At 72.2% G+C, this 55,435-nt stretch carries 56 protein-coding genes (2 of these 56 only partly in view); 28 read left to right on the top strand and 28 right to left on the bottom strand.

Annotation, left to right across the window (positions count from 1 at the left end; genetic code table 11):
• The 6 genes from ACY3FI_RS00250 to ACY3FI_RS00275 form a co-directional block, all read left to right on the top strand.
• Positions 1–589: the 3' portion of a 3-hydroxyacyl-CoA dehydrogenase family protein gene (locus ACY3FI_RS00250; protein ID WP_462548712.1), read on the top strand. It extends 365 nt beyond the left edge of the window; only the last 589 of its 954 coding nucleotides appear in the window; the start codon falls outside the window, past its left edge; it ends in the stop codon at positions 587–589.
• 18 nt (positions 590–607) lie between these two features.
• The gene (locus ACY3FI_RS00255; RefSeq protein WP_462548713.1) at positions 608–1,366 is read left to right on the top strand and encodes an SDR family NAD(P)-dependent oxidoreductase; all 759 of its coding nucleotides are present in this window, start codon (positions 608–610) and stop codon (positions 1,364–1,366) included.
• 191 nt (positions 1,367–1,557) lie between these two features.
• Positions 1,558–2,946, top strand: coding sequence for an MFS transporter (locus ACY3FI_RS00260; RefSeq protein ID WP_462548714.1), 1,389 nt, complete (start codon positions 1,558–1,560; stop codon positions 2,944–2,946).
• Positions 2,943–4,676 (top strand): dihydroxyacetone kinase family protein, encoded by a 1,734-nt coding sequence (locus ACY3FI_RS00265; RefSeq protein WP_462548715.1) that lies wholly within the window; start codon positions 2,943–2,945, stop codon positions 4,674–4,676. The genes ACY3FI_RS00260 and ACY3FI_RS00265 overlap by 4 nt, the downstream gene beginning before the upstream one ends.
• Positions 4,673–5,176, top strand: a complete 504-nt coding sequence (locus ACY3FI_RS00270; protein WP_462548716.1) for a ribose-5-phosphate isomerase — start codon at positions 4,673–4,675, stop codon at positions 5,174–5,176. The genes ACY3FI_RS00265 and ACY3FI_RS00270 overlap by 4 nt, the downstream gene beginning before the upstream one ends.
• Positions 5,173–5,934 (top strand): triose-phosphate isomerase family protein, encoded by a 762-nt coding sequence (locus ACY3FI_RS00275; RefSeq protein ID WP_462548717.1) that lies wholly within the window; start codon positions 5,173–5,175, stop codon positions 5,932–5,934. The genes ACY3FI_RS00270 and ACY3FI_RS00275 overlap by 4 nt, the downstream gene beginning before the upstream one ends.
• A 73-nt stretch (positions 5,935–6,007) precedes the next feature.
• Here ACY3FI_RS00275 and ACY3FI_RS00280 read toward each other — a convergent pair whose 3' ends face one another.
• Positions 6,008–6,862, bottom strand: coding sequence for an NAD(P)H-binding protein (locus tag ACY3FI_RS00280; protein ID WP_462548718.1), 855 nt, complete (start codon positions 6,860–6,862; stop codon positions 6,008–6,010).
• A 79-nt stretch (positions 6,863–6,941) separates the two neighbouring features.
• Between ACY3FI_RS00280 and ACY3FI_RS00285 the strand changes: the two genes are divergently transcribed.
• Positions 6,942–7,673 carry a TetR/AcrR family transcriptional regulator gene (locus ACY3FI_RS00285; RefSeq protein WP_462548719.1) on the top strand — a complete coding sequence of 244 codons (732 nt, stop codon included), beginning with the start codon at positions 6,942–6,944 and terminating at the stop codon, positions 7,671–7,673.
• Positions 7,674–7,680: 7 nt separating this feature from the next.
• Here ACY3FI_RS00285 and ACY3FI_RS00290 read toward each other — a convergent pair whose 3' ends face one another.
• From ACY3FI_RS00290 to ACY3FI_RS00305, 4 genes are all read right to left on the bottom strand, one after another.
• Complete coding sequence (locus tag ACY3FI_RS00290) at positions 7,681–8,352, bottom strand: response regulator (RefSeq protein ID WP_462548720.1); 672 nt, start codon at positions 8,350–8,352, stop codon at positions 7,681–7,683.
• Positions 8,349–9,575, bottom strand: coding sequence for a sensor histidine kinase (locus ACY3FI_RS00295; protein WP_462548721.1), 1,227 nt, complete (start codon positions 9,573–9,575; stop codon positions 8,349–8,351). The genes ACY3FI_RS00290 and ACY3FI_RS00295 overlap by 4 nt, the downstream gene beginning before the upstream one ends.
• 258 nt (positions 9,576–9,833) lie before the next feature.
• Positions 9,834–10,445, bottom strand: coding sequence for a M15 family metallopeptidase (locus ACY3FI_RS00300; protein ID WP_462548722.1), 612 nt, complete (start codon positions 10,443–10,445; stop codon positions 9,834–9,836).
• 79 nt (positions 10,446–10,524) lie between these two features.
• A complete protein-coding gene (locus tag ACY3FI_RS00305) occupies positions 10,525–11,211 on the bottom strand; it encodes an SDR family NAD(P)-dependent oxidoreductase (RefSeq protein WP_462548723.1) in 687 nt (228 codons plus the stop codon).
• A gap of 145 nt (positions 11,212–11,356) precedes the next feature.
• Between ACY3FI_RS00305 and ACY3FI_RS00310 the strand changes: the two genes are divergently transcribed.
• Together ACY3FI_RS00310 and ACY3FI_RS00315 are read left to right on the top strand one after the other, a co-directional pair.
• Positions 11,357–12,190: an SDR family oxidoreductase gene (locus ACY3FI_RS00310; RefSeq protein ID WP_462548724.1), complete on the top strand. Its 834-nt coding sequence runs from the start codon at positions 11,357–11,359 to the stop codon at positions 12,188–12,190.
• Between the two features lie 29 nt (positions 12,191–12,219).
• Positions 12,220–13,101 carry a manganese catalase gene (locus ACY3FI_RS00315; RefSeq protein ID WP_462548725.1) on the top strand — a complete coding sequence of 294 codons (882 nt, stop codon included), beginning with the start codon at positions 12,220–12,222 and terminating at the stop codon, positions 13,099–13,101.
• Positions 13,102–13,228: 127 nt separating this feature from the next.
• On the opposite strand, the gene ACY3FI_RS00320 is transcribed toward ACY3FI_RS00315, so the two are convergent.
• Together ACY3FI_RS00320 and mgrA are read right to left on the bottom strand one after the other, a co-directional pair.
• Positions 13,229–13,669 (bottom strand): Hsp20/alpha crystallin family protein, encoded by a 441-nt coding sequence (locus ACY3FI_RS00320; protein ID WP_462548726.1) that lies wholly within the window; start codon positions 13,667–13,669, stop codon positions 13,229–13,231.
• 143 nt (positions 13,670–13,812) lie between these two features.
• Positions 13,813–14,856, bottom strand: coding sequence for an L-glyceraldehyde 3-phosphate reductase (gene mgrA, locus ACY3FI_RS00325; protein WP_462548727.1), 1,044 nt, complete (start codon positions 14,854–14,856; stop codon positions 13,813–13,815).
• Positions 14,857–15,015: 159 nt separating this feature from the next.
• Between mgrA and ACY3FI_RS00330 the strand changes: the two genes are divergently transcribed.
• The 4 genes from ACY3FI_RS00330 (at position 15,016) to glgX (ending at position 18,658) form a co-directional block, all read left to right on the top strand.
• Entirely contained in the window at positions 15,016–15,198 is a 183-nt protein-coding gene (locus ACY3FI_RS00330; protein ID WP_462548728.1) for a hypothetical protein, read from the top strand.
• A 50-nt stretch (positions 15,199–15,248) separates the two neighbouring features.
• Complete coding sequence (locus ACY3FI_RS00335) at positions 15,249–15,797, top strand: MarR family winged helix-turn-helix transcriptional regulator (protein ID WP_462548729.1); 549 nt, start codon at positions 15,249–15,251, stop codon at positions 15,795–15,797.
• Between the two features lie 151 nt (positions 15,798–15,948).
• On the top strand, positions 15,949–16,563 hold the full coding sequence (locus ACY3FI_RS00340) for a TetR/AcrR family transcriptional regulator (protein WP_462548730.1): 615 nt from the start codon (positions 15,949–15,951) through the stop codon (positions 16,561–16,563).
• Between the two features lie 76 nt (positions 16,564–16,639).
• Positions 16,640–18,658, top strand: a complete 2,019-nt coding sequence (gene glgX, locus ACY3FI_RS00345; protein ID WP_462548731.1) for a glycogen debranching protein GlgX — start codon at positions 16,640–16,642, stop codon at positions 18,656–18,658.
• Between the two features lie 474 nt (positions 18,659–19,132).
• Here glgX and ACY3FI_RS00350 read toward each other — a convergent pair whose 3' ends face one another.
• From ACY3FI_RS00350 to ACY3FI_RS00360, 3 genes are all read right to left on the bottom strand, one after another.
• Positions 19,133–19,774, bottom strand: coding sequence for a TetR/AcrR family transcriptional regulator (locus ACY3FI_RS00350; protein WP_462548732.1), 642 nt, complete (start codon positions 19,772–19,774; stop codon positions 19,133–19,135).
• Positions 19,775–19,906: 132 nt separating this feature from the next.
• Positions 19,907–21,022: a Gfo/Idh/MocA family protein gene (locus ACY3FI_RS00355; protein ID WP_462548734.1), complete on the bottom strand. Its 1,116-nt coding sequence runs from the start codon at positions 21,020–21,022 to the stop codon at positions 19,907–19,909.
• Entirely contained in the window at positions 21,019–21,819 is an 801-nt protein-coding gene (locus ACY3FI_RS00360; RefSeq protein WP_462548735.1) for a sugar phosphate isomerase/epimerase family protein, read from the bottom strand. The genes ACY3FI_RS00355 and ACY3FI_RS00360 overlap by 4 nt, the downstream gene beginning before the upstream one ends.
• 221 nt (positions 21,820–22,040) lie before the next feature.
• On the opposite strand from ACY3FI_RS00360, the gene ACY3FI_RS00365 reads away from it, so the two are divergent.
• The 3 genes from ACY3FI_RS00365 (at position 22,041) to ACY3FI_RS00375 (ending at position 25,471) form a co-directional block, all read left to right on the top strand.
• A complete protein-coding gene (locus ACY3FI_RS00365; RefSeq protein ID WP_462548736.1) occupies positions 22,041–23,336 on the top strand; it encodes an MFS transporter in 1,296 nt (431 codons plus the stop codon).
• A 134-nt stretch (positions 23,337–23,470) separates the two neighbouring features.
• Positions 23,471–24,793 (top strand): carboxylesterase family protein, encoded by a 1,323-nt coding sequence (locus ACY3FI_RS00370; protein WP_462548737.1) that lies wholly within the window; start codon positions 23,471–23,473, stop codon positions 24,791–24,793.
• An 87-nt stretch (positions 24,794–24,880) separates the two neighbouring features.
• The gene (locus tag ACY3FI_RS00375; protein WP_462548738.1) at positions 24,881–25,471 is read left to right on the top strand and encodes a TetR/AcrR family transcriptional regulator; all 591 of its coding nucleotides are present in this window, start codon (positions 24,881–24,883) and stop codon (positions 25,469–25,471) included.
• Between the two features lie 5 nt (positions 25,472–25,476).
• Here the strand turns inward: ACY3FI_RS00375 and ACY3FI_RS00380 are convergent, their stop codons facing one another.
• The 5 genes from ACY3FI_RS00380 to ACY3FI_RS00400 all read right to left on the bottom strand — a co-directional run bounded on the left by ACY3FI_RS00380 (position 25,477) and on the right by ACY3FI_RS00400 (position 29,300).
• A complete protein-coding gene (locus tag ACY3FI_RS00380) occupies positions 25,477–26,964 on the bottom strand; it encodes an insulinase family protein (protein WP_462548739.1) in 1,488 nt (495 codons plus the stop codon).
• An 89-nt stretch (positions 26,965–27,053) separates the two neighbouring features.
• Entirely contained in the window at positions 27,054–27,392 is a 339-nt protein-coding gene (locus ACY3FI_RS00385; protein ID WP_462548740.1) for a hypothetical protein, read from the bottom strand.
• Positions 27,393–27,508: 116 nt separating this feature from the next.
• Complete coding sequence (locus tag ACY3FI_RS00390) at positions 27,509–27,892, bottom strand: hypothetical protein (protein ID WP_462548741.1); 384 nt, start codon at positions 27,890–27,892, stop codon at positions 27,509–27,511.
• 626 nt (positions 27,893–28,518) lie between these two features.
• Complete coding sequence (locus ACY3FI_RS00395) at positions 28,519–29,004, bottom strand: GNAT family N-acetyltransferase (protein WP_462548742.1); 486 nt, start codon at positions 29,002–29,004, stop codon at positions 28,519–28,521.
• Between the two features lie 89 nt (positions 29,005–29,093).
• Complete coding sequence (locus tag ACY3FI_RS00400) at positions 29,094–29,300, bottom strand: hypothetical protein (RefSeq protein ID WP_462548743.1); 207 nt, start codon at positions 29,298–29,300, stop codon at positions 29,094–29,096.
• A gap of 245 nt (positions 29,301–29,545) precedes the next feature.
• Between ACY3FI_RS00400 and ACY3FI_RS00405 the strand changes: the two genes are divergently transcribed.
• Positions 29,546–31,312: a pectate lyase-like domain-containing protein gene (locus ACY3FI_RS00405; RefSeq protein ID WP_462548744.1), complete on the top strand. Its 1,767-nt coding sequence runs from the start codon at positions 29,546–29,548 to the stop codon at positions 31,310–31,312.
• A 145-nt stretch (positions 31,313–31,457) separates the two neighbouring features.
• On the opposite strand, the gene ACY3FI_RS00410 is transcribed toward ACY3FI_RS00405, so the two are convergent.
• A complete protein-coding gene (locus tag ACY3FI_RS00410) occupies positions 31,458–32,264 on the bottom strand; it encodes a DUF4184 family protein (RefSeq protein ID WP_462548745.1) in 807 nt (268 codons plus the stop codon).
• A 133-nt stretch (positions 32,265–32,397) separates the two neighbouring features.
• Here ACY3FI_RS00410 and ACY3FI_RS00415 point away from each other — a divergent pair, with 133 nt between their 5' ends.
• The gene (locus tag ACY3FI_RS00415; protein ID WP_462548746.1) at positions 32,398–32,838 is read left to right on the top strand and encodes an NUDIX hydrolase; all 441 of its coding nucleotides are present in this window, start codon (positions 32,398–32,400) and stop codon (positions 32,836–32,838) included.
• Between the two features lie 15 nt (positions 32,839–32,853).
• On the opposite strand, the gene ACY3FI_RS00420 is transcribed toward ACY3FI_RS00415, so the two are convergent.
• Entirely contained in the window at positions 32,854–33,222 is a 369-nt protein-coding gene (locus ACY3FI_RS00420) for a VOC family protein (protein WP_462548748.1), read from the bottom strand.
• Between ACY3FI_RS00420 and ACY3FI_RS00425 the strand changes: the two genes are divergently transcribed.
• The 3 genes from ACY3FI_RS00425 to ACY3FI_RS00435 all read left to right on the top strand — a co-directional run bounded on the left by ACY3FI_RS00425 (position 33,221) and on the right by ACY3FI_RS00435 (position 35,849).
• A complete protein-coding gene (locus ACY3FI_RS00425; protein WP_462548749.1) occupies positions 33,221–33,925 on the top strand; it encodes a nucleoside/nucleotide kinase family protein in 705 nt (234 codons plus the stop codon). The two genes, ACY3FI_RS00420 and ACY3FI_RS00425, sit on opposite strands and share 2 nt — an antisense overlap.
• Positions 33,926–33,995: 70 nt before the next feature.
• The gene (locus ACY3FI_RS00430; RefSeq protein ID WP_462548750.1) at positions 33,996–34,826 is read left to right on the top strand and encodes an SDR family oxidoreductase; all 831 of its coding nucleotides are present in this window, start codon (positions 33,996–33,998) and stop codon (positions 34,824–34,826) included.
• Between the two features lie 615 nt (positions 34,827–35,441).
• On the top strand, positions 35,442–35,849 hold the full coding sequence (locus ACY3FI_RS00435) for a hypothetical protein (protein ID WP_462548751.1): 408 nt from the start codon (positions 35,442–35,444) through the stop codon (positions 35,847–35,849).
• A 445-nt stretch (positions 35,850–36,294) separates the two neighbouring features.
• Here ACY3FI_RS00435 and ACY3FI_RS00440 read toward each other — a convergent pair whose 3' ends face one another.
• From ACY3FI_RS00440 to ACY3FI_RS00455, 4 genes are all read right to left on the bottom strand, one after another.
• Positions 36,295–37,569, bottom strand: a complete 1,275-nt coding sequence (locus ACY3FI_RS00440; protein ID WP_462548752.1) for an MFS transporter — start codon at positions 37,567–37,569, stop codon at positions 36,295–36,297.
• Complete coding sequence (locus ACY3FI_RS00445; protein ID WP_462548753.1) at positions 37,566–38,228, bottom strand: HAD hydrolase-like protein; 663 nt, start codon at positions 38,226–38,228, stop codon at positions 37,566–37,568. The genes ACY3FI_RS00440 and ACY3FI_RS00445 overlap by 4 nt, the downstream gene beginning before the upstream one ends.
• Positions 38,229–38,329: 101 nt before the next feature.
• Entirely contained in the window at positions 38,330–39,025 is a 696-nt protein-coding gene (gene nucS, locus ACY3FI_RS00450; protein ID WP_462548754.1) for an endonuclease NucS, read from the bottom strand.
• 9 nt (positions 39,026–39,034) lie between these two features.
• Entirely contained in the window at positions 39,035–40,447 is a 1,413-nt protein-coding gene (locus ACY3FI_RS00455) for an MFS transporter (RefSeq protein WP_462548755.1), read from the bottom strand.
• Between the two features lie 120 nt (positions 40,448–40,567).
• Between ACY3FI_RS00455 and ACY3FI_RS00460 the strand changes: the two genes are divergently transcribed.
• Together ACY3FI_RS00460 and ACY3FI_RS00465 are read left to right on the top strand one after the other, a co-directional pair.
• Positions 40,568–41,704 (top strand): substrate-binding domain-containing protein, encoded by a 1,137-nt coding sequence (locus ACY3FI_RS00460; protein ID WP_462548756.1) that lies wholly within the window; start codon positions 40,568–40,570, stop codon positions 41,702–41,704.
• A 135-nt stretch (positions 41,705–41,839) separates the two neighbouring features.
• Positions 41,840–42,778: a helix-turn-helix transcriptional regulator gene (locus ACY3FI_RS00465; protein WP_462548757.1), complete on the top strand. Its 939-nt coding sequence runs from the start codon at positions 41,840–41,842 to the stop codon at positions 42,776–42,778.
• 284 nt (positions 42,779–43,062) lie between these two features.
• Here ACY3FI_RS00465 and ACY3FI_RS00470 read toward each other — a convergent pair whose 3' ends face one another.
• Positions 43,063–44,040, bottom strand: a complete 978-nt coding sequence (locus ACY3FI_RS00470) for an NADPH:quinone reductase (RefSeq protein ID WP_462548758.1) — start codon at positions 44,038–44,040, stop codon at positions 43,063–43,065.
• A 200-nt stretch (positions 44,041–44,240) separates the two neighbouring features.
• Between ACY3FI_RS00470 and ACY3FI_RS00475 the strand changes: the two genes are divergently transcribed.
• The 3 genes from ACY3FI_RS00475 to ACY3FI_RS00485 are packed head-to-tail and all read left to right on the top strand — an operon-like array spanning position 44,241 to position 46,535.
• Complete coding sequence (locus ACY3FI_RS00475) at positions 44,241–44,681, top strand: hypothetical protein (protein ID WP_462548760.1); 441 nt, start codon at positions 44,241–44,243, stop codon at positions 44,679–44,681.
• Entirely contained in the window at positions 44,678–45,853 is a 1,176-nt protein-coding gene (locus ACY3FI_RS00480) for a zinc-dependent alcohol dehydrogenase (protein WP_462548761.1), read from the top strand. The genes ACY3FI_RS00475 and ACY3FI_RS00480 overlap by 4 nt, the downstream gene beginning before the upstream one ends.
• Positions 45,828–46,535 (top strand): helix-turn-helix transcriptional regulator, encoded by a 708-nt coding sequence (locus ACY3FI_RS00485; RefSeq protein ID WP_462548762.1) that lies wholly within the window; start codon positions 45,828–45,830, stop codon positions 46,533–46,535. The genes ACY3FI_RS00480 and ACY3FI_RS00485 overlap by 26 nt, the downstream gene beginning before the upstream one ends.
• On the opposite strand, the gene ACY3FI_RS00490 is transcribed toward ACY3FI_RS00485, so the two are convergent.
• From ACY3FI_RS00490 to ACY3FI_RS00505, 4 genes are all read right to left on the bottom strand, one after another.
• Positions 46,502–47,884 (bottom strand): DUF2254 domain-containing protein, encoded by a 1,383-nt coding sequence (locus ACY3FI_RS00490; protein WP_462548763.1) that lies wholly within the window; start codon positions 47,882–47,884, stop codon positions 46,502–46,504. The genes ACY3FI_RS00485 and ACY3FI_RS00490 overlap by 34 nt on opposite strands.
• Positions 47,881–49,032, bottom strand: coding sequence for a glutathione-independent formaldehyde dehydrogenase (locus ACY3FI_RS00495; RefSeq protein ID WP_462548764.1), 1,152 nt, complete (start codon positions 49,030–49,032; stop codon positions 47,881–47,883). The genes ACY3FI_RS00490 and ACY3FI_RS00495 overlap by 4 nt, the downstream gene beginning before the upstream one ends.
• A 182-nt stretch (positions 49,033–49,214) precedes the next feature.
• Positions 49,215–50,435, bottom strand: coding sequence for a lipopolysaccharide biosynthesis protein (locus tag ACY3FI_RS00500; protein ID WP_462548765.1), 1,221 nt, complete (start codon positions 50,433–50,435; stop codon positions 49,215–49,217).
• Between the two features lie 35 nt (positions 50,436–50,470).
• Positions 50,471–51,787 carry an MATE family efflux transporter gene (locus tag ACY3FI_RS00505; RefSeq protein ID WP_462548766.1) on the bottom strand — a complete coding sequence of 439 codons (1,317 nt, stop codon included), beginning with the start codon at positions 51,785–51,787 and terminating at the stop codon, positions 50,471–50,473.
• A gap of 30 nt (positions 51,788–51,817) precedes the next feature.
• On the opposite strand from ACY3FI_RS00505, the gene ACY3FI_RS00510 reads away from it, so the two are divergent.
• Positions 51,818–52,489 (top strand): GAP family protein, encoded by a 672-nt coding sequence (locus ACY3FI_RS00510; RefSeq protein ID WP_462548767.1) that lies wholly within the window; start codon positions 51,818–51,820, stop codon positions 52,487–52,489.
• 91 nt (positions 52,490–52,580) lie between these two features.
• Here the strand turns inward: ACY3FI_RS00510 and ACY3FI_RS00515 are convergent, their stop codons facing one another.
• Both ACY3FI_RS00515 and ACY3FI_RS00520 read right to left on the bottom strand, forming a co-directional pair.
• Entirely contained in the window at positions 52,581–53,918 is a 1,338-nt protein-coding gene (locus ACY3FI_RS00515; RefSeq protein ID WP_462548768.1) for a uracil-xanthine permease family protein, read from the bottom strand.
• A gap of 52 nt (positions 53,919–53,970) precedes the next feature.
• Positions 53,971–54,531 carry a hypothetical protein gene (locus ACY3FI_RS00520; protein ID WP_462548769.1) on the bottom strand — a complete coding sequence of 187 codons (561 nt, stop codon included), beginning with the start codon at positions 54,529–54,531 and terminating at the stop codon, positions 53,971–53,973.
• A 75-nt stretch (positions 54,532–54,606) separates the two neighbouring features.
• Between ACY3FI_RS00520 and ACY3FI_RS00525 the strand changes: the two genes are divergently transcribed.
• Positions 54,607–55,435, top strand: the 5' portion of a protein-coding gene (locus tag ACY3FI_RS00525) for a hypothetical protein (RefSeq protein ID WP_462548770.1). It continues 620 nt past the right edge of the window; only the first 829 of its 1,449 coding nucleotides appear in the window; the start codon lies at positions 54,607–54,609; its stop codon lies off the right edge, out of view.

The following is a 55,435-nucleotide window of genomic DNA, read 5'->3' on the forward strand; positions in this document are numbered from 1 at the left end:
CCTCATCGAGAGCCTCGCCGAGGCCGTCACCGGCCCGGAGCGGTTCCTCGGCGTGCACTTCTCGAACCCCGCGCCGTTCATCCCGGGCGTCGAGCTCATCCCGCACCCGACCACCGACGAGCACGCAGTCACGGTCGGCGAGACCGTCGTCGCGGCGACCGGCAAGCAGTCCGCACGGGTGCAGGACTCGACCGGGTTCGTGCTGAACCGCCTGCAGTACGCCCTGTTCGAGGAGGCCTCCAAGATCGCGGACGAGGGCATCGCCAGCCCCGACGACATCGACACCATCGTCCGGACGACCTTCGGCTTCCGCCTGCCCTTCTTCGGCCCGTTCGCGATCGCGGACATGGCCGGGCTCGACGTCTACGCGTTCTGCTTCGAGTCGCTGCAGACCCGCTGGCCCGAGCGCTTCGCCACGCCGCCGACGCTGCAGCAGCACGTCGACGCGGGCGAACTCGGCACCAAGACCGGCTCGGGCTACCTCGACGTGCCCGCCGACCGCACGCCCGAGCTCGTCGCGTACCGGAACAAGGCGTACGTCGCCATGCAGAAGCTCCTCGACGAGCTCGGCCCGGCGCCGATCCACTGAGGGCGGGGAACGAACGACATGACCGAGCAGCAGACCGTCGTCCTCACCGGCGCAGCATCACCCCGCGGGATCGGCCGCGCGACCGCCCACCACCTCGCGGAGCGGGGCTGGAACGTCGGGGTCGTCGACCTCGACCAGGCGGCGAGCGAGGCCGTCGCCGCCGAGCTCCGCGAGCAGCACGGCGTCCAGGCCGTCGGCGCGGGAGCGGACGTCGCCGACGAGGCCGCCGTCCGGGCCGCCTTCGACACCATCGAGGCCGCCCTGCCGCCGATCGCGGCGCTGGTGAACCTCGCGGGCGTCTCGTCCGCGCACGCCTACCTCGACCTGCCGGCGGGGGAGTGGCACCGTGTGCTCAGCATCAACCTCGACGGCGTGCACTTCGCCAGCCTCCGGGCAGCCGAGTCGATGGTGCGGAACGGGTACGGCCGCATCGTGAACCTGTCGTCGGTCTCCGCCCAGCGCGGTGGCGGCACGTTCAGCAAGACGCCGTACTCGGTGGCGAAGGCGGGCGTGATCGGGCTCACCCGCGGCATGGCCCGCGAGCTCGGGCGGCACGGCGTGACGGTGAACGCCATCGCGCCCGGTCCGATCGACACCGACATCATGGGCGGCACCCTCTCCGAGGAGCGCAAGGCCGAGATGGCGGCGGACGGGGTCCTGCCCCGCATCGGCACGCCGCGGGACATCGCCGCCGCGGTCGCCTACCTCATCAGCGCCGACGCCGGGTTCGTGACGGGCCAGACCCTGAACGTCGACGGCGGCCTGTACATGCACTGACGGCGAGCCGCCGTGGCGGCCTCTCCATGCACTGACGGCGAGCCGCCGCGGCGGCCTCTCCGTGCACTGAACGGAACCGCCCGCGGGGCGCGCGCCGACCGCGCGCGCCGCCCCGCGCCTCCCGGCCGGTGCCGGCGACCAGCCGCACCGACCCGCCCGAACGACCACTCATGATCGCGAAGGAGCGATTCGTGTCCACAACCAGCCCCGCCCTGGGGTCGACCCACGACCCGGCACTGAGGTCGGCGATCGCCAAGGCGACCAAGCACCTCATGCCGATGCTCGTCATCCTGTACTTCGTCGCCTTCCTCGACCGCACCAACGTCGGTTTCGCCGAGGAGGCGCTCAGCGTCGACCGGAACATCTCCGACACCGCCTTCGCGCTCGGCGCGGGCATCTTCTTCATCGGCTACGCGATCTTCGAGATCCCGTCGAACCTGCTCCTCAAGCGACTCGGCGCGCGCTTCTGGCTCGCCCGCATCGCGGTCACCTGGGGCATCGTCGCCGCGCTGTTCTCGTTCACGACGAACGACACCATGTTCATCGTCCTGCGGTTCCTGCTCGGCGTGACCGAGGCGGGGCTGTTCCCGGGCGTGATCATGTACCTGTCCGAGTGGTTCCCGAACAAGGTCCGCGTGCGGATGTTCGCGATCTTCTACCTCGCGCAGCCGTTCTCGCAGATGATCGGTGCGCCGCTGTCCGGCGGCCTGATCAGCGTCGGCGACGAGGTCACGCCGTTCCATGGCTGGCAGGTCATGTTCTTCGGGGAGGGCGTCCTCGCGGTGCTCGCCGGCATCGCCGCCCTGTTCTTCCTGACGAACAGCCCCCAGCAGGCGAAGTGGCTCGGACCGGGGGAGAAGCAGTCGCTCACCGCGGCGATGGCCCGCGAGGACACCGCGAGGAACGAGGACGGTCCGAAGGGCATCTGGAAGGCGATGGCGAGCGGCCGCGTCTGGTACTTCACGATCATCTACTTCTGCTTGCAGGTCGCCGTCTACGGCACCACGTTCTACCTGCCCCAGCAGGTGTCCTCGCTGCTCGGCCAGGACGTCGGCTGGCAGGTCGGCCTCGTCGCCGCCATCCCGTGGCTCGTCGGTCTGGTCGCCTGCTACCTCGTCGGGTCGAGGGCGGACACCGTCGGTCGGCGGCGTCGCTGGGGCACCTGGTTCTACGTCACCACCGGCCTGTCGATCCTCGGCTCGGCGTGGGCCGGGGCGAACGGGCAGCCGGTCCTCGGCATCCTGTTCATCACCCTCGCGGTCGCCAGCTTCCTGGCGGTCGGTCCGATCACCTGGGCGTACCCGACCGCGTTCCTCACGGGTGCCGCGGCTGCGGCGGGCATCGGCCTGATCAACTCGCTCGGCAACCTCGGCGGGTTCGTGGCACCGCTCATGCGGACCGCGATCAACGACGCCGTCCCGACCGACAGCGGGGCGTTCGGCATCGTGTCGCTCGGCGTCCTGGCGTTCGTCGCCGCCGTGATGATCTTCTGCACGAAGTTCTTCCGGGGCGCGAAGGCCGACGAGCTGCTGGACACCTCCCACGTGGCGACCGCCTCGACGAAGGGAACGACGCGATGACCCGGCTCTACAACGACCCCGCTGCCTTCGCCGACGAGGCCACCGACGGCTTCGTCGCGGCGAACGAGCGGTGGGTCCGGAAGGTGCACGGCGGCGTCGCCCGCGCGACCACCAGCCCGGACGGCACCGTCGCGGTCGTGATCGGCGGCGGCTCGGGGCACTACCCGGCGTTCGGCGGTCTCGTCGGACACGGTCTCGCGGCGGGTGCGGCGATGGGCAACCTGTTCGCGAGCCCCTCGGCGCAGCAGGTCGCCGCGGTCTGCCGCGCCGCCGAGCACGGCGGCGGGGTGCTGCTCAGCTACGGCAACTACGCCGGCGACGTCCTCAACTTCGACGCCGCGGCCCGCACGCTGGAGGACGAGGGCATCCCCGTCCGCACCGTCCGCGTCACCGATGACGTCGTGTCCGCGCCCGCGGGCTCCGAGGGCGACCGGCGCGGGATCGCCGGGGACCTCTGCGTGTTCAAGGTCGCGGGTGCCGCCGCCGAGCAGGGCCGCGACCTCGACGCGGTCACGGCGGTGGCGTCCCGCGCGAACGACCGGACGCGGAGCTTCGGCGTCGCGTTCTCCGGTTGCTCGCTGCCCGGCGCCGAGGAACCCCTCTTCGAGGTGCCCGAGGGACGCATGGCCATCGGGATGGGCATCCACGGCGAACGCGGCATCGACGAGACGGACGTCCCGAGTGCCGACGGCCTCGCCGCACTGCTCGTGGAGCGGCTGCTCGGCGACGTCCCCGAGGGCGTCACGGTGGCGGGTGCGCGCGTCGTCCCGGTCCTCAACGGGCTCGGCAGCGTGAAGTACGAGGAGCTCTTCGTCGTCTACCGCTCGGTGCAGCAGCGGCTCCGGGACGCGGGCGTCGTGATCGTGGAGCCCGAGGTCGGTGAGCTCGTCACGAGCTTCGACATGGCCGGGGTCTCGCTGACGCTGTTCTGGCTCGACGACGAACTCGAGGAGTTGTGGGCCGCACCGGCGGACACCCCCGCCTTCCGCAAGGGCGGCGCGGTGCAGCAGGAGCGGGTCGCCGAGGACGTGGTCGCCGCCGACGAGGAGGGGATCGCGATCGGTCCGGCGAGCGACGAGTCGCGCGCCGCCGCCCGGCGCATCGCATCGGGAGTGACGGCCGTCCGGTCGGTCCTCGACGAGCACGCCGACGAGCTCGGCCGCATCGACCAGGTCGCCGGTGACGGCGACCACGGCATCGGGATGCAACGCGGTTCGCACGCGGCGGACACCGCCGCCGCCGGCGCGCTCGAGCAGGGCGCGGGAGCAGGGACGCTCCTGCGGATCGCGGGGGACGCCTGGTCGGACAAGGCCGGTGGGACGTCCGGTGCGATCTGGGGCGCCGCCCTGGAGGCACTGGGTCGCGTCGTCGGGGACGAGTCGCGTCCATCGTCGGCGACCGTCGCGAGCGCCGTGCGCGCCGCCACCGAGGCGGTGCTGGCGTTCGGTGCGGTGCCCGGCGACAAGACGATGGTGGACGCCCTCGTCCCCTTCGACGAGGAGCTGCGGCGCCGGCTGGACGCCGGCGACGCCCTGGACGCCGCGTGGCGGTCGGCGGCCGATGCCGCCCGCCGCGCCGCGGACGCGAGCGCGGACCTGCTGCCGCGGAAGGGCCGCGCGCGCACGCACGCGGAACAGGCCGTCGGGACCCCCGACCCAGGTGCGGTGTCCTTCGCGCTCGTGGTCGAGACCCTGGCGGCGACGACCGAACGGGAAGGAACGGGAGCATGACGCTACGACTGGTGGTGGGCTCGGACGACGCGGGCTTCGACTACAAGGAGGTCATCAAGCGTGACCTCGAGGCGGACGACCGCGTGGCCAGCGTGGTCGACGTGGGCGTGGACGCGGACGGGCACACGGCCTACCCGCACGTCGCCGTGGACGCGGCGCGGATGGTCGCCGACGGCGAGGCGGACCGGGCGATCCTGATCTGCGGTACCGGGCTCGGCGTCGCGATCAGCGCGAACAAGGTCCCCGGCATCCGGGCCGTCACGGCGCACGACTCGTTCAGCGTCGAGCGCTCGGTCCTGTCGAACGACGCGCAGGTGCTCTGCATGGGGCAGCGGGTCGTCGGCGTCGAGGTCGCGCGACGGATGGCGAAGGAGTGGCTCGGCTACACGTTCGACCCGTCGAGTGCCTCCGCCGAGAAGGTCGCCGCCATCTGCGAGTACGACGGCTCCGCGCCGGTCGGCACGGACGCGCCGGAAGAGGGGACGGACCCGGGCGCATGATCACCGTGGGGGTGTCGCTGAAGATGTACTTCACGCACGCGCAGACGCTCTCGTGGGCGTCTGCGGTGGCGGACATCGCCCGGCGGCACCCCGCGGTCGCCTCCGGTGCGGTCGAGCTGTTCGTCGCACCGAGCTTCCCCGCGCTCGTCCCGGTGCGCGACGTGCTCGCCGGGTCCGGCGTCCGGCTCGCCGCGCAGGACCTCGCCGAGTCGGACGAGGGTGCGTCCACGGGCGAGGTGTCCGGTGCCGAACTCCGCGAGATCGGGGTCGACCTCGTCGAGATCGGGCACGCCGAACGGCGCTCCCGGTTCCACGAGACGGACGACGTCGTCGCGCGGAAGGTGCACGCGGCCTTCCGGCACCACCTCGAACCGCTGGTGTGCGTCGGGGAGACGAGCCGCGCCTCCCGAGCGGAGGCCGTCGCCGAGGTGACCGCGCAGCTGGGCCGGGCGCTCGGCGGAGCCGAGCAGGCCGGTGCGACCGGACGGGTGACCGTGGCGTACGAGCCCGTCTGGGCGATCGGCGCCGCCGAGCCCGCGCCCGACGAGCACGTCGTCGGGGTCCTGGACGGGATCGAGCGCTTCCTGTCCGACCGGGCGGCGTTCGCCGGGTCGCGGGTCGTCTACGGCGGCAGCGCGGGGCCGGGGCTCCTCACGCGGGGAGCAGGCCGGATCGGCGGACTGTTCCTCGGGCGGTTCGCGCACGACCCGGCGGCCGTGCGTGCGGTGCTCGACGAGGCGGCGGCGCTGACGGGCTGAGGCCGACCGACGGCCGGCGCGCGCCCGACCCGCGCCGCTGCCGGCGAGACCGGCTCGACCGGCGCGACGGGCGTCAGCCGACCTGCTCGGCGAGCACCGCACGCACCGACCGCGGCGTCCGGCCGAGCAGCTCGCCGAGGAGCGGGTCGGTCCCCGCGAACCGGCCTTCCGCCGCCGCCTCGAACATGCCGAGCAGGAACCCCACCATCCGCGGGTCCTGTCCGGCGGCGACCGCGCGGGCCGTCCACTCGTCCGCGCCGAGCACCTCGAACCCGACCCGCCGTCCCGCGAGCTCGGAGAGCATCGTCGCCAGCTCGGCGAACGTCGGCGCGTCCGGGGCGGTGATCGTGACGGGACCCTCGATCGGCTCCGGGGCGGAGACGATGCGTGCCGCCGCTTCGGCAGCGTCCTTGCGGGCGGTCCAGGACACCGGACCGTCGACCGGCACGGAGACCGTGCCGGTCGTCCGCCACGGGCCGAGCAGCCACGCGGTGCTGTGCGCGTAGAAGCCGTTCCGGAGGCTCGTCCACGGCAGCCCCGAGTCGCGGAGCAGGTCCTCCGTCGCCGCGTGGTCCGCGGCCGGGCGGAACGGGGAGCCGTGCCCGGCGCCCTGGTGGCTCGTGTAGAGCACGCGACCGACGCCGGCGTCGACCGCTGCATCGATCGCCGCATCGTGCAGGGCGACCGCGTCGGCCGTGGGGTCGCTCGAGGACACCAGCAGGAGCTGGTCCGCGCCCGCGAAGGCGGACTGCAGCGAGGCCGGGTCGGCGTAGTCGCCGCGGCGGACCTCGACGCCGCGCTCGGTGAAGCGCGACGCTCGTGCGGGGTCGCGGGCGACGACGGCGAGGTCTGCCGGATCGAGCCGGTCGAGCAGGTGGTCGGCGGTCGCGCCGTTCAGGGCGCCGGTGGCGCCGGTGATGACGATCATGTTCACTCCATATCGGTGGTAACACTGCTGAGGTAGCGACGGTAACACATTGGTAGCACCAAACCGTTATCGTTGTTCCGTGACCGATCCGAGCCCCCGCGACGAGACCCGGGCGCGCATCGTCGCCGCAGCCGCCGAGCTGCTGCACCAGCACGGACCCGCTGCCGTCACCACCCGCGCGGTTGCTGACGAGGCGAGCGTCCAGGCGCCGACGATCTACCGGCTGTTCGGCGACAAGGACGGGCTGCTCGAAGCCGTCGCCGAGCACGCCATGGGCGTCTTCGCCGCCGAGAAGGCCCGCGCGGTGCAGAGCGCGGCGCAGCAGGACACCGACCCCGTCGAGGACCTCCGCACCGGCTGGGCGATGACGATCGGCTTCGGCCTGGCGAACCCGCACCTCTTCGCGCTGCTCGCCGACCCCGAGCGCGGACGACGGTCGGCTGCAGCACGCGCGGGCACCCGACTGCTCGCCGACCGGGTGCACCGGGTGGCCGAGGTCGGCCGGTTGGCGGTCCCCGAGGACCGCGCGGTGCACCTCGTGCACGCCGCCGGCACCGGCGCGGTGCTCGCGGTGCTCGCGATGGCGCCGGAGGACCGCGACCCCTCGATCGCCGACGACGCCTTCGCGGCGGTGCTCGGCCGCATTCTGGTCCCCGGGTCGGCGACCGACACGGGGAGCGGCACCACGACGGACCCGGTGTCGAGCGCGGCGATCACGCTCCGCGCCGCGGCGGACGGACTCGACGTGCTCTCCCCCGGTGAGCGAGCCGTCCTGGCCGAGTGGCTCGACCGGGTGGTCGCGGCGCGCTGACGGCCCCTCAGGCCTCCCGCGCTCCGGCCAACCCGTGGTCGTGCGCGTACACCACGAGCTGCACCCGGTCGCGCAGTGCGAGCTTGCCGAGGATGCTCGAGATCTGCGTCTTCACGGTCGACTCGGTCACGAACTCCTTCGCCGCGATCTCCGCGTTCGACAACCCACGCGAGGCCCACCCGAAGACGATCCGCTCCCGGTCGGTCAGCGTCTGGAAGGCCGGCGGCTGCGGGGCCGGCGCGCGCTCGACGTCGACGCCGAAGAGCTGCGAGAGGTCGTTCGGCGCGATCACCGAGCTGCCCTCGTGCACGGCCCGCACGGCGGCGAAGAGGAACGGCGGGGTGGTGTCCTTGAGCAGGAACCCGCTCGCGCCGAGGCGGATCGCGGTCGCCGCCGCCGGGTCGAGCCCGAACGTGGTGAGCACGATGACGCGGGGCAGCGGCTCCGCGACGGCCCCGGAGTAGAGCTGCCGGACGGTCTCGACGCCGTCGACGCCGGCCATCCGCATGTCGAGCAGCATCACGTCGGGGCGCAGCTCGGGGACGGCGGCGAGGGCCTCGGCGCCGTCGGACGCCTCGCCGACGACGACCATGTCCTCCTGGGCGTCGAGCACCACCCGGAGCCCGGCGCGGAAGAGCGCCTGGTCGTCGGTGAGCAGGATGCGGATCGGGTCGGTCATGCTTCGGTCCCCCCTCGGACGGCGTACGGGATGCGGGCGCGTGCGGCGAACACGTCGTCGAGCACGGCGGCGTCGAACGACCCGCCGATCGCGGTCAGTCGGGTCTCCATGCCGGTGAGGCCGCGGCCGGACCCGCGCGTGCTCGGCACGGCAGCGGCGGCGCTGACGACACGGTTCTCCACCTCGAGCACGAGGTCGGCGCTCCGCCAGGTCTCGCGGACGACGAGGGGCTGCCCGGGGGCGCCGTGCCGGAGCGCGTTGGTGAGCATCTCCTGCAGCACACGGCGGGCGGCGGTCCCGCTGTCCGGGCCGAGCGTCACGAGGGCGCCTCGACGGCTGTGGTCCACGTCCACCCCGGCCTCGCGGATGCCCTGCATGATCTCGTCCAGCGACCCCGGGTCGGTGTCCGTGCCCGAGCCGTCGATGTGGCCGAGGACCTGCCGGACCTCGACGAGGGAGCTCCGGGCCGTGCTGGCGATGGTGGCGCTGACCTCGCGGATCCGGGCCTCGTCGTCGAGGAACGGCACCGAGTCGGCCTGGGCGATGATGACGGCGAGGGAGTGTCCGACGACGTCGTGGACGTCGCGGGCGATATCGGCGCGGATGCGTTCCGACTCCGCCTCGTCGATCGCACGGGTGGCGGTGGCGGCGGCCTCGTTCGCGACGGCCTCGGCGCGGGACGCGGCCGCCTCGGCGTCGGCCCGCCGTTCGGACTCGCGGTCGCGGGACCGGAACGCACGGATGGCGATGCCGCCCGCCCACACCCCGAGGAGCGCGGTGACGGGGGCGGCCATGGCGAGGAAGGCCTGGTCACGCGGGCCGTTGATGAGCACGAGGAAGCGGAAGCCGGTCGACGCCAGGTACACCGTGGCACTCACGCCGGCCACGAAGGCGAGGACCCCGGACACCACGACCTCGACGCGGGTGCCCACGGCGGCGGCCGTGCCGATCACGACGAACATCGCCACGTCCACGAGCGACGGACGCTCGCCGCCCCCGACCTGGATCGTCCCGAGCACGACCATCATGACCATCGCGGCCGACGGCGAGATGCGCCGCAGGGCGATCGCGGTCGCCGCGGCGAGGACCGCCGGCAGGCTCGCGTGCTCGAGCTCGAGGTCGATCGGGAGCAGGAAGACGAGCGCGGCCAGCGCCGCCCAAGCCACGTCGACGACGATCGAACGGTGGGCGAGCGGCCGGATGAACGCGCGCCGTTCCGTCACGGCTCGATCATCGCACGAGGCTGCGCGGCGCTGCTCACGGCGTCGGCGACATGGCGACGAGCGCGACGGCCGTGACGACGACGATCGCCACGAAGAGCAACAGGGTGGCGATCGTGTGCTTGGTCGAGGTCTCCATGGCATCAGCATCGTCGACCGAGGGTGCCGGCACATCGGACGAGCGGTGGAAGGCGTTCATCCCCCCGGGTGAAAGGGCTTCGTCCGCGGGGCGTCCCGAACGACGGGCGGAGCGTCGCACGATCAACCCTCCGAGCTGTCGTGGCGCATCCGCGGGCACGTCCCACCCGGGGTGGTCGCGAGCTCGTAGTGCCACGACTCGTTCTGGTACGTCTGGCAGAGCCCGGACGCCGCCCCGTGGTCCTGCATCCACACCGCGGCGTCGATCTCGCCGACGTCGACCGCCTGCCCGCGGACGTGGGCGGAGCGTTCGGGGGTGTTCACCCAGCGCCGGGCCTCGGTGAGCGATCCGTGCTCCTCGACGGCCTCGTCGAGCAGGGCCTGCTGGTAGCGGGCGCTCCGCCAGCCGGAGTTGATCCGCACCTCGACGCCGTCCGACGCCGCTGCCTCGGTGGCCTGGGTCACCGCGCGGCGCAGCCCCGGGTCGAGGTTCGCGACCTCGGGGAGGCGCGTCTTCTCGGTGATCGGCGCGCTGTCGGACGCGTACCCGTCCGCGCTGGTCACCGTGACGCCGGCGACCTGGCCGGACGAGCCGTGCGCCCACGACGTCCGGTGCCCGGAGGCTCCGGAGGTGCCGCCGGTGCCGGCGGCGCACCCGGCGAGGACGAGCGCGGTGGTGAGGGCGGCGATGCCGACGATGGTGGGGACGAGGGGGCGGTGGGGTGGTCGGTGCATGCTCCGAGCCTGCGGAACACCGTCCTCGTCCCGCTTCGTGCGCAGTGCCGAACCCGCTCGTCCGCGCGGGTGAAGCGCGTCAGGTCGTGATCTGGCCGAGCACGCGGTGCGCGATCGAGATCGACTCGCCGGACACCGCCGACAGCGGCGAGACGAGGAACGCGATCAGGTCGGCGATCTGCTGCGGACTGGACTCGCCACCGGCTCCGCGCTGCACCTGGGCGGCGGGGTCGTCCGTCACGGTGCCCGGGTTGACGACGTTCACGGTGACGCCCGAACCCGCGGCCTCGTCCGCCAGGTTCTTCGCGATGACGCTCACCGCGGCGTTCCGGAGCGACGCGGTGATGTTCCCGGAGAGGTAGGCGTTCTGCCCGCTGACCACGACGACGCGGCCGTACCCGGCGTCCCGCTGGGCGGGGAGGACGGCGTTCGCGACCCGGAGGAACCCGAGCGCCTTGCCGTCGATCGCGGCGGCGACCTGCTCGGGGTCCGACGCCCTGTCGGGGTCGAGGGTGCCCGCTGCCGGGGCGGCGGTGACCACGAGGACGTCGATGCGCCCGTGGCGGTCGAGCACGGTCCGGACCGCGGTGTCGACCGATGCCTGGTCGGCGGTGTCCATGGCGACGCCGGTGTCGTCGTCGCCCGCACGTCGGGAGGCCACCACGACCGTCGCTCCCTCTCGCTCGAGGGTCTGGGCGACCGCCGACCCGATGTAGCCCTGTCCGCCGACGACGAGGGCGACGCGGCCCGTGAGTTCGAGGTCCATGCAGCCGACGCTACGCCCGACGTGCCCCGCGACGACCGCGTGATCCGGACACCACGACCGCGTGATCCGTCCACTCCGGACGGCCGCCCAGTGCGCGCGGACGACCGTCGGCGACGACGCAGCAACCGATCTGGAGAGGGGCACCATGACGGACCAGCAGCAGCCGCCGGGGAGTGACCGCGAGCTCACACCGACCGCCGACCACGGCGAGGAGTCGTACCACGGCTCGGGCAAGCTCACCGGCAAGCGGGCCGTGATCACGGGTGGTGACAGCGGGATCGGCAAGGCCGTGGCCATCGCCTTCGCCCGCGAGGGCGCCGACGTCCTGATCAGCTACCTCCCCGAGGAGGAGGACGACGCGCAGGACACGAAGCGCTGGATCGAGGAGGCGGGCCGGAAGGCCGTGCTCCTGCCCGGTGACGTGAGCGACCCGGCGTACTGCCGTTCGGTGATCGCCACCGCGGTCGAGCAGCTCGGCGGCCTCGACGTCCTCGTGAACAACGCCGCGTACCAGATGACCCACGAGACGATCGAGGAGATCAGCGACGAGGAGTGGGACCACACCCTCGCCACGAACCTCAGCGCCTACTTCCACCTCGTGAAGGCCGCCCTGCCGCACCTCGGCCCGGGCGCCTCGATCATCGGTTCCAGCTCGGTGAACTCCGACAACCCGAAGCCGAACCTCGCGCCCTACGACGTGACGAAGGCGGGTGTGGCCAACTTCTCCGCCGCCCTCGCACAGCTGCTCGGCGAACGCGGCATCCGGGTGAACAGCGTGGCACCGGGGCCGATCTGGACGCCGCTCATCCCCTCGACGATGCCGCCGGAGGAGGTCGAGCAGTTCGGCACGCAGTCGCCGCTCGGCCGTGCCGGACAGCCGGCGGAACTCGCTCCCGTGTACGTGCTGCTCGCCAGCGACGACGGCAGCTACGTCTCGGGAGCGCGCATCGCGGTCACCGGCGGCACCCCGATCCTCTGACCGACCGAACCGAACGCAAGGAGAACGATTTGTACTTCCACAAGCAGGAACTCCAGTTCAAGGCCACCCCGGACAAGCCCGACGCGATCTACGCCCGCAAGCTGCAGGAGGTGCTCGGCGGCCAGTACGGCGAGATCTCCGTCGCGCTGCAGTACCAGTTCCAGGCGTGGAACATGCACATCCCGGGCAAGTACCGGGACATGGTGTTCGGCATCGGTGCCGAGGAGATGGGCCACGTCGAGATGCTCGCGACGATGATCGCGCAGCTGCTCGAGAAGAGCCCGCTCGGCATCACCGAGGACGCGCTGCAGGACGACCCCACCGTGGCCGCGATCGTCGGTGGGACCGACGTGCAGCACGCCATCGTCGCCGGTGCCGGCGCGCGCCCCGTCGACAGCAACGGCAACCCGTGGCAGGGCTCGTACATCACCGCATCGGGCAACCTGCTCGCCGACTTCACGGCGAACGAGAACGCCGAGATGCAGGGCCGCGTGCAGGCCGCCCGGCTCTACCACATGACCGATGACCACGGCGTGCGGGACCTGCTGTCCTTCCTCATCGCACGCGACACCATGCACCAGAACATGTGGGCTACCGCCGCCGCCGAGCTGCGCGAGAAGGGCGTCGAGGGCTTCCCGGTGCCGAGCAACTTCCCGCAGTCGAAGGAGAACCAGGAGGTCAACTACCAGTACCTCAACTTCTCCGACGGCGCCGCCGCTGCCGACGGGCCCTGGGCCAGCGGGCCCTCGTTCGACGGCAAGGGCGAGTACTCGTACCACGACGGCCCCACCACCTCGGTGCCGATGCCGCCGCCCACGCACCCCGATGTCCGGCTCTACGGCACGACCGAGATCCCGAACGTCGTCGAGAAGACCGCCGGGCTCGTGCAGGACAAGCTCAACAAGGAGTGACCACACGACGAGGGCCCGGTGCGTGCTGCACCGGGCCCTCGTCGTGTCCGTCAGGTGTTCGTGTCGTACCGGCTCGTGTCCGCCCGTGTGGCGTTCCGTCCGACCACCAGCAGGACCGCCACCGGCGTCAGTGCTCGGTCGCGCCGGAGCCGACCGCGAGCTGCTCTGATCCGCCGCCGACCGCGACCGCGATCTTGCGCGGCTTCGCGGACTCCTTGACCGGGATCGTGATGCTCAGCACGCCGTTGTCGTAGGCCGCCGTGATGCGCGCGGCGTCGAGGCCCTCGCCGAGGGTGAGCTGCCGGACGAACGATCCGGGCTGCCGCTCACGCGTGAGCCACTGCGAGCCCTCGGGGGCACCGAGGGTCCGCTCGGCGCGGATCGTCAGGACGGAGCCGTCCACGTCGATGTCGACCGAACCCGGGTCGATGCCGGGCAGGTCGACGTCGAGGACGTAGTGGTCACCCGTGCGGTACAGGTCCATCGGCATCGACCGCGGGCCGGAGCCGCCGAGGAGGGACCCCGCGAGACGGTCCAGCTCGCGGAACGGGTCGAAGTTCATCGTCATCGAAATCAACTCCTTCGTGGTTCTCGTTGAGTCCCCTCGACTCAACTGCTTCTGTTGTAGCACCGCGGCTGGCACTCGACCCCAACGAGTGCCAGAAAACCGCTCAGAAGACCCTGAGAACGGCACGGTCCGATCGGCGGGGCTCAGCTCACCTGACCGGACCGTGCGCCGGACCACAGGTCGACGTCCAGCACCCCCACCGAGTGCTCGTCGATGCGCCGCAGCTCGTCGTCCGTGAAGGTCAGGTTGCCGAGCGCGGCCACGTTCTGCTCGAGCTGCTCCACGCGCGAGGCCCCGATCACGAGCGACGTCACCCGCTCGTCGCGCAGCGCCCACGCGAGCGCGAGCTGCGCCAGGCTCTGCCCGCGCTCCGACGCGATGTCGTTCAGCGCTCGGAGGTGCTCGACGACCTCGTCCGTGAGGGTCCCGGCGTCGAGGGACTTGCCCGCGGCGGCACGCGAGTCCGACGGCACACCGTCGAGGTACCGTCCGGTGAGCAGGCCCTGCGCCAGGGCGGTGAAGCCGATGACGCCGAAGCCGACCTCGCCAGCGGCGTCCAGGAGCCCCTCGGTCTCGATCCAGCGGTTCAGCATCGAGTACGAGGGCTGGTGGATGAGCAGCGGGGTGCCGAGGTCGCGCAGGATCGCCGCGGCCTGGCGGGAGCGCTCGGCGTCGTACGACGAGATGCCGACGTAGAGCGCCTTGCCCTGCTGGACGGCGGTGTGCAGCGCGCCCATGGTCTCCTCGAGCGGGGTCGAGGCGTCGAGTCGGTGCGAGTAGAAGACGTCCACGTAGTCGAGGCCCGTGCGCTGCAGGGACTGGTCGAGCGAGGCGAGCACGTACTTCCGCGAGCCACCGCCCTGTCCGTACGGGCCGGGCCACATGTCCCAGCCGGCCTTCGTCGAGACGACCATCTCGTCGCGGTAGGGCCGGAAGTCCTCGCGCATGAGGCGGCCGAAGTTCACCTCGGCGGCGCCGTAGGGCGGGCCGTAGTTGTTCGCGAGGTCGTGGTGCGTGATGCCGAGGTCGAACGCCCGGCGGCTGATCGCCCGCTGCGTCTCGAACGGCTTGTCGTCGCCGAAGTTGTGCCAGTACCCGAGCGAGAGCAGCGGGAGGTCCAGGCCGGAGCGGCCGGTCCGCCGGTAGGGCATGGCGTCGTAGCGGTCGTCGGCAGCGATGTAGGTCATCAGGGGAGTCTCCTCGTCGTCGGGGTGCTCCCCATCCTGCCGGGCGGCCGACCACGCGAAACGTACAGAACGCAAAAGGTTCGTTGCGCTGATCGTTCACGTTGTGAAATAGTCCGAGCGTCCGCAGGGGACGCAACGAAGCAGGAAGGCGGGATCGTCATGCACAGCACGTACTCGGGGATGGCCCGTCAGGCACGACTCGGTGGGTCGCACACCCGCCACGGCCTCACTGATCCCGCCGTGATCGACGCCTACGTCGAGCGTCGCATCGAGGACCCGTCGCTCCTCTCGCGTCGCGTGGAGCCGTCGTACGCCGACTTCTTCACGGTCCCCACGGTCTAGCCACCGCCCCGCACGCCCGTTCCCATCAGTCAGAGAGCACACTCGACCACATGCCGTTGACCGTCGTCCGCCGTGAGCACATGCACCTCTACGCCCGCGAGCCGCGGTCACGTGCCGCAAAGGTCGCGGTGGACTCCCTCCTCCGGCTCCAGCACGCCGAGGAGCAGCAGCTCGAGCAGGCCCGGACCGAGAGCGGTCTGTCGAAGAACGAGTTCCTCGCGATCCGTTACCTGCTGCAGGCGCACCGGGACGGGCGGTCGATGGGGCCGAAGGACCTCGCGGTCATGCTCACGGTGTCGAACGCCTCGGTGACGAAGATCGTCGACGGACTCGTCGCCAAGGGCGACCTCGTCCGGGTTCCACACCCGACCGACCGCCGCGCGCAGGTGCTCGAGCCCACCGTGCAGGCGGCCCGCAAGATCGACGAGTCCTACGCCCGCTTCCACGAGGCCGTGGTCGAGGTCATGGACCGGCTCAGCGCCGAGGACAACGCGGTCCTCACGCGCTGCCTCGACCAGATCACGGACGCCCTGACCGCCGGCGCGCCGGCTCCGGTCGACGAGTACACCGTCGACGAGGACGCGACCGCGCGCGCCTGACGGACGCGGCGGCCTGGAGGCGCACCGCGCTCCGCCCGGGCACCTGACGGACCGCAGGCGGTCCCGACCAGGGCGCCCCGCGCCTCCCGTGCGCCCCTGCGGTCCGCCGGACGGGTGGAGGTGAAAACCTTCCAGCGGTAAGTTGGGGCGCATGACGTTCCCCGCCGACGACGACGCGGCCCCCGCGCCGCGCCGCGGCGGGTACCGGAAAGGCGCCGAACGGCGCGCGCAGATCCTCGACGAGACCATCCGGATGGTCGCCGACCAGGGGGTCGACGCCTCGTCCCTCCGCTCCGTCGCGGACGCCCTCGGCATCACCCACGCCGCGCTCCGCCACTACTTCCCGAGCCGCGACGAACTGCTGCTCGCCGTCTACCGCGAGCACGAGGTGCGGGAGCAGGGCGCCCCGGACCGGATGAAGTCGGCGATCGGAGACATGCGGGAGAGCGCCTCGCGGAACCGCGCGGTCCCCGGTCTCGTGCAGCTCTACACGACCCTCGCGGCCGACGCCGTACAGGAGGGGCACCCCGCGACCCGCGACTTCATGCGCGAACGCTTCACCCGCCTGCGGGCCGAGCTCGCCGAGCTGATCGCCGCCGACCAGGCGGCCGGTCGCATCGCCGCGGACCTCGACCCGGTCGACCTCGCATCGCTGAGCATCGCCGCGTCGGACGGCCTCCAGGTGCAGTGGCTGCTCGACCCCGAGGCGGTCGACGGCGAGCGGGTGCTCCGGCTGCTCGAACGGATCGTGCCGCCGGGGGACTGACCCGCACCGTCGCCTTCCGGACGACGGGGTACGCAGTCCGGCCCGGGGCACAGTGGCCGATCGGTAGAACGGCAGGATGACCGCTTCCTCGCGCACCCCGCTCGGCGTCACGCTCGTCGACGGCGGCGCCAACGTCGCCCTCTTCTCCAGCACCGCCGACCGGGTCGAGTTCTGCACCTTCGACGACGACGGCACCGAGCACCGCACCGAGCTCCGCCACCGCACCGGCTACACCTTCCACGACGTCGTCCCGGACGTGACCATCGGCACCCGCTACGGCTTCCGCGTGCACGGCGCCTGGGACCCGGCGAACGGTCTGCGCCACAACGCGGCCAAGCTCCTGCTCGACCCCTACGCCACCGCGGTCGACGGCTCCTACGAGTGGGGCCAGGCGCTGTTCGGGCACGACATGAACGACCCGGAGCAGATCGACGAGACCGACTCGGCCGCGGCCATGCCGAAGTCCGTCGTCGCCGACCGCTCCTTCGACTGGGCCGGCGACGAGCGCCCCCGCACCTCGCTCCGCGACACCGTCGTGTACGAGGTGCACGTCAAGGGCTTCACGAAGCAGCACCCCGACGTCCCCGAGGAGATCCGGGGCACCTACGCCGGTCTCGCGCACCCGGCCGCGATCAAGCACCTCACCGACCTCGGCGTCACCGCGGTCGAGCTGCTCCCGACGCACCAGTTCGTGCAGGACTCGACGCTCGCCGACAAGGGCCTGCGGAACTACTGGGGCTACAACAGCATCGGGTTCTTCGCCCCGCACGACGAGTACTCGTCCTCGGGCACGGCCGGCCAGCAGGTTGCCGAGTTCAAGGAGATGGTGAAGGCCCTGCACGCCGCCGGGCTCGAGGTCATCATGGACGTCGTCTACAACCACACGGCCGAGGGCAACCACATGGGTCCGACGCTGTCCTTCAAGGGCATCGACAACCAGTCGTACTACCGCCTGGTCGAGGGTGACGAGGCGAACTACTTCGACACCACCGGCACGGGCAACAGCCTCAACGTCTCCCACCCGTCCGCCCTGGGGCTCATCACGGACTCGCTCCGCTACTGGGTCGAGGAGATGCACGTCGACGGCTTCCGCTTCGACCTCGCGACGACGCTCACCCGGCAGGACGGCGAGGCCGAGAAGCACTCCGCGTTCCTCGACATCATCCACCAGGATCCGGTGCTCCGCGAGGTGAAGATGATCGCCGAGCCGTGGGACACCGCGGGCTACCAGGTCGGCGGGTTCCCGGCGGACTGGTCGGAGTGGAACGGCAAGTACCGCGATGACCTCCGGGCGTTCTGGCGCGGCGACGAGGGCACGCTCGGCGACGCCGTGCAGCGCGTCCTCGGCAGCCCGGACGTGTACGAGGGTTCGCGGCGCTCGCCCCTCTGCTCGGTGGACTTCGTCACCGCGCACGACGGCTTCACGCTCGCCGACCTCACGATGTACGTCGAGAAGCACAACGAGGCGAACGGCGAGGACAACAACGACGGCGAGAGCGACAACACCTCGTTCAACGGCGGCATCGAGGGGCCGACCGACGACGGCGCGGTGAACGACTACCGCGACCGCCAGCGCCGGAACTTCCTCGGCACGCTCATGCTCTCCGCGGGTGTCCCGATGGTGCTCGGTGGCGACGAGATCGCCCGGTCGCAGGGCGGCAACAACAACGCCTACTGCCAGGACGACGAGATCTCGTGGTTCGACTGGGCTGCGGCCGACCAGGACCTGCTCGCGTTCACGACGGCGGCGATCGCGTTCCGTCGTGAGCACGCGTCGCTCCGCCCCGAGTGGTACCGCACCGCGCCGGGGCACTCGGAGACGACCGTGCAGGTGCTCCGCGCCGATGCGCAGGGCTTCGAGGACGGCGACTGGGCCGACGGTGGCAACCGTGCGGTGACGCTCGTGCTGCAGGAGGGCGACGACACCGTCGCGGTGCTGCTCAACGCATCCGACACCACGGTCGAGTTCACGCTGCCGGAGAAGCCGGGCGGCGGGAGCTGGACGCTCGGGCTGTCGAGCGACCCCGACCAGGAGGTCGTCGCGGGCGCCACGACCGTCCTGCTGCGCGACGCGTCGTTCACCGCGCTGGCCTGATCGAGGGCCGACCAAACCCCCTGGACGGGGGCTCCGAATCAGTCCGGTCGTTCTGACCCGTCACCGGAACGTCCGCGCCGTCGACCCGAACCCCGGCGCGGACGTTGCCGTCGACGGGCAATCCGATCGTGCTGCGGCACCGAACAACGGGTGTGACGGGATCAGGGGCCGTCCCACTCGGATCTGTTCGGGTCAGATCCGGGTGGGGCGGCCGTCCTCTCCGCCCCGGTGACTCCGCCCGGGTCTGCGGTCCCGTCGTCTCCTGCCCCGGTGATCCCGCCCCGGGTGTGCGCTGCTGACGTCGTCGGGAGCGCGGTCCGTCGGCGCGTCCTGCGCAGCGGCCTCGTCCGCGTCGGCCGTCCCGGCCACGAGGAGTGCGCCGCCGCTCGAACCCGAATCGAACGGCGGCGCGGGCAGACGGCGGGACCGCCTGCCGGGAGGGCGTCCCAGCGCCCTCGGTCTGTGGGGTGGGGCTCAGCCCACCGCGTCCAGGTCCCACACCGGCGCGACGTAGTTGCGCGCCCAGCCCTCGCGCAGGCGGGTGACCGCCCGGTCGAAGGACTCGAGCAGGTCCATCTCCGGTCGCACCATCGACTGCAGCTGGAGGCCCTCGTACGTGGCGAGCAGCTGCTCCGACCCGCGTGCCGGCTCCATCGTGTGCGGCTCACGCCCGAGCAGGACGTCCCGCTCCAGCGAGTGCTGCACGAACGCGTGGAAGCGACGCCAGCGGGCGTGCAGCATCGGCGCGAGGGGGTGCTCCGGCGACGCGGCGATGTTGAGCGTCGCGGTGAGGAACCGCATCAGCGACGGGTCGGCGATGTTCGCGGTGACGATGGCGCGCAGGAAGCGGATGGTGCCCTGGTGCTCGGCGATCGGCATCAGCGGGGTCGTCCGCTCCTCGTTCCAGCGGTCGATCGTGGCGAGGAGCAGGCCGTCCCAGCTCGGGAAGGCGTGCTCGATGTCGGTCGTGCGGACACCCGTGACCTCGGCGACGACGTCGCTCGTGACCTCGTGGAAGGGTCGGGTCCGCAGTGCGGTCATCATGCCGTGCACCACGGTCGACCGCAGCCGGGCCTCGTCGACGGAGGGCAGCGGCGGGACGGCAGCGTTGTACATGCTTGCACTCCAGCAGCACGTCGGGTCCTCCACCAGCCCCCGAACGGGCAGTGGCGCTTCCGGGACAGCGGACGGCCGGGACGCCGAACGGCCGACCCCCGGAGGGGCCGGCCGTTCGTCTGACGTGTCGGACTACGCGTCGACGCCCGCGGTCAGCATCGCTGCCGCCGGGTCGAAGTCCTCCGGCAGCGGCTCGGGGCGCTCGACCGTCGACTCAATCGTCACGGCGGAGCCGGACTCCGCCGCGTCCCGGATGCCGAGCAGCACGTCGAGGACGTGCAGCGCGACCGCACCGGACGCCCGCTCCGGACGGTCCTCGGCGATGGCACGCGCGAGGTCGACGACCCCGGTGCCGCGGCCCCAGGTGGACCCGACGGCCTCGAGGGTCTCGGGCTCCTCCTGGCCGTAGCGCCAGAGCTGCGACGAGCCCTCGAAGGTGTTCGGGTCCGGCAGCGAGATCGTGCCGAGCGTGCCGTTGATCTCGACGAAGCCCATGCGCGGCAGTGCGTGCTGGAACGAGAACGTCGACTGGGCGGACTGCCCGCCGGCGAACTCGATGAGCGCCGCGTGGTGCGTCGGGACCTCGACCGGGAACGTCTCGCCGGCGCGGGGACCGGACGCGATGGTGCGGCGGTCGAGCGACTTCGAGGACACGGCCTGCACGCGCGAGGCAGCACCGAAGGCGTGCACGAGCGTCGTCACGTAGTACGGGCCCATGTCGAACAGCGGACCGGCGCCCGTCGCGAACAGGAAGTCCGGGTTCGGGTGCCACGCCTCCGGGCCGGGGACGTGGAACAGCGTCGTCGCGGACAGCGGTTCGCCGATGTCGCCTCGGGCGATCGCCCGCAGCGCCGTCTGGATGCCGGCACCGAGGACGGTGTCGGGTGCGGTCGCGACGCGCAGCCCCTTGGCCTTCGCGGACTCGAGGACCGCCGCTGCCGACGCGTGGTCGGTCGCGATGGGCTTCTCGCTCCAGACGTGCTTGCCGGCGTCGAGGATCTGCTGGTCGACCTCGGCGTGCGCGGCCGGGATCGTCAGGTTGATGACGATCGAGATGTCCTCGCGGGCGAGGAGCTCCTCGACCGAGCCCGATGCCGCGACCCCGTACTCGGCGGCCTGCGCGGCGGCACGGTCGAGCAGGACGTCGGCGACGAACCGGACCTCGACGTCGGCGAACTTCGTCAGGTTCTCGAGGTACTGCGAGGAGATGTTGCCGGCACCGATGATGCCGATCCCGACGCGGCTCACTTGTCGTTCGCCTTCAGCCACTCGAGGGACTCGGTGATGCCCTCGAAGACGTCGCCCGAGTAGGCGTCGAACTCGACCACGCGGATGGCCTGCGGCGCGGCGGCGAGGATGCCCGCGACGTCGACGTCGCCCTGGCCGGCCGGGGTCTGGTTCTCGAAGGCGCGCTGCAGTGCCTCGGGGACGACGAGGGCGCTCTCGGAGGAGGGCAGCGCGGTGAGGATGTCACCGTCGACCTTGCCGTCCTTCACGTGGATCGCGACGACGCGGTCGCCGAGCGAGCGGAGCACGGCCGGGGCGTCGGCGCCACCGACGGTCGCCCAGAAGGTGTCGACCTCGAGGACCGTCTCCGGCGCGAGCTGCGACACGAAGTGCTCGTAGACGGTCTTGCCGTCGACCTTGTTCGTGAACTCCCACTGGTGGTTGTGGTAGCCGAACTGCAGGCCGCGCGAGGCGGCCTCGGCGGTGAGGACGTTGACGCGCTCGGCGATCTTCGCGACGTCGTCGGCGGTCTGCCAGCGGTCGGTCGGGATGAACGGGTCGATGACGGTCTGGATGCCGAGGCGCTCCGCGGCGTCCCAGATCGGCGCGGTGTCCTCGGCGTCGATCACGGCGACGTGGCCGGACGGCGCCTTGAGGCCGGTGGCGGCGAAGGCCTTCTCGAGATCGGCGGCGCGCTCGACGAACGCGTACGGCTCGACGTTCTCGTAGCCGATCTCGCGCACCCGGGCGATGGCCTTGTCGAGGTCTTCGGCGATGGCGTCGCGCAGCGAGTAGAGCTGCACAGAGGTGGTGGGCATGGCAGAGGGCTCCTTCGGTCCTGTCTGGGTGTCGGGGCCCGTCGAGGATCGATGCTCCCCGGCGAGATCGAGACCGACGCTACCCCAAAAACCACCCGCTGTGTAGTTTTCCACCGCAGCGCGGCGACGCACAGCGCAACGCAGGCGACAGGTGTCGTTGTATGCTCGTGATCAGAAACCGTGCAGTACAAGGTTTCTGAATCGACTCAAGGAGGCGTCACATGAGCACGACCGAACCCGGCAGCCCCGTCCTGCTGCATCCGGAGGAGGGCATCACCCAGCCCGTCAGCACCGTCCGGGTGGGGATCGGCTACCAGATCGCCCTGTTCCTCGGACAGTTCGGACTCTTCGTGGCGCTCATGGCCCCGGTCTACGTCAGCATGCAGATCAAGGCGCAGGCCCTGGTCGGCGACGACGCCGCGAACGTCATCGGTTCGGTGCTGCCGATCGGTGCGTTCGGGGCGCTGCTGATGAACCCGCTCGCCGGCGCGCTGTCCGACCGCACCCGCACGCGTTGGGGCCGTCGGCGTCCGTGGTTGCTCGGCGGCGTGCTGGTCTTCGCGGTCGCCCTCGCCTGGATCGCCTACGCGCCCGACGTCCTCAACCTGACGCTCGGTTGGCTGCTGGCCCAGCTCGCCGCGAACGCCACGCTGGCCACCCTGCTCGCGAGCTTCGCCGACAACGTGCCGCAGATGCAGCGCGGCCGGTCGTCGAGCATCATCGCTCTCGCGCAGAACATCGCCGTCCTCGCCGGCACCTACCTGTCGGTGTTCTTCGTCGCGAACCTGCCGGTGCTGTTCATCGCACCCGGCATCCTGGCGATCGTCCTGGTCGTCGTGTACGCCGTGGTGGCCCGCGACGAACTGCCGTCCTACAAGCTGAAGAAGTTCACCTGGCTGAACCTCGTCTCGTCGTTCTGGACGAACCCGATCAAGAACCCGGACTTCGCGTTCGCGTGGTGGTCGCGCTTCCTCATCATCTTCGCGACGTTCATGTTCACGACGTACCGCCTGCTGTACATGCAGGAGCACCTCGGGATCGCAGACCTCAAGGAGGCCACCGCGGCCGTCGCCTTCGGTGTGCTGCTCTACACGCTCGCCCTGCTGGTGAGCGCTGCCGTGTCGGGCTGGGCCTCCGACCGGATCGGTCGTCGCAAGGTGTTCGTCGGCGGCTCGACCGCGCTGTTCGCGGTCGGCCTCGTCGTGCTCGCCCACGCGGACACCGTGAACGGGTTCTACGTCGCCGAGGTCGTCATGGGCTTCGCGTACGGCATCTACTCGGCGATCGACACCGCCCTCGTGGTGGACGTGCTGCCGAATGCCGACCGGCCCGGCAAGGACCTCGGCGTCATCAACATCGCGAACGCGCTGCCGCAGTCACTCGCCCCCGCCGTCGCCCTGTTCTTCCTCAAGATCGGCTCGGGGCATGCCGACAACTACCAGCTCATGTGCTGGGCTGCCGGCGCGATCGCCCTGCTCGGCGCCCTCGTCGTCATCCCGATCAAGCGGGTCCGGTAGCGCCCGTCGCGGGTCCGCACCACGTGCGGACGGGAGGCGCGGTGCCAGCCGGCACCGCGCCTCCCGTCCGTTGCACGGTCACCGCTCGGACCGCAGCCCAGCCCGTCTCCTGGTCACGTCGGTACCGTGAGCGGATGCTCGACACCGGCCAGCGTTCCTTCGACACCCCGACCGGGACGGTCGTCGGCACCGCCGACGACGCCGTGGTCCGCGCCCTCGGGATCCCGTACGCCCAGGCCGACCGCTTCGCGCCACCGCGCCCGTACCCGGCCTTCGACGAGCCGTTCGTGGCGACGACCCCGGCACCCGTGCCGCCGCAGCCCGGCGCGACCTTCGTCGACCAGCTCCTGCCGAGGATGGACCACCTCGCCGTCGACGAGCACTGCCAGCGGCTCTCGGTGACCGCACCGGCCGACCTCGCGCCCGACGAGCGGCTGCCGGTGATGGTGTGGGTGCACGGCGGGTCCTACGTCCTCGGCGGCGGCGACCTGCCGATCCACGACGCACACGACCTCGTGACCGAACAGCGGGTCGTCGTCGTCACAGTCACCTTCCGGCTCGGCGTCCTCGGGTTCCTCGGCGACGGCGTCACCGTCCCCGCGAACCTCGGGCTGCTCGACCTCCTCGAGGCTCTGCGCTGGGTGCAACGGAACATCGTCGCGTTCGGCGGAGACCCCGGCGCCGTGACGCTCTTCGGCCAGTCGGCCGGCGGGGACGCGATCGCCCACCTGATGATCGCGGACGGCGCCCGCGGGCTGTTCCGCCGCGCGATCGTGCAGAGCGCACCGCTGGGGCTGTCCCGGGGTCGGGCCCGGATGAACCGCGCGATGATGCGAGCGGTGGGGGCGGTCGGCCCGGACACCCCGCTCGACGAGGTGCTCGAGCGCCAGGCCGGCGCCACCGCGGCCGGATCCCGGTACGGCCTCATCGGCGGCATGCCGTTCGGCACGCAGTACGGCCACGCGCCGCTCCCCGCGGAACGCGACACCGGTCGGGCCTGGCGTGCGGTCGCACCCGACGTCGACGTCCTGATCGGCTCCTGCGCCGACGAGACCGCCATGTACGTGCCGCTCGTGCCCGGGCTCCGGACCGTCGCCCGCTCGCGGGTCGTCCGGCCGGTGCTGCGCTGGCTGCTCGTCCGACCGCTCACCGCGGTGATCTACGGACGCGACGCCCGCCGGTTCGCCGAGCGACACCGCGACGGTGGTGGGCGGGCGACGGTCTACCGGCTGCTCCGCGGCGCCACCGCGAAGCCGACCGGCGCCGTGCACATGAGCGACCTGCCGCTGCTGCTCGGCGGTCGCGACTCCTGGGCCGGCAGCCGGTTCATGCCCGAGCGCGACTGGCCGGAGGTCGAACGCCGTGGCCGGGCCTTCCGCGCGGTCTGGGCGGAGTTCGCCCGCACCGGGCAGGTCTCCGCAGCGGACGACGACACCCTGGTGTTCGACCGGGGCTGACGGCGGTCGTCGGCCGGTCTGCCCGTCCACGCCGTCCCTCGAACTGGCGGTCGCGTGCCGCCGCAGCCGCGCCGGAGAATCGACGGCATGCCCGAGACCGACGCCGACCTGCGCGCCCGGATCGTCACGGCGGCGATCGAGGCGTTCCGCGCGGCGGACTTCCACACCGTCGGTGTCGACGACGTCGCGGCGCTCGCCGGGGTCGCACCCGAGGAGGTCCGTCGGGTGTACCCGTCCTGGGCACTCCTCGTCGTCTCGGTGATGGACCGGTGGAACAACGGCACCCGGCGGGCACTCTGGGCCGTCGCCGAGCGGGACGGCGCCGTCGCCTACCTCCGTGCCCGGCTGCAGGCGGGCCTCGACGACCCGGCACTCGTGCGACTCCGCATCGCGCTGCTCAGCGCCGCGTCGAACCCCTCCCACCCGGCGGCGGGGTGGTTCCACGCGCAGTACGCCAGCTCGTTCCAGGACATCACGCTCGCCCTCGTGCGCGACGTCGTCGCCGGGCGCATCCCGAAGGGGACCTCACCCCGGCACGCCGCGGAGCAGCTCGTGGCGCTGTTCGAGGGACTCCAGCTCCAGGCGATGCTCCGCGAGGACGCCGACTCGCTCGCCGGGTACGACCGCGCGGTGGCCCGGATGCGGGTCGGCTGGACGGCGGCCGCGGCGGCGGTCTGACCGGCTCAGTCCGCGAAACGGCGGACGAGGTGCGGCGGCGTCGCTGCGAGGATCGCGTCGACCATCCTCCGACCCCGCCACCACTCGTCCGTCCGGACCTGCAGGGCACCGCCGTCCTCGTCAACGATCGTCAGACCGTTCTCGCCGCGGTCCCCGCGCATCCCGACGACCGCCGCGCGACGCAGGTCGACCACCCGGGCTTCCTCGTCGCGAGGGGAGAGGACCAGTTCCTGATCGGTCACCCGTGCATGGCAGGACGCCATGCCCGGGAGCAGGGCATCGCGGTAGGACCCGGGACCAGTGACCCGGTTTCGGCCCGCCGTGGGCGCTCTTCCCGGAACTGCTGACCGGTACTGCAGGCCGTGTCGGCGGGCGAGTTCGTCGAGGTCGGCCTCGGTGTCCTGGTCGACCGCGACGACGACCGTGTCCATCGCGTCCGAGAGCGCCGATCGGAGAGCCGCTGTCTCAACCGCCGAGACGGGAGCGTCGAAGGCACCGGGATGCTGGAGCCCGCGCAACCGTGCCGTCATCGCTTCCGAGACGACCCTGTCCGCCCGGGCAGACGCGTCGAGCTGGTTCAGGGCACGGGCGACGTCGACCTTCGCCACGACGGAGGGGCTCGGGCCCTCGGCGGCGATGCGGTGCAGCGTCGCCAGGATGCGGTCCGTCGCAGCGACGGTGTCGTCCTCGTCGGTGTCCGCGGCGACCGCGACGACCGACCGGTCACGATCCACGTCCAGGACGTGTCCCTCGACGGAGTAGGCCAGCCCCGCATCGACACGGAGCTCGGCGAAGAGTTCGTCCTCGAGGACGGCGTCGAGCAGCAGGGCGACGTCCGCCGGCACGAGCACCGACACCGCGGTCCCGCTCAGCGGCGACGCGGCCAGCACGCGCCCCTGGACCGGCCCGGTCCAGGGGCTGATGGCCCCTGCCGCCGAGCCGGAAGCGAGGTCGAGGTGCACCGATGCCGGGGCGCCCGGGCCGCCCGTCACGGTCACGAGCGCGTTCTCGGCGACGAAACGCTCGCTCACCCACCGCTGGACCTCTTCGGCGGTGATGCCGGCAACCGCTGCGGCGCCGGCACCGCTCCGACCCGGACCGGTCGGGCCGAAGCGGTGCGTGTGGATCGAGGGGACCTGCTCGTGGTAGCGCAGCCCGTCTTCGTGTTCGAGCACCTTCCGCTCGTGGTCGATGCTGTCGATGGTCACCGACCGGAGGCCACTGATCGCCGTGGCGAGGCGGTCGAGCACTGCCAGCGCGTCGTCGACCGTCGTCGTCACCACCTCGAACACCGTGACGTGGTCGTGGGTCGTGGCGTTGTGGTGCGCGGCGATGGGGAGCGCGGCGCGGATCGCGAGGTGTTCCACGAGGTGGGTGATACCGGCGAGCGTGACGGGTTCGTCGCACGAGCCCACGCCGAACGCCAGGCGTGCGGTGACGACGCCGTCGACGGGTTCGTGGACGACGGGCACGGCGTGGGTCTCGAGCAGCACACCGCAGTGTGGCACTCCCGGTGACCGGATCGACCTCCCCAGAACGGGCGGCGGGCCGCTCGCCGGTGTGGAGCATCCCACCAGCGTCCCTACGTCCGGGTGAGCACCTTGAGGAGGACGAAGCCGACGCCGGCCACCGCGAGGACCGCGACTGCGCCGGCGACCGGCACCCAGGTACCGTTCCGTCCTGTTCGATGCCACGCTCCGCCGAGCACCCCGCCGACGGCGACGACGGCGAGGCCGCCGAAGAACGTCAGCTCCATGCTGCTGTACCAGCCCGCGTTGGAACAGCCCGTCCGCGGTGCGGTGTTGCACGCTGCGTACGAACGCAAGCTCTGGTCGAGGATGAGCAGGACGGCGAACAGCCAGACGACGAAGCTGATGATGGCGAGCATCCAGATGACGGCGAGGTGCCATCGAGGCACCACGGCGTCACGCAGCGGACGTGGAAGCTCTTCCCTCACTGCGGTTCCTCCATCACGCATCGAATGGTCGTCGGCATCAGCCATCGAGACTCGCGGGCATCGTCCGAGCGGCGCACGGTTCACGTGAAGAAGATCAAGGTCCCGGCGCCGATCCAGGCGAGGCCGAGGCTGACCAGGGTCGCGAGGCTGGCAACGCTGGTCGCGATGATCGCCGACACCTGTTCCTTCCAGACGCGGAGCGAGCTCGCCGCGATCCAGAGGGCGAGGGCAGCGACCGGCAAGGTCGCGATCAACGCGACCGCTTGCACGGTCGCGACGGCACGGTCACTGCTCGTGGGTGGCAAGCTCCCACCGTCGTAGTCGAACTGCGAGGGCGGGGTCTGACCGGCGGGATCGAACACCCCCGTCAGGTCGAGGGCAGCACCCAACACGACGATCAGTGCGATCGCGACGAGCGCCCGAACGTTGACCTGCCCTGATCGTGTCTGCCCCCGAAACCCCATGCGCTGACCGTAGCGTGGCGGGCGGCGCCATGGTCAGACGCCAGGCAAGGAGGGAGCTACGGGATGAGCGTGTTCCCACTCGCGGTTTTGTTGGCGCTCGTGGTCATCGTCGGCCTCGCAGTCGTCGGTCTGGCCGTCGTGGCCTCGGCGATGCGTCCTCCTCGACCCCGACGGTCCCCCGAGCAGTCCGGCGAGCACGACGAGCAGGAGCGGGGTTGACCAGCACCGCCCGACCGACCACGCGTCTCCAATGCCCGGCCCGGCTCGAACGGGCAGCCGCTGCCTGATGGCTCCGAGCTCCGTGCGGGATCGGCTTCCGGGCACGCTCCCTGGTTGGCTTGGGCACATGTCCTCTGCGTCGGCGTCCGGAATGGATCACGGCGGTGCAGTGCTCGGGATCCTCGCGGTGCTCGTGTGCGTCGGCGGCAGCTACTTCCTCGCATCGAGGTGGGCCGATGCGGTGAAGTCACGAGCTGAGGGTCGACCTCGCGGCCGTGTGACGGCCTGGGCCTAGGCCGCGTTCGTCGTGATCGCAGCCTTCTTCATCGTCGCTGTCGTACTGCGCATCACCGAGGTGCGGTGAGATCGGACCGTCCGGCGCCCGGCCGGCGGATGGGACGACAGCGTCAGGAGTGGATCGCGTAGCGCCGTACTCGGACATCTCCGCGCTGTTCGACCCCTTCGAGCTCCGCTCCGTGATGCTCGAGTGCCGCGATCGACCCGGCGTTGTCCTCGAGGCAAAACGCCAGCACCGGGTCGATGCCCGACGATCGGGCATGGCGCAGAACCTCGCCCAGAGCCCAGGTCGCCACTCCCCGTCCACGGGCTGAGGGGCGGACCCCGTACCCGATGTGTCCGAAGCGGGGCACGCGCTCGTCATCGGCGGAGCGGAGCGCGATCCCACCGAGGACTTCCCCGTCTTCGACGATCCACCACAGTTCGGCCGAGCCCTGCTGAGCCCGTGTGATCCAGGCCCGGAAGCCTTCAGGGGTGTCGACGTCGTCGTCTGCTCCGATGCCGAAGCCGTCCTCGTGTAACCCCGGGCCCCATTCCCGGTGCGCCGCAGACCATGCCTCGAACAAGTCCGCGCGCGGTCTCACGAGCTCGATCACAGTCCATCCTCGCAAACCACTCGGTCGAGAACCAGGGCCAGGACCGGAGGGAGCTACGGAGCGGTTGTCGCCTGGCAGAACGCTCCGTGTCAGGCCCTGGCCGCCGCGACGTACAACGGCGACGCGATGAACGGCGCCACCATCGCCGAGACCACGCTGTCCTGGTCGGGTCCGCTCGCAATCGGGTAGACGCAGACCATCACGTACTCCGTGACGGTCGACACCCCGTACGCCGGTGACGGGACGCTGGAGAACATCGTGAGCGTGCCGCCGGGCGACGGTGGTGGTTGCGCCACCGAGGGTGGCTGCGCGTCGAACGGCGGGCCGCCCCTGAGTGGCCCGCCGTTCCGTGCGCTCGTCGTCAGGAGTACCGGGTCACACCAGCGCTGGGGAGCGGACGCCTCCAGACCGCAGTGACGCTGGAGCGGGGTACGCGCGGGTCCACCGATGGCCCTACTGACTGGCTGGTCAGCCAGTCGTAGCGTCACGGACGTGCGGCAACGACGCCGCACACGACGAATCGAGCATCATGCAACGACGGATGACACAGCTCCTCACGATCGTCCTCAGTGCCGGGATCGTCGGGGCACTCGCCCCCGCGGTGTCGGCGCAGGCGGTGACCACCAGCGACACCCCGGACTTCGGCAGCAACGTCAAGATCTACGACCCCTCCGTGCCGGCCTCGACCATCCAGTCCGACGTCGACGCCGCGTTCAACGCCCAGCTCCGCAGCCCCACCGCGCAGTTCGGGACCCAGCGCTACGCGTTCCTGTTCAAGCCCGGCTCGTACGGTCGGGTCTGGGCGAACCTCGGCTTCTACACGACCGTCGCCGGCCTCGGGAAGAACCCCGACGACGTCACCGTCAACGGCGCCGTGAACGTCGACTCGGGCTGGAACGCCGGCGACGAGAAGAACGCGACGCAGAACTTCTGGCGGTCCGTGGAGAACCTGTCGATCGTGCCCGAGGGCGGGACGGACCGGTGGGCCGTCTCGCAGGCGGCACCGATGCGCCGCGTGCACATCAAGGGCAACCTGACGATGGGCCCGTCGAACCAGGACGGCGGCCAGGGCTACTCCTCCGGCGGGTACATCGCCGACAGCAAGGTCGACGGCACCGTCACGAGCGGCTCGCAGCAGCAGTGGTACACCCGGAACTCGACCATCGGGTCGTGGCAGGGCGGCAACTGGAACATGACGTTCTCCGGCGTGCAGGGCGCTCCGTCGAACGACTTCTCGAGGAGCTACACCACGCTCCCCACCACGCCGACCACGCGTGAGAAGCCGTACCTGTACGTCGACTCGTCGAACAAGTACCACGTGTTCGTGCCAGCGCTCCGGCAGAACTCGTCCGGTGTGACGTGGCCGAACACGGCCGGCACGGACATCCCGATGCGGAACTTCTACGTCGCCCACCCGGGCGACTCCGCCACCACGATCAACAGCGCGCTGTCGCAGGGCCTGAACTTGTTCTTCACCCCCGGCACGTACCAGTTGAGCGCTCCCATCGCGATCACCCGTCCGGACACGGTCGTCACCGGGATCGGCTTCCCGACGCTCGTTCCGACCCAGGGCAACGCCGTCCTCACGTCGACCGACGTCGCCGGTGTGAACGTGTCGAACCTGGTCGTCGATGCGGGCACGCAGAACAGCGCGCAACTGGTCCGGCTCGGCACCAGCGGGTCGCACGTCGACCACGCCGGCGACCCGCAGAGCATCCAGGACGTGTTCTTCCGCGTCGGATCGAACATCCAGGGCAAGGCCACCACGACGCTGCAGGTCAACGCGGACGACACCCTCGTCGACCACATCTGGGCATGGCGCGCGGACCACGGTGGGGCGGCCACGGGCTGGACCGTCAACACCGGCGCCACGGGCGTCGAGGTCAACGGCAACGACGTCCTCGCGACCGGCCTCTTCGTGGAGCACTACCAGCAGTACGAGGTGCTCTGGAAGGGCAACAACGGCAAGACGATCTTCTTCCAGAACGAGATGCCGTACGACGTGCCGGACAACGCCTCGTGGCAGAGTCCGACCGGAGCCGGCTACGCCGCGTACAAGGCCGCAGCGAACGTCACAACGCACGAGATCTGGGGCGGCGGTGTGTACTGCTTCTTCAACGCCAACCCGTCCGTGCACGCCGACCGCGCCTTCGAGACGCCGACGACGTCGGGCATCCGCGCCCACGGCCTCGTCACGGTCTCCCTCGGTGACACCGGCACCATCTCGAGTGTGATCAACGGCGTCGGCGGAGCCGTGCCCACGCCGGCCGGGAACACGGCGCCGAACCGGCTCGCGTCGTACAACTGATCACCACCGATCGGTGACCACCACCGGCTGACCCCGACGCGCAGCCTCCTCGGCGACGACAGCCTCTGCTGCGCGGAGCGGCGACGAGCGGCCCGCGGCACCGAGAAGGTGTCGCGGGCCGCTCTCGCATTCCGAGGCGCCCGCGTCAGCGTTCGCGGGCGGAGACGCCGTCGTCACCCGCACCGTCCCGCCGGCCCCGGACGCCCACCGCGCCCGCGCGGACGACGAGGAGCACGACGGCCCCGAGGACGAGCACGACCGCGACCGCCGCGGGCAGGCGGAAGGCGAGTGCGACGACGACCTGGGCGAGGCTGCCCCCGCGCAGGAGCACGACCCCGGCCTGGGCCGCCGTGACGGCGAGCACGAGGACGACCGCCGCGACGACGACCGCGCGTGCGCCGGTGTGGGACGGTCCGGCGTCGACGGGACGCGGCGGCGTCCGGTGCCACCAGACGGCCGCCGCGACGAGGAGCGCCGCGAGTCCGAGCACGCTGGACGTGTCCTGCAGCAGAAAGGGGAGCGGGTAACCGGCGACGAGGGTCTCGCGCAGCGGGGCGAAGGACCGCACGGCGAAGCCCGAGCCGTGCGTGAAGCCGTCCCACACGACGTGCGTGGTGCTGCCGAGGACGCACCCGGCGAGCACGGGCAGGACGTCGGACGCCCGGAGGGCCCGCGGGGACGACCACGCCCGGGGGAGCCGCGTCCTGAGTCCGGGGACGGTCGGAGCCCAGGCCGGCCGCACGAGCCACCACCAGGCGAGCAGGACGACCACCGAGACCGCGAGGTCGATCGTGATCACGCCCCACCAGGAGTGCGTGTCGTCGTAGGCCGGCAGGAACGGCGCGAACAGCACGGCGTCGGGAGCCATCGAGCCGACGGCGACCGCGGCGACGGGGACGGGCAGCCGACGGGCGCCGAGGGCGACGACGGCGTGGCTGACGGTGAACGGCATGTGCTCAGCCTGCCTCGGGCACAGCCCTCGGCGGATCGACCCCGGTGATGATCTCGGTCGGACGCTCGGGCCGACGTCCCGCTCCGCGGCGCGGCTCCTGGTGCCCGGCGGCGCCGGATGGCAGGGTCACCGGATGGAGTACACCGACTACGACACCCGCCTGGCCGCCTACGGCGTGGTGACGGACGGCGGTCGCGTGCTCCTGGCCAGACTGCGCGTGCCCGAGGCCGGCACGTGGACGCTGCCGGGCGGTGGCGTGGAGTTCGACGAGACCGTCGAGCAGGCCGTCGTGCGCGAGGTCCGCGAGGAGACCGGGTACGAGTCCGTCTGCGGCCCGCTGCTCGGCATCCGGCACCACATCGTGCCGGTCGAGCGCCGCATGCACGCCACCGGACGCCCGATGAAGGCGGTCCAGGTCGTCTTCCGGGTCGAGGTCACCGGCGGTGCGCTCCGCAACGAACTCGACGGCTCGACGGACGAGGCCGAGTGGGTGCCGCTCGCCGACCTGAAGCACCGACGCCACGGGCTGCTCGTGCCGATCGCCCTGGCCTGGGCCGGCGTCCCCGTCCGCTGACGCGACGCCGGTGCGTCACTCCTCGATGACGCTCAGCACGTTGCCCGAGGGGTCGGTGAACCACGCGATGAGCGGCCCGCCCTGCCGGTTCACCCCGCGCTCGTCGGTGACGCCGTCGTAGCGGAGGAACGTCACGCCCTTCGCAGTGAGCTCGTCCACCGCGTCGTCGACGGACGGCACCGGGAAGTTGAGGACCGTGAAGGACGCCGGCTCGTGGGCGGGACCCTTCGGGTAGACGAGCACCCGGTGCCCGTCGCCGATGTGCAGCAGCAGCATGCCGTGGTCCTCGTGCACCTCCACACCGAGGACACCCTCGTAGAACGCCCGCGCCTCCGCGACGTCGCGCACCGAGAACCCACTGAACGCCTTCGTCCCGTCGACCATGCGGCCAGTGAACCACCCGGCCTGCGAAGATGGAAGCGTGACCTCGCCGGAGATGACCGTCGACCAGGCACTCGCCCGCGCGGTGGAACTCGCCGGGGCCGGGCGCCGCGTGGTGCTCGGGATCGCTGGTGCTCCGGGATCGGGCAAGTCGACGCTCGCACGGCGCGTGGTGCTCGCGGTCGACGAGGCCCTGGGTGCCGGGACGGCCGTGCAGGTGCCGATGGACGGCTTCCACCTGGCGAACCGCTCGCTCGACGCGCTCGGCCGGCACGACCGCAAGGGCGCGATCGACACCTTCGACGCCGACGGCTACATCGCGCTCGTCCGCCGGCTCGCCGCCGAGCCGGAGCGAGCCGCACCGGAACGAACCGACGCGATCGTCTGGGCACCCGACTTCGACCGCCGCATCGACGAGCCCGTCGCCGGCAGCATCCCCGTCCCCGCCGACGTCCGGCTCGTGGTGACCGAGGGCAACTACCTCCTCGACGACACCGCCCCGTGGTCCGCCCTGCCGGGCCTCTGCACCGAGACGTGGTTCTGCACGGTCGCCGAGCCGGTCCGCGTCGACCGGCTGGTCGCGCGGCACATGCGGCACGGCCGCGACCACGAGGCGGCGCGCGCCTGGGCGGTGGAGGTCGACGGCGTGAACGCCGCGAGGATCGCACCCACGGTGATCCGCGCCTCCAGGACCGTGCGGACGTGACCCGCCCGACCGACGGAACCCGCCCGACCGACGGAACCCGCCCGACCGACGTGACCCGACAGGAGACCTCATGACCATCGCCGTCACCGGCGCGACCGGCAACATCGGCGGGAGCGTGGCCCGCGCGCTCGCCGCGGCCGACGTGCCGTTCCGCATGATCGTCCGCGACGCCGCCCGAGCGCCCGAGCTGCCGGGCGCGGAGGTCGCCGTCGCGACGTACGCCGACGCGGACGCGGCACGGGCCGCGTTGGAGGGCGTCGACCTCCTCCTCATGGTCTCCGGTGCCGAGGCCGTCGACCGCCTCGCCCAGCACCGCACCTTCGTCGGCGCAGCGGCCACGGCGGGTGTCCGGCACGTCGTCTACACGTCGTTCGTCGGTGCCGCGCCCGATGCCACCTTCACGCTCGGCCGCGACCACTGGGCGACCGAGGAGGCGATCCGCGCGACCTCGATGGCACACACCTTCCTGCGCGACTCGTTCTACCTCGACTTCGTGGAGGACCTCGTCGGCGAGGACGGCGTCATCCGCGGTCCGGCGGGCGACGGGGCGATGGCGGCCGTCGCTCGTGCTGACGTGGCGAGCGTCGCGACCGAGGTGCTGCTCCACCCGGCGGCGCACCTCGACCGGACGTACGAGCTGACCGGGCCGGCGGCGATCACCCTCGCCGAGGCCGCGGCGGTCGTCTCCGAGGTGCGCGGCCGCCCGGTCACCTACCACGAGGAGACGCTCGAGGAGGCCTACGCCTCACGCGCCCGGTGGGAGCCGGAGCCGTGGCAGGCGGACGCCTGGGTGAGCACCTACACGGCGATCGCTGAGGGCGCGCTCGCGCGGGTGTCCGGTGACGTCGAGCGGGTGACCGGCCGGCGGCCGCGCTCCCTGCGCGAGGTGCTCGCGGGCTGAGGGCGCGCGGCGGGCGAGGCGACGCGGCGGCGGCGCGAGGCGGCGAGGCGACGCGGCGGCGGCGCGAGGCGGCGAGGCGGCGCGGCGGCCGCGCGAGGCGCTGTCGATTCCGACCTCACGGGCGAGTGGAGCCTTCGGCGCTCCTGTGACCGGCACGTGGTGAGGCGTGCTCGATGGCGACCTCGCACACTTGGGTGCAGCGCGGTCTTGATGCGTGTGATGTCATTCCGATCAGGGCGGTCACAACGTTCTGCGGCGGAATCGACGTGGCCGCGTACACCCCCCAGGGAAATGGGCTGGAGCAGCCGTTGCAGGGCTCAGCATCATCGACGCTCGCGTGGCCGGAAACCCGGCGAAGGGGGTGAGCCGCGCCGTCTTGCGCTCATGAGCAGGTCCTCCGGGTCGTAGACTCGGCCGCATGTCGAGTACACACATCCGGGTACATCGCCGAGCATCACGGCGGGCGAACTGCGTTGTGGGTGCTGTGATCTATGCAGGACACGGAAGTGCCGACCGGAAGAGGTGGAATGGCCGACACTCGGGCCAGACACACCGGTGAGCCGGCTAGTTGGCACGGCCCGGTTCTCGAGGTTCGCGATCGGGGGACTCTACTCCGTGTCACTGCTGATGCTCACCGCCGGGTACACCTTCGATGGTCTGCACATCAGTGGCGCTCCGGTCGACGTAGGTTTCCTGGTCGTCGACGCTCTCTGCTTGTACATGCTTGTTCGAAGCCAGATGGTCGGCGTGTTCTTGGCCGACGATCGTATCGTTGCCCGGGATTGGTTCGCCACGCATTCGTGGTCGATCCGGGAATTGTCCGAATGTGACATCAGCGAGTATTCCGGGATCCTGAACAGTGGAAACCTGGACGGAACAGGGAGATTCGTCAAGGTCCTCGCCTTCAATTCGACGCGAACGGGCTCCCAAGATCGACGGCGGCCGATTCGGATCAATGCGACCCTGGCGCTCCGGAAACGTGCGACACGACAGTCTATCGAGATTCGGAAGTTGCTCGGGTGACCTGGCGCTCATGGCCGGGCGGAGTGACGACGCCGTAGTCGTGGAGGCGCAGCAAACGAACGTCGTCGCGTTCCGCGGCGATGGGTGCACGAGCACACAAGTGCGGAGCGGTCAGGGCGCGCTGTCGGCGATCGTGGGTGCTCGACGCGGACGTGCTCGTTGGTCGCGCTTCGGATCTGCCACTGGTCGCCGCACTACCGCTGCTCGTGTCTCCTGTCGTTCTCGGCTCCACGGAGGCTGCGAGGAGCTCGGCGCAGAGGTGGCCACTCAGCGCGCGCCGACCCGCCGGTTGCGGACGTAGCGGGATGCGGGGTGCGGGGTGCCTCGCATCTCCCATCCGGTGATCCCGAGATGTCGGGTGCTGCGCGTCGTGCGTGGCGGCACTCGGCGCTGCTGCAGCCGTCGGGCGTCCGCCGTTCACGCGCACGCCCAGCGGACGGCCGCGTCAGCCCACGCGCCTTGCGGCGATCGACCCCGCGATCCCGAGCGTCAGCACCGCACACAGCACCACGAGCAACGGCGCCGTCCAGTCGCCCGTCGCCCCGTGCAACGACCCCGCCACGAGCGGCCCCGCCGACCCGATCAGGTACCCGCCGCCCTGCACGAACGCGGACATCCGGCGGGCGTCGGCGTCGCTCGTGACGATCCGCACGATGACGATGAACACGATCGTGATCCCGCCGCCCTGCGCCGCGCCGCCGAGCACCGACCAGAGCAGCCAGAGCTGCGGCGCGAAGAGCAGTCCGAGGGGCATCGCGAGCCAGAGGAACGCCACGAGGGCGATGATCGCGCGCGGCCGCCACCGGGTCGCGAGCACCGGCACGCCGAGCGCCCCGACGACCGCGAGGATCTGGAACACCGACGAGCTCGCGCCCGACGAGGCCTTCGAGAAGCCGATCTCGTCGTGCAGCAGCGTCGGGATCCACGCCGTGAGTGCGTAGTACGAGAACGCCTGCCCGCCGAAGGCCAGCGTCAACCCCCACGTGATGAGCCGCCGGGCCGGACGCACCGGCTCCGTGACGGCGACAGCGCTGGCGCCTGCATCGGCAGCGACCGTCCGGATCGACCCCGTGGTGGTGAGCAGCTCGACCGGACCCGTCTCGACGACCGGCTCGACCGTCGCCGGCCGACGCCACGCGGCGCGCCCGCCCACTGCGTACGTCCACGCTGCCCCGGCGATCACCGCGAAGACCGCCCACACCGCGATCGCGACCGGCCAGCCCCACGCCGCAGCGAGGGGAGCCGTGCCGAGGGAGGTGATCATCGACCCGACGTTGAGCGCCGACGTGTACACGCCGGTGATGAGTCCGACGCGCTCGGGCGCCGAGTCGCGCCGGATGACGACCGGGATCACCACGTTGCCGATCGTGATGCCGATGCCGATCACCGCCGTGCCGATCAGCAGCATCGTCGGCGAGGGGACCGATCGGAGCACCGTGCCGGCGAGCACGACGACCAGGGCGAGGGAGACCGCACGTTCCGGGTCGGCCTTCGCGATGACCCAGCTGGCGAACGGCGTCGCGAGGGCGAAGCAGAGCACCGGGATCGTCGTGAGCAGCCCGGCGATGGTCGCGGTCAGGCCGAGGTCCGCGCGGATGTCCCCGATGACGGGGGCGGGCGCGACGATCGGCCCGCGGAGGTTCAGGGCGACGAGCACGATCGCCGCGGGCAGCAGCCACGCGGCACCGCGCAGCCCGCGCCGGGCGAGGTCGCTCGTCATGCGTCGGGCAGCAGGATCGGCAGGAGGTCGAGCGGGGTCGCGGCGCTGGCGATCGTGCCCTCGGCCTCGGCGGGGGAGCCGTAGCCCCACTCCGCGAAGACCACGGGGACGCCGTTGGCCCTGGCACCCTCGACGTCGTGCATCCGGTCGCCGACGAGGACCGGCCGGCTGACGTCGAACCCGCGGGCCGAGAGCCGGCGCAGCGCCTCGGCGACCACGTCGGCCTTCGCGCTCCGCACCTCGTCGTCGCTCGCGCCGGTGATGATGTCGATGTCCCCGGTCAGGCCGTAGTGCTCCAGGATGTACGTCGCAGGCGTCTCGGGCTTGCTCGTGGCGGTGGAGATCGGCAGCCCGGCCTCGTGCAGGGTGTGCAGCACGACGTCGATGCCGGGGAACATCGCCGAGTCGAGCGCCCCGTGCGACAGGTAGTGCTCGCGGTAGACGGCGAGCGTGTGTTCCGCCTGCGCCTCGTCCATCCCCATGGCCGTCTTGAAGGTGTCCATGATCGGCGGGCCGACGAACGACATCAGCGTCGCGTGGTCCGGCACCGGGACGCCCACCGCGGTGAACGTGTGCGTCATGCTCTCGAGGATGCCCGGAGCGGAGTCGCTGATGGTGCCGTCGAGGTCGAACAGGATGGCGGAGAAGGGGCGCGTCATGTCCTGCCCAGCCTAGTCGGGGCGATGGTGGCGACCACGAGGCGGGCGCGATGGCCGTCCACAGGGCGCGCCGCGCCTCCAGACCGAGCCATCGGCGGCGTTCAGAAGAGCCGCGTGTGCCCACCCTCGATGCCGCGCATCGCGTCGTAGTCCAGCACCAGGACGCGGATCCCGCGGTCCTCGGCGAGCGTGCGCGCCTGTGGCGCGACGGTCTGCGCCGCGAGCACGCCCTGCACCGGACGGAGCAGCGGGTCGCGGTTCATGAGCTCGAGGTACCGGGTGAGCTGCTCGACGGCGTCGATGTTGGCGTTGCGCTTCATCTCCACCGCGACGCTCGCGCCGCCCTCGTCGCGCGCGAGGATGTCCACCGGCCCGATCGCGGTCATGTACTCGCGGCGGACGAGGGTGTGGCCCTCGCCGAGCAGGTCGATCTGCTCCGCGAGGAGCTGCTGCAGGTGCGCCTCGACCCCGTCCTTGACCAGGCCCGGGTCGACACCGAGGTCGTGGGCCTCGTCCGCGATCACCTCGTACAGGCTGACGATGAGCTTGTCCTGCGTCTTCTTCTGCGTGACCGTCCACACCTGGGTGATGCCGGCGCTCGCCTGCTCCTCGTCGGGCTCGCCGATCTCGATCGAGCACGGCGGGCTCATCCAGTTGAGGGGCTTGTAGCTGCCGCCGTCGGAGTGGACGAGCAGCGAGCCGTCCGCCTTCAGCATGAGGAGACGGGTCGCGAGCGGCAGGTGGGCCGACAGGCGTCCGGCGTAGTCGACGGAGCAGCGGGCGATGACGAGACGCACCCGGCGATCCTAACGGTCGGTGCGTGCTCCGGAGTCCGCTCGCTCCGTCGGCCCGGTCTGGAGGCGCGGGGTGCGTCCGCCGTCGACCGTCACGTCCGTCCCGTGGTCGCCACCGGTGCCGTCCTCGCCCCCGTCGCGCGCGTCGCCGTCGCGCGCCTCGCCGTCTCCGCCGCGCGCGTCGCCGATCCCGGAGCGCCGCCGCCGGAGCGTCTCCGCCGCGGCGCCGGTCTCGCGGGCAGCGCCCGACGCGAGCCCGGCGGCGATGATGAACACGAAGACCACGAGCAGGGCACCGAGCAGACCGATGTGCTCGCCGAGGAACCCGATGAGCGGGGGACCGGCGAGGAACGCCACGTACCCGATCGTCGCGACCGCGCTGACCTTGAGGGCCGCCGATCGGGGGTCGTCGGCTGCGGCGGACATGCCCATCGGGAAGCCGAGGCTCGCCCCGAGGCCCCAGAGCACGACGCCGACGATCGCGATCGGGATGACGTCCACGAAGATGAGGAGCCCGAGACCCACCACCGCGACGAGGGCGCTGGCGCGGAGCACCGGCACACGGCCGAACCGGTCGATGAGGGGGCTTCCGGCGATCCGGCCGGCGGTCATCGCGGCGAGGAACACCGTCAGGACGCCGGACCCCGCGGCGTTGTCGAGGCCGTGCCCGTCGATCATGGCGAGCGGCAGCCAGTCGTTCGCGGAGCCCTCGGCCAGCGCCATGCCGAGCACGATGACGCCGATGAGGAGCGTCGACGGCTGCGCCCAGACCTGCCAACGCGTGAGGCGGGCCGGGGCCGGGGTCGACTCGGAGACGCCGTGGTCCTCGTACCGGTGCTCGTCGCCGAAGCGAGAGGCAGCCGCGAGGAGGGCGACGCAGATCACGACGCCGAGGACCGCGAAGTGCACGACGACCGGCACGTCCGTGGCCTCGGTGAGGGCGCCGAGGCCCGCACCGGCGAGGGTGCCGACGCTGAACGCGGCGTGGAAGAGCGGCATGATCGTGCGGCCGCCGGCCTTCTCCGCCGCGGCTCCCGCGACGTTCATCGACACGTCGCACAGGCCGTTGCCGAAGCCGAACGCGATGAGGCCGATCCAGATCGCCGCGAAGCCCCACCCGTAGGTGACGGCGAAGCCGGCGAACACGATGCCCGCCGCGAGGCTGACCGCCGCGACCTGCACGCCCCGGCGGGCACCGACCTTGGCGACGATGTGCCCGGCGAAGGTCAGGCCGCCGATCGAGCCGACCGCCATGCCGAGCACGAGCAGGCCCATCTCGAAGGTGCTCGCGCCGAGGGAGTCGCGGACGCTGGGGATCCGGCCGAGCCAGGTGGCGATCGCGAGCCCCGAGAGCGTGAACGCCACGAAGACCGCGATGATCCAGACGCGGGTGGTCGGGGCGGTGCGGGCGGACGTCGTCGTCATGTCGGTTCCTCGGGAGGTGTCGGCGGTGCAGTGTGTCGGGCCGGTGCGGAGACGGATCGGTGCTGTGTGTTCGGGCTGTCGAATCGATTCGACCGGCGGTGGTGGCTACGCTAACGGGCGATGGACGAACCGGCAACAGCACCCGGCGCGTCGGAGCGCACCGCTCCGCACGCCTCCCGCGCCCCACGCGCCGCGCGACCGACGCTCGCCGCGGTGGCGCGGGCGGCCGGTGTCGCGCCCTCGACGGCGTCGCTCGCGTTCAGCGGCAGTGGCCCGGTCTCCGACCAGGCGCGGGCCCGCGTCCTCGCCGCCGCGGCCGAGCTCGGCTACGGCGGCCCCGACCCGCGGGCTCGCTCGCTCCGCCGCGGTCGTTCCGGGGTCCTCGGGGTGGTCATGGACGAGCGGCTCAGCGACGCCTTCCGCGACCCCGTGAACGTCCTGACGCTCGACGGCATCGCCGAGGTCGCCGGCGAGGCCGGTGCGTCGCTCCTGCTCGTGCGCAGCCCCCTGGACGACGAGCGCGGCACCGGGCCGATCGTCGACGCGCCGATGGATGCCGTGGTGCTCGTCGGCTGCAACGTCCGGATCGACCCCGCGGTCGCCGTGCTCCGGCGTCGGCAGATCCCCGTCGTCGCCATCGAGGCGGACGAGATCGAGGGCGCCGTGCCGATCCACCTCGACAACCGCGAGGGGTCCAGGCGCGCCGCCGCGTTCCTCCGCGACCTCGGGCACACAGCCGTGACGATCGTGGCGCTGCCGCTCGACGCCGACCGCCGCCGTGGCCCGATCGACGACGCACGCGAAGCCGCGGGCGTCGCGCACACCACGCTCGAGCGCCTCCGCGGTGTGCGCGGGGTGTACCCGGACGCCGTGGCACTCGAGACGGCCGGCAGTTCGGTCGAGGAGGGTCGGATCGCCGGTGAGACGCTCTTCGCGCCCGGCGCGGCCGTGCCCACCGCAGTGGTGGCACAGAGCGACCTGCTGGCCGTCGGCGTCATCTCGGCCGCCATCGACGCCGGTCTCCGGGTGCCCGAGGACGTCAGCGTGGTCGGGTTCGACGGCATCCGCGTGGACGACAGCCTGCTCCACCGCTCGCCGATCCGACAGCTCACGACGCTCGAGCAGCCGTTCGAGCAGAAGGGGCGCGCGGCAGCGAGGGCGGCCCTGGCGATGCTCGACGGCGAGGAGCCCCGTCCCGCGGCGTTCCGGTCCGAGCTACGCATCGGGGACACGACCGGGCCGGTGCGCCCGGGCTGATCCGCGCGATCGAGACAGAGCACCGGACGAGGTCTGCCTCGTCGTCTAGCCTGCCGTCGTGCGAGCGGGTCTGACCGGCCTGCTCGGAGGGGACGCGATGCACGAACAGCACCTGCTGATGCCGAGGAGCGCGCGATGAGCGTGCCCGTCCAGATGTCGGCGCACGTCACGGACACGGACGAAGCAGCCGCGGTCATCGCCCGGGACCTCGGGTACGACGTCCGCCTTCGTGCCAGGGAGATGACCTACCACCACGACGGCGTCATCGGGGACGTGGTCGCGCAGTCGGAGATCCTCGTCGGCGCCGAGCTCGCGTGCAGCGTGGCCCCCACCGAGACGTTCATGGTCGTGCAGGTGCACGACGGCCGGTACCTGATCGACCCGTGGGGAGTGGAGCAGACGCACGGGACGGGTGCCGCGTTCGTCCTCCCACCCGGGCAGGAGGTCCACCTCGACGTGCGACGCGCGCACATCACGACGACGATCGTGCCGGCCGCGGCCGTCCTCGAGGTCGCCGAGACGGCCTTCGACGCCTGGGCAGCCGGACTCCGCGCGGACGCCCCACCGGCTCCCCGTCCCACCGCGCTCCGCGCCTGGACCGCGAGTTCGGCGTTCTACCGACGACAGATCCTCGGCCGTCCTGAGCTCTACCGGGACGACCTGCTCCGCGCCGAAGCGACCCGCGCGCTCCTGACCTCGCTGATCTCGACCTTCGACGTCGTGGACACGGCCGAGCCCGTGGCGTGGGAGACCGCGGCGGTCCGCAGGGCACGGGCACACATCGACGACCATCTCCGCGACCCGTTGACCGTCCAGGACGTCGCGCACGCGGCGCGGGTCGGGACACGTGCGCTGCACCTGGCGTTCCAGCGGCAGCGCGCGCAGAGCCCGATGGAGTACGTGCGGCAGGGCCGGCTCGCCGGTGCCCACGCGGACCTCCTCGCCGCGGACCCCGACCGTGGCGCGAGCGTGGGGGCGATCGCGGCCTCGTGGGGGTTCACCAACGGCGGACGGTTCACCGCGGCCTACCGAGCGGTCTACGGCGAGAACCCCGCGACCACGCTGCGCCACTGAGCGGCACGGCTGGGCAGCGTGGTCTGTCCGGGCACCGCACGGGGGTCGGACAGATCACGAACGGTCGGACGCCGAGCGCACCGGTGGGTCGGTCCGCGGGACTCCGCTCCCTACAGTCTTGGTCATGATCGAGCCCACCACGCGGACCGACGAGGACGCGACGAACGAGCTGCAGGCGTTCTGCGACGACTTCATCCGGTCGCTGTACGTGGGAGACGAGCAGGGCAGCGAGGCGTAGGGGCGCTCAGTGCGGCGGAGGGCCGAGCGGCGCTCGGCGCACCGCGTCAGCCACCGATCCGCAGCACCACCCGGCCGCTCCGCCCGGCATCAACGTCGTCGTGCGCCTGCGCGACCCGCTCGAGCGGCAGGGCTTCACCCACCCGCAGCAGGAGCGCGCCGTCGGCCACCGCCGTCACGAGGTCGTCCATCGCGGCTCGCTTCGCCTCGGCCGGGAAGTCGTCGCTGCCGAGGAACCGGACCGTCACGTTCGCGAACAGCAGCGGTGGGAACGGCAGGCTGACCCGGTCGCCGTGCGCGAAGTAGGTCGCGATCACGCCGTCGTTCGCGATCACGGCGGCGTCGAGGTCGGCGTTCGCGTCCAACGCCACCTCGACGATCCGGTCGACACCGTCCGGTGCGATCCTGCGCACGGCGCCCTCCGGGTCGTCGTCGAGCGCGAGCACGTGGTCGAGGTCCGGCACGCCACCGGCAGCGAGGTCCGACGTGCGGCGCACCGTGCCGATCACCGTCGCGCCACCCCACGCCGCCAGCTGCGCCGCGATGCTGCTCACCCCGCCGCGCACGCCGTGCACGAGGACGACCCTGCCGCTGACCGGCCCGTCGCCGAACACCGCGCGGTGCGCCGTGATGCCGGGGATGCCGAGCAGTGCCGCGACGTCCTCCGGGACACCGTCGGGGAGCGGGGTCACGAGGTCCCTCGGGACGACGACGTACTCGGCCGCCGTGCCCGAGGGGCGGTAGGACTGCGCGCCGTGCACGGCCACCCGGGTACCGACGAGCGCCTGCTCCACCCCGTCGCCGACCCGGTCGACGACGCCGGCACCGTCGCTGTGCGGGATGACCTCGTCGTAGGGCATCGCGGAACCGAGCCACCCCTCGCGCTTCTTGGTGTCGCCCGGGTTCACCCCCGAGAACGACACCCGGACCCGGACCTCACCCGGTCCGGGCGTCGGGTCGGGGCGTTCACCGACCTGCAGCACCTCCGCCGCCGTCCCCTGCCGGTCGTACCACGCAGCACGCATCGCATCCACCCTTCGTCACCCCGACCGTACGGCGGTGACGGGCGGTCCGCCCACGCACCCCGGACATCCTGTGTCCGGCCCGGAGCGGCATCCGCGCAGCGTCGGTCGGAACAGCGACACAGGGAGGTCGTCATGCACACACCGTCGTCCATCGTGTCCGGGTCGTCCCGGACCGCACCCGCAGCGTCCGGGAGCTCCCGATGAGGGCCCGCACCGTCGGCGCCCTCGCCCTCGTCGGCGTGGCCACCACGGCACTCGTCCGCCACCGCCGCGGACCGCGGTCCGGGACCTCCGGCCGCGCTCGGTCGGGGTGGCTCGCGGTCACCGTGAACCGCCCTGCCACCGACGTCCTCCCCGGCGACGCCCTGCCGGCACCGCTGGCCGCCCTCGGCGACACGATCGACGTCGAGGTCCGCCCCGCGCCGGGCGACAAGGGCAGCGAACTGCGCGCCCGTCAGCGGGCCGGCACGCCCGACGCCACCGGACGCATCCGCGCCGCGCTCCGCGAGGCGAAGCAGCTCGTCGAGGTCGGCGAGGTCCTCCGCGTCGACCCGACACCGCACGGCCGACGGACGGCGACGCCGACCGGCCTGCTCGTCGACGTGCTCTCGGCACGCAGCAACGAAGGAGGGACACTGTGAAGGCACTCTGCTGGACCGGGGTGAACGAGACCGCGGTCGAGACCGTGGACGACCCGACGATCCTCAACGACCACGACGTCATCCTCCAGGTGGGACTGAGCACGACGTGCGGGTCCGACCTGCACCTGCTCGGCGGGTACATCCCGTCGATGCGGGCAGGCGACGTCCTCGGTCACGAGTTCATGGGAACCGTCGTGGAGGTCGGGTCGGCGGTGCGGAAGCACCGCGTCGGTGACCGCGTCGTGGTGTGTTCCTTCATCGCCTGTGGGCAGTGCTGGTACTGCGAGCACGGGCAGTTCTCGCTCTGTGACAACGGGAACCCGAACCCGGGGCTGACCGAGACCATGTGGGGGTCGCCCATCGGCGGGTGCTTCGCCTACAGCCACGCCCTCGGGGGCTTCGCCGGGAGCCACGCGGAGTACGTCCGTGTGCCCTACGCCGACCAGGGGGCGTTCACCGTCCCGGACGGCGTCTCGGACACCGCGGCGCTGTTCGCGTCGGACGCGGCACCGACGGGCTGGACCGGGGCCGACCTGGCCGGCATCGCGCCGGGCGACACCGTCGCGGTCTGGGGTGCCGGTGGTGTCGGGCAGATGGCCGCCCGCGCGGCGATGCTGCTCGGCGCCGAGCAGGTGGTCGTCGTCGATCGGCTCCCGGAGCGACTCGAGCAGGTGCGGACCCACATCGGCGCCGAGACGATCGACTACACACGAGACGACGTGCAGGCCGAACTGAAGGAGCGCACCGGGGGTCGCGGGCCCGACGTCTGCATCGAGGCCGTGGGCATGGAGGCGCACAGCACCGGGCCGATGTACCTCTACGACCAGGTGAAGCAGCAGCTCCGTCTCCAGTCCGACCGTCCGACCGCGCTCCGGGAGGCGATCTACGCCTGTCGCAAGGGCGGCAGTCTCTTCGCGCTCGGGGTGTTCGGCGGGCTCGTCGACAAGTTCCCGTTCGGCGCGATCATGAACAAGGGGATGACCGTGCGCGGAGCACAGCAGCACGGGCACCGCTACATCCCGATGATCCTCGACCGCATCGCCGCGGGGGAGATCAGCACCGAGCACCTCGCAACGCACGTCCTGCCGCTCTCGGAGGGGCCGCGCGGCTACGAGATGTTCAAGGAGAAGGAGGACGGATGCGTGCGTGCCGTGTTCCGACCAGGTGCCTGATCGGCCCGGCCTGACGGTCGACGTCCGGCCGGAACTCGCACGACTCGCCACGGCAGCCGGATCGGCGGACGGTCCTGCCCTGGAGATGCTCCGGCTGTTGCGGCGCCTGGTCCCGTTCGACGCCGCCTGGGTGTCCGTGCAAGCGTTCCTCGACCCGATGAGCCCCGTCACCGCCATCCGCCGTCTGGTCGACGACGCCGTCGCGGGGGTCCTGCTCGGGGAGGACGGGAGCGTCTCGGCGCTCCCGGGCCTCCCCGAGCACGCCGTGTTCGGATCGTCCTCCGGTCTGGTCGACGCGGTGCGCGGCCGGTCCGACGACTGCGCTGCGTCGTCGTCGTTCCTCTGGCCCGTCGACGACGGGCACTCGCTGCACGGGCTGGTCCGCGTCACCCACTTCGCCCTGCGCGGCACGAGCGTGCCCGGGGTCTGCGGGGTCCTCGTCCTGTCCCCGTCCCCGGACCTCCTCGGGCTGACTCGGCGCGAGCTCGAGGTGCTCGGCCACATGCTCGACGGAGCGTCGAACGACGGCATCGCGCGCGCCCTCGTCGTGACGCCACGGACCGTGGCGACCCACGTCGAGCACATCCTCGCGAAGCTCTCCTCACCGTCCCGCACCCACGCCGCGGTGCGCGCGCAGCGTGCGGGGCTCTACGTCCCGGTCGTCGCAGGACCCTCCTCCTGAGCGTCGTACGGTCGGAGCGGCGGGACGCTCACGTCGTCCCCGGAGCCGAGCCCCTGCACGTCCGGGCGGAGGTGCGACCCGTGCTGCCCGGCCGCGTCGAGCAGCCGTTCGCGCTGCGCCACGAGGGCGGGACGACGGTCGACCGGTGCCACGGCGACCAGGTCGTCGAGGGCGGCGAGCAGGCGTCGTGAGACGAGCCGCGACGAACCGCCCAGGGGCACGAGCTCGTCGAACGCGACGGCGACGTACCCCTCCCACGTGAGTTCCCGCGTGACGAGTCGGAGGACCCCGTCGGCGTCGTGGTGCTCGGTCGACGGCATCCGCCGCGTGCTGAGCTGTCGGAGGGCGTCGTGGAGGCGGTCGATCGCCTGGACGGAGGTGCCGGGGTCGTCGTGCGGGCCGGAGGCGATGCTCCGCTGCGCGACCTCCGTGAGCTTCCGGATCCCGTAGGCGGCGTCGCCGACGTGGCTCCGCTCGTTGTCGAACAGGATGCCGCGACGGAGCTGCCGGACGTCCTCCGCGGTGCTCTGCGCCACCCCGGCCCCGCGCCGGCGCGCCATCGGTGCGTCGCGCGGCACGAAGTCGCCGACCGCGACGGTCATCTCGACGTACTCGTGCGTCCTCCGGGCCCGTTCCACGAGGTGCTCGACGTCGAGCATGACGACCACCCCGGACTCCGCCGCCGTCAACGTCCCGGCCTCGGTGGCGGCGAGGACATCGGGCACGAAGGACCGGTCGATCTCGCGCTGCAGGTTGTCGCCGACCAGGTCGACGAGTCCGGCGACGCGCAGCGACTGCCCGGCGTGGTGCACGTAGCCGACGAGGACGAGCAGGCTGGCGAGCAGGAGCACGTACGACACGGCCACGGTCACGGTGGGCACCTGGTGGCCCGGTCGAGCCGTGTCCCGCACGGCCGCGACGCCGACCATGCAGACGAGGAAGGTGGCCGCGAAGAGGCCGTGCGCGAGCTGGCTCCGGCCGTCGGCGAGCAGTGCCCGCACGATGCGGGGCGAGAACTGCTGCATGGCGAGCTGCACGCCGAGTGTGAGCACCGTGAGCACGACGGTCGTCAGGGTCAGCATCGACGACGCCGCCGTGCTCAGGATCGTCTGCACGGCGGTCGGGGTGCCGAGCGGGTGCCCGGGGACGGCGTCGTAGCCGATCGCAGCGTCGACCGCCAGCGTCAGCGCGACGAGTCCGGTCCCGGCGGCGATGCAGAGGATCGGCACGAGCCACAGGCTGTGCGTCCGCCAGCGGTACTCGAGCCGCCGCCGCCGGTCGGGCGGGGGCGCGGGATCGGCCCGATCCGTCCGGCGCCCTCGTGGCCGGGCCGACCCCGCGGTGCTCACGCTGCCCGACCTGGCTTCAGGACGACCTTGGTCCAGCCGTCGTCGCGTGCGTCGAAGTGCCGGTACGCGTCCGGCGCCTCGTCCAGGGACAGCTCGTGGCTGACGACGAACGACGGAGTCGCCTTGCCGGCCGCGATGAGGTCGCGGAGCTGCCGGTTGTAGCGCTTGACGGGTGCCTGCCCGCTCCCGATGTGCTGGCCCCTGAACCAGAACATGCCGTAGTCGAACGCGATCTGCCCCTGCTTCGCCAGCTCGTCGACGCCGCCGGGGTCCTGGGGCACGAACACCCCGACACTGCCGATCCGGCCGGTGAAGCGGACCGACGACACGAGCCGGTTCATCGTCAGGTTCGGCTGCTCGGTGCCGTCGGGGTCGTGCGCCTGGTACCCGACGCACTCGCAGCCGTTGTCCGCTCCGAGCCCCATCGTCTCGTCGAGGACCGCCTGCACCGGGTCGACCGCCGAGTCGTCGATCGCGATCGCTCCGATGGACTCCGCGAGGCGGAGCCGGTCGGGGTGGCGGTCGACGACCATGACCTTGCTCGCGCCCCGGATCGTCGCCGAGAGGGCCGCCATCAGGCCGACCGGGCCTGCGCCGTAGATCACGGTCTGGTCGCCGGGTTGCACCCCGGCGAGTTCCGTCGCGTGGTACCCCGTGGGGAAGATGTCCGCGAGCATGACGTAGTCGTTCGCCCGCTCGTCGGCGTCCTCGCCGAGCCGCAGACAGTTGAAGTCGGCCCAGGGCACGCGGAGGAGCTCCGCCTGACCGCCTGCCCACGGGCCCATGTCCGCGAAGCCGTAGGCCGCACCGGCCATCGCCGGGTCGGGCTGCGCCGTCAGGCAGTAGTTCGTGAGTCCGCGTTCGCAGTTCTTGCAGTGGCCGCAGGCGACGTTGAACGGCAGCACCACCCGGTCGCCCACCTGTACCTTGTCGACGCCCGGACCGACCTCCACGACCTCACCCATGTTCTCGTGCCCGAACCAGCGCCCGTGCTCGAAGTCCGTCCGGCCCTCGTACATGTGCAGGTCGGAGCCGCAGATGTTGGTGGTGGTGATGCGGACCAGCGCGTCCGTCGGCCGTTCGACCCGGGCGTCCGGGACCTCCTTGACGTGCACCTCGTGCGGTCCCTCGTAGACGACTGCCTTCATGGTCGTGCTCCTCTCCGATGAGTCGGGCGACCGGTCGACGTCGCCGTGCGGGCCACCCGTGGGAGTTCCATTCCAGGACGCACCCTCACACCGGCGCATCGGCAGGTCTGCCGATCTCTCCGCGTGACTCCGGATCCGACACGCGTCGCGGGCGCCGGGGGAGCCGCTGCCCGCCGCCGGGCTCAGCGCCGCCGCAGCCCGAGCACGACCACCGCGACCAGGTTCACCGCGCTCCCCACGAGGAACCCGGTGCTCCCCCCGGCGACGCCGAGCGCCGGCCCGAGCACCGCCATCAGCACCGCCCCGACGACGAACCCCGCCACCGAGGCCAGCGCGACCGCTCGTGACCGACCGGCCGCGAGCAGCAGCGCCGCCGGCACCAGCCCGACGGTGAACACCCAGACGCCCACCATCAGGTACCGGAGGTCCGCCACCGCGGCGGCGCCCTCGCCGGGGTAGACGATCGGCAGGAACCAGCCGGCGAGCAGCGCGACGAGTCCGAACACGACGGCGGTCCCCGCGGCGAAGCCGACGACCAGCAGGGCGGCCCCGCGCGACCGGAGCGTCCCGCCGTCGGTCCGGTGCGCGAAGGCCGGCACGAGCACCTGGCCGAGCGCCTGCCCGAGCATCGAGGCCGGGGTCGCGAGGGTGAACGCCGCCGCGTAGACACCGGCCTCGTGCGCGGAGACGGTCACCTGTGCCGTGATCATCGTCAGCTGGAGGAGCCCGTTCGAAGTGACGACGGCGAGCACGTTCCACGCCGCGAACCCGAGGACCCCGGTCGTCGGCTCGGCCGGCCCGTCGACACCGTTGCCCCGCGGCCAGCACGCGATCGCGAAGGCCGTGTAGCCGACCGCCAAGGGGAGCAGCACGAACGGCTCGAGCCGGGCGACGCAGGCCCCGACGAGCAGCGCGAGGGCGAGCACGCTCGTCGCGGTGTCCCAGAGCGCGACCCGCGGTGCCCGGTGGTACCCGAGCTGAGCGCCCCGGGCATGGCAGTAGAGGCCGTAGCCGACCACCACGGCGACGCCGCTCACGACCGTCCCCGGGCTCGCGCCCCAGGCAAGCGCGACCGGCACGGTGACGGCGGCGAGCACGACGCACGAGATCGCCGTCGCGCCGCCGAGCAGCCGGTTCACGGCGGCGTCCGAGCGGTGGTGGCGGAGCGCGACGGCGAGGAACCGCGAGGCCGTGTTGCCCGCGGCGTTCGGCCAGAGCAGGGCGGCGAAGACGGACAGGGAGAGCAGCGCCGTGGTCTGACCGAGGGTCTCGGTGCCGAACACCCGCCCGACGACGACGGTGACGAGCAGCTTCGCGACGCCCTGCACGCCGATGCCGACGGTCGCGAGCAGGGCCGACGACGCGACACCGCGGCCCGTGGCGCCGTCCCCGGTCGCCGTCACGGCCGATCCCTCCACCTGGTCGCCTCCGGGCCCGCTCACCGCGCCATCGCCTGGTCGACCCAGCCGCGCCGGTGCGCCCGCAGGCCGAGCGTCACCGCCCGGACCCCGATGTACCCGAGGGAGAACACCGCCCAGAGCCCGGCGAGCGTCCCGCCGGCCCACCCGAGCAGCGGCAGGTACACGACCAGGTTCACCCCGCCCGCGATCGCCAGGTACCGGGCGTCCCCGGCGCCGATGAGTACGCCGTCGAGCACGAACACGTACCCGGCGACCGGCATCCCGAGCGCGATGAGCAGCAGCACGGGCGGCAGGGCTTCGCGCACCGCGGTCGAGTCCGAGAACACCGGCCCGAGCACGCCGCTGACGAGCACCACGAGGAGACCCAGCACCACCCCGCCGACGATCCCGAGCAGCACGAGCCGTCCGGTGACGAGGCGGACCCGGTCGGGGTCGCGTGCACCGAGCGCGTGACCGATGAGCGCCTGCCCCGCGATCGCCAGCGCGTCGAGCGCGAACGCCAGCGTCGAGAAGACGGTGAGGCCCACCTGCGTGGTGGCGAGACCGGTCGTGCCGAGCGCTGCGGCGGCGGAGACGGTCGCGAGCATCGCGATGCGCAACGACGCGGTCCGGAGGAACAGCCACGCCCCGGACCGCAGCGCCCGGGCGACCCCGGAGACGCCCGGCCGCAGCGGTGCGCCCGACGCCCGCGCTGCCCGGACCGCGATCACGACGTACACGGCGGCCATCGCCCACTGCACGACCACCGTGCCGGACGCCGACCCCTCGACGCCCCACCCGGCACCGTAGATGAGGGCGGCGTTGAGCAGCCCGTTCGCGACGAAGCCGACGGTCGCGACGACGAGCGGCGTCCGGGTGTCCTGCAGCCCGCGGAGCAGCCCGGTGGACGCCGTCACGACGAGGATGCCGGGCAGCCCGATCAGCGAGAGCGTGAGGTAGGACGTGGCTGCCGCGGACACCTCGGGCGAGGCACCGAACAGGTCGACGAGCGGACCGGCGAGGGGCCAGCCGACGAGCGCGAGGACGACCCCGAGGGCGAGTGCGAGCCACATCCCGTCGATGCCCGCGTGCACGGCGCCCCGTCGGTCCCCGCCACCGAGGGCCCGCGCCACCGCGGGCGTGGTCGAGTACGCCAGGAACACCAGGAGCCCGGTGACGGTCTGCAGCACCGCGCTGGCCAGGCCGACGGCCGCGAGCGGCGTCGCGCCGAGGTGGCCGACGAGGGCGGTGTCGGTGAGCAGGAACAACGGCTCGACGACGAGCGCGCCGAGCGCGGGCACCGCCAGCCGGAGGACGTCCCGGTCGACGGCCCTGGTCTCCCGGTCACGACGCACCGGACCATCCTCCCGGGTAGCGTGCGCTCGGTGGACGTCACCACGCTGGTCCCGGGGGCGATCGGCATCGCGCTCGCGCCGCTGACCGTCGCCGCCGTGGTGTTCCTGCTCGGTCGGCGCCACGGGCCGTGGTCGGCCGCCGCGTGCGCCGCGGGGTGGATGACGGCGATCACGGTCGGCCTGGTGGTCGCCGTGCTGGCCGGGGAGCGACTGCCGGCGCCGGGGGACGGCGGTCCGCCGGTGCAGGCGTTCATCGCCATCGGGGCCGGGGTGCTCCTCGCCGCACTGGCGGTGTGGCAGTGGCGGGTGCGGAGGCTCCCCGACGGCAGTCCCGCGAGCGCACGCTGGTCGGAGGCGGTCGAGTCGGTCGGCCCGGCGCGGGCCTTCGGTGTCGGCGTGGTCCTGTTCCTCAGCCCGAAGCTGCTCGTGCTCGTGCTGGCCGCCGGGGTCGCGTTCGGCGACGCGGACCCGGCGGCCGGGGCGACCTGGGCGGCGGGCGCCGGCTTCGTGCTCGTGGCCGGGTCGACGGCGCTGCTGCCGATCGTGCTGGCGGTCGCCCTCGGCGACCGCGCGCGGCGGGTGCTGGCCGCGGTGCGCGCGTGGATCGCGCGCTGGGGCTCCGTGCTGCTCGTCGCCGTGCTCGCCGTCCTCGCGGTCGTGCAGTTCGCGGTCGGCGCGGTCGGACTGGTCGCGGCCGCCTGACCGCAGGTCGGTCGTCGGAGCCGACCAGGGGCCGGACGGGAGGCGCGGGGGGGGGCCGCCACGCGCCTCCAGACCGGCGGGTGGTCGCGTCTCAGTCCGCGCGCGGCTCCACGGGGACCCCACCGGTCGCGGCGTGCGCCTCGTCGGTGACGACGGGGGTCTTCGGCTCCGTGCCGCGGGCCCGACCGACGAGGTCCATCACGTGGTAGACGACGATGGCCGCGACGGTGCCGAGGATGATGCCCCCGAACGACGCCTGGCCGAAGCCGAAGGTGAAGTCCGCGATGCCGATGATGAGCGCGATGCCGGCCGTGAGCTGGTTCTTCGGCTTCGCGAAGTCGACGCGGTTCTCGACCCAGATGCGGATGCCGATGACGCCGATCAGGCCGTACAGCGCGGTCGTCGCGCCGCCGAGCACACCCGCGGGCACCGAGGAGATGACCGCGCCGATCTTCGGCGAGAGGCCGAGCAGGACGGCGACGATCGCCGCGACCCAGTACGCCGCGGTCGAGAAGACGCGGGTCGCCGCCATGACGCCGATGTTCTCGCCGTAGGTCGTGGTCGCGGACCCGCCGCCGACGCCCGCCAGCACGGTGGAGACGCCGTCGGCGAAGAGCGCGCGACCGGTCAGCGGCGTCAGGTCACGCCCGGTCAGCTGCCCGACGCCCTTCACGTGCCCGACGTTCTCGGCGACGAGCGCGAGCACGACCGGCACGAACGCCAGGTAGATCGCGAGCTGGGACGGGTCGAACGCCGGCGCGGTGAAGGTGGGCAGGCCGACCAGCGGTGCCTTCGCGACGGCGGCGAAGTCGACCTCGCCCGCGATCAACGCGGCGACGTAGCCGACGACGACGCCGATCACGATCGACAGCCGCCCGACCAGGCCCCGGAACAGGACGGTCACGAGGATGATCGTGCCGAGGGTGATGAGCGCGACGACCGGGGCCTTCGTGAAGTTGTCCCGGGCGGCCGGCGCGAGGTTGAAGCCGATCAGCGCCACGATCGCCCCGGACACCACGGGCGGCATGAGCCGGTCGATCCACCCGGCGCCGGCGAGGTGCACCACGGCCCCGACGACCGCGAGCAGCAGGCCGACGACGATGATGCCGGACAGCGCGAGCGGGATGCCGCCGATCTTCGTCGCTGCGCCGATCGGGGCGATGAACGCGAACGACGAGCCGAGGTAGCTCGGCAGCCGGTTGCCCGTGATCAGCAGGAACAGGATCGTGCCGATGCCGCTGAAGAGCAGCGTCGTCGAGGGCGGGAAGCCGGTGAGGAGCGGCACGAGGAACGTCGCGCCGAACATCGCGACGACGTGCTGGACGCCGAGGCCGATCGTCCGGCCCCAGGTGAGGCGCTCGTCCGGCGCCACGATCGTCGTCGCGGAGACGGTCGCACCGTCACCGTGCAGCTTCCACGGAAGTCCCATGCGAGCACCGTACCGGCAGCACGGCCCCCGTTGCGGGCCCCGACGTCCGGCGCTACTGCCGGTCTGTGCCCGGACCGGCGGCGTGCTCGCGGCGTCGGACGACGAGCGTGCCGATGCCCTGGACGACGAAGAAGACCCCGGCCGCTCCGACGAGGGCCGCCACGGCGACGGACGCGGCGGAGGGTCCGACCGCGACCAGCCGCAGGACGGCGACCACGAGGAAGATCCCGCCGATCACGATGACGACGACCGGGTTCTGGGCGACGAGGAAGCGTCGCCCACCGTTCGCGTCCGCCACGGCACGGGACCGTGCCTGCGCGACCTCGTCCGGAGACCGTCCCGCTCGACGGTCTCCTGCGCGGCGGCGCGCGCGGACGGCGAACCAGACGGCGCCGCCGACCACGAGGGCCAGCGGGGAGGCGATCAGGCCGCCCAGGTGGAACACCCCCGACAGGAAGAGCACCGCCGCGCCCGCGACCACGCCCGCCACCGCCGCGGTCGTCCACCGGTCCGTCCGGCCGTCGGCACCGGTCACGTACCCGGGCCGGCGGGCGTACGGGTCGTGCGGCTGGTCGTCCTCGGACGGCGCGTCCGGACGTGATCTGTCGGCCATGCGTCAGAACGTACCCAGCAACCCTGACCGGCCGGCGTCCTGTGTATGGTGTGTGGAACATCACCAGGAGGACCGATGCACCGCACTGCTCGCTCGACCCGCGCGATCGTGGCCGTCGCCGCGACGCTCGTGACCGTCTCGCCGGCGCTGACGACCGGCCCCGCATCAGCGGCGGTCGCATCCGCGGTCCAGCACGGCCATCCGTCGACGGACTTCACCGCCGGCGTCCGGTCGATCTCGCACGGCCTCGGCATCGTCACCGTGACGGGCACCGCCCCGGTCGGCACGAGCGTCGAGGTGGCGGGGGACGTCGTCGAGCCGGTGTGGACCGAAGCGGGGACCGACGGGCGATGGAGTGCCGCGGTGCGGGTCCGCGTCGGCGAGCACGTCGTCCGGGTCACGTCCGCGGTGAGCGGCGCCGTGGTGGACCTGCCCGTCGAACTCCTCGTCCTGCTCCCGCCCGAGATGCTCGCCACCGTCGACGGGATCGCCCGGACGATCGCACTCGAGGGCACCGCACACCCCGGCGCCCACCTCGTGGTCCGTGAGTCCGGCACCGACACCGACCTCACCGACACGGACGTCGACGACGACGGCTCGTGGGCGGTCACGCTCCGGGGGCTCGCCTACGGGCAGCACCACATCGAGGTCTGGCAGTACTTCGACGGCACCCACAACGGCGGCGTGGACGACGTGTTCACGGTGTCGGGCGCACCCGTGGTCACCGCCGCGACGGCCTCGCGGGAGTCCGGACGGATCCTCCTCGACGGTCGCGCGCCCGCCGGCGCCCAGCTCACGTTCTCGGACCGCGACGGCGCGGTGTCCGGCGACGAGGGAGCCCCACTGCGCGTCACGGCCGGGGCCGACACCCGCTGGCACGCCGAGCTGCCGATCCGCGACGGTG

Source organism: Curtobacterium sp. RM9 (genome assembly GCF_054956955.1).

What these genes read in the sequence shown, in the direction of transcription:
- ACY3FI_RS00255 (WP_462548713.1), top strand. Translation starts at nt 608, where the DNA reads ATGACCGAGCAGCAGACCGTCGTCCTCACCGGCGCAGCATCACCCCGC.
- ACY3FI_RS00265 (WP_462548715.1), top strand. Translation starts at nt 2,943, where the DNA reads ATGACCCGGCTCTACAACGACCCCGCTGCCTTCGCCGACGAGGCCACC.
- ACY3FI_RS00270 (WP_462548716.1), top strand. Translation starts at nt 4,673, where the DNA reads ATGACGCTACGACTGGTGGTGGGCTCGGACGACGCGGGCTTCGACTAC.
- ACY3FI_RS00275 (WP_462548717.1), top strand. Translation starts at nt 5,173, where the DNA reads ATGATCACCGTGGGGGTGTCGCTGAAGATGTACTTCACGCACGCGCAG.
- ACY3FI_RS00280 (WP_462548718.1), bottom strand. Translation starts at nt 6,862, where the DNA reads ATGATCGTCATCACCGGCGCCACCGGCGCCCTGAACGGCGCGACCGCC.
- ACY3FI_RS00290 (WP_462548720.1), bottom strand. Translation starts at nt 8,352, where the DNA reads ATGACCGACCCGATCCGCATCCTGCTCACCGACGACCAGGCGCTCTTC.
- ACY3FI_RS00300 (WP_462548722.1), bottom strand. Translation starts at nt 10,445, where the DNA reads ATGCACCGACCACCCCACCGCCCCCTCGTCCCCACCATCGTCGGCATC.
- ACY3FI_RS00305 (WP_462548723.1), bottom strand. Translation starts at nt 11,211, where the DNA reads ATGGACCTCGAACTCACGGGCCGCGTCGCCCTCGTCGTCGGCGGACAG.
- ACY3FI_RS00310 (WP_462548724.1), top strand. Translation starts at nt 11,357, where the DNA reads ATGACGGACCAGCAGCAGCCGCCGGGGAGTGACCGCGAGCTCACACCG.
- ACY3FI_RS00320 (WP_462548726.1), bottom strand. Translation starts at nt 13,669, where the DNA reads ATGACGATGAACTTCGACCCGTTCCGCGAGCTGGACCGTCTCGCGGGG.
- mgrA (WP_462548727.1), bottom strand. Translation starts at nt 14,856, where the DNA reads ATGACCTACATCGCTGCCGACGACCGCTACGACGCCATGCCCTACCGG.
- ACY3FI_RS00330 (WP_462548728.1), top strand. Translation starts at nt 15,016, where the DNA reads ATGCACAGCACGTACTCGGGGATGGCCCGTCAGGCACGACTCGGTGGG.
- ACY3FI_RS00335 (WP_462548729.1), top strand. Translation starts at nt 15,249, where the DNA reads ATGCCGTTGACCGTCGTCCGCCGTGAGCACATGCACCTCTACGCCCGC.
- ACY3FI_RS00340 (WP_462548730.1), top strand. Translation starts at nt 15,949, where the DNA reads ATGACGTTCCCCGCCGACGACGACGCGGCCCCCGCGCCGCGCCGCGGC.
- glgX (WP_462548731.1), top strand. Translation starts at nt 16,640, where the DNA reads ATGACCGCTTCCTCGCGCACCCCGCTCGGCGTCACGCTCGTCGACGGC.
- ACY3FI_RS00350 (WP_462548732.1), bottom strand. Translation starts at nt 19,774, where the DNA reads ATGTACAACGCTGCCGTCCCGCCGCTGCCCTCCGTCGACGAGGCCCGG.
- ACY3FI_RS00360 (WP_462548735.1), bottom strand. Translation starts at nt 21,819, where the DNA reads ATGCCCACCACCTCTGTGCAGCTCTACTCGCTGCGCGACGCCATCGCC.
- ACY3FI_RS00365 (WP_462548736.1), top strand. Translation starts at nt 22,041, where the DNA reads ATGAGCACGACCGAACCCGGCAGCCCCGTCCTGCTGCATCCGGAGGAG.
- ACY3FI_RS00370 (WP_462548737.1), top strand. Translation starts at nt 23,471, where the DNA reads ATGCTCGACACCGGCCAGCGTTCCTTCGACACCCCGACCGGGACGGTC.
- ACY3FI_RS00375 (WP_462548738.1), top strand. Translation starts at nt 24,881, where the DNA reads ATGCCCGAGACCGACGCCGACCTGCGCGCCCGGATCGTCACGGCGGCG.
- ACY3FI_RS00390 (WP_462548741.1), bottom strand. Translation starts at nt 27,892, where the DNA reads ATGGGGTTTCGGGGGCAGACACGATCAGGGCAGGTCAACGTTCGGGCG.
- ACY3FI_RS00405 (WP_462548744.1), top strand. Translation starts at nt 29,546, where the DNA reads ATGACACAGCTCCTCACGATCGTCCTCAGTGCCGGGATCGTCGGGGCA.
- ACY3FI_RS00410 (WP_462548745.1), bottom strand. Translation starts at nt 32,264, where the DNA reads ATGCCGTTCACCGTCAGCCACGCCGTCGTCGCCCTCGGCGCCCGTCGG.
- ACY3FI_RS00415 (WP_462548746.1), top strand. Translation starts at nt 32,398, where the DNA reads ATGGAGTACACCGACTACGACACCCGCCTGGCCGCCTACGGCGTGGTG.
- ACY3FI_RS00425 (WP_462548749.1), top strand. Translation starts at nt 33,221, where the DNA reads ATGCGGCCAGTGAACCACCCGGCCTGCGAAGATGGAAGCGTGACCTCG.
- ACY3FI_RS00420 (WP_462548748.1), bottom strand. Translation starts at nt 33,222, where the DNA reads ATGGTCGACGGGACGAAGGCGTTCAGTGGGTTCTCGGTGCGCGACGTC.
- ACY3FI_RS00430 (WP_462548750.1), top strand. Translation starts at nt 33,996, where the DNA reads ATGACCATCGCCGTCACCGGCGCGACCGGCAACATCGGCGGGAGCGTG.
- ACY3FI_RS00440 (WP_462548752.1), bottom strand. Translation starts at nt 37,569, where the DNA reads ATGACGAGCGACCTCGCCCGGCGCGGGCTGCGCGGTGCCGCGTGGCTG.
- ACY3FI_RS00445 (WP_462548753.1), bottom strand. Translation starts at nt 38,228, where the DNA reads ATGACGCGCCCCTTCTCCGCCATCCTGTTCGACCTCGACGGCACCATC.
- ACY3FI_RS00455 (WP_462548755.1), bottom strand. Translation starts at nt 40,447, where the DNA reads ATGACGACGACGTCCGCCCGCACCGCCCCGACCACCCGCGTCTGGATC.
- ACY3FI_RS00460 (WP_462548756.1), top strand. Translation starts at nt 40,568, where the DNA reads ATGGACGAACCGGCAACAGCACCCGGCGCGTCGGAGCGCACCGCTCCG.
- ACY3FI_RS00465 (WP_462548757.1), top strand. Translation starts at nt 41,840, where the DNA reads ATGAGCGTGCCCGTCCAGATGTCGGCGCACGTCACGGACACGGACGAA.
- ACY3FI_RS00470 (WP_462548758.1), bottom strand. Translation starts at nt 44,040, where the DNA reads ATGCGTGCTGCGTGGTACGACCGGCAGGGGACGGCGGCGGAGGTGCTG.
- ACY3FI_RS00475 (WP_462548760.1), top strand. Translation starts at nt 44,241, where the DNA reads ATGAGGGCCCGCACCGTCGGCGCCCTCGCCCTCGTCGGCGTGGCCACC.
- ACY3FI_RS00495 (WP_462548764.1), bottom strand. Translation starts at nt 49,032, where the DNA reads ATGAAGGCAGTCGTCTACGAGGGACCGCACGAGGTGCACGTCAAGGAG.
- ACY3FI_RS00515 (WP_462548768.1), bottom strand. Translation starts at nt 53,918, where the DNA reads ATGGGACTTCCGTGGAAGCTGCACGGTGACGGTGCGACCGTCTCCGCG.
- ACY3FI_RS00520 (WP_462548769.1), bottom strand. Translation starts at nt 54,531, where the DNA reads ATGGCCGACAGATCACGTCCGGACGCGCCGTCCGAGGACGACCAGCCG.